Genomic DNA, 44,743 nt, shown 5'->3' on the forward strand with positions numbered 1-44,743 from the left:
ATTCCGTTAAAATGTCTATTTTTGTGCATTTGCTACATAATACCGCCAAAAACTCAACGTAAAAGACCGCTTGCAAGCGGTCTTTTTAGATGATTATGTTGCAAAACCGATTATTCGGTTAAGTAGAGATTGCGAATATAGTAATAATCCTGCGGATCGGTGGTGGTAAAGCCTTTGACATAAGGTTTCACCAAGCGTACATTCACCGAGTTATATACCCAAAAAGGTTTTCCATTCCTGATTTTCCAACGAAACTTGCACCGCGCCGTTAGTATTCGCTTTCCACATTGAAATCACTGCAATCGCAATTTTCTTGTGATTTTCAGATGTGTTATATAACAAGTTGAATTTTAACGGATTTTTCTTATCAAAGCCTGCCTCTTTAAGCAATTCAATCGCCTGCTGATTACGTTCTGCTTGCGACAATTTGGCATAAGCGGGCGGCTGAATTTTCTCCCCTTCACCAATATAATTCGGTGTGTGAGTGTAGGTGGGCGTTTGCCCCATTCCCAGCACTTTATCGGTAATAATGTCTCGTTGCAGTGCGAGGTTTAACGCTTTACGCACCCGTATATCATTAAACGGTGCTTTGGCATTATTAAACGCATAGAAGTAGGTGGCAATGGTACGGGTGGTGTGGAGTTGATCGGCTAATTCTGCCTTGAGTTTGGGGTAAAGATCGGCAGGAATGCTGGTGCTTGTCATATCCAAATCGTTGGCTCGGTAGCGCGCGACATCGGCATTGGCAGACGCAAGTGAAAGCAAGGTCGCTTTGTTGATCACCGTTTCTTTGTCGTTCCAATAGTGAGTATTGCGCGTAAAGACCAATTTTTCGTTTAGCACTCGCTCGGCAAGCGTGTAAGCGCCATTGCCGACAAAATGCCCGACCTCAACCCATTTATCGCCAAATCTGTTCACGCTCGCTTTATGTATCGGCACAAGGGCGTGAGACACTAACATTGCAGGCAAATACGGCACGGGCAAGCTTAAATTGAGCTGTAAAGTGTGAGCGTCTAAGGCTTGAATACCCAGTTCGGTGGGAGATTTTTTACCGTTGATGATGTCGGTAGCGTGGTTGAGTTTGAGCTTTTCAAGGTAACTCGCATAGGGTGAGGCAGTTTTAGGATCGGCTAACCGTTGCCACGCATACACAAAATCATCGGCAGAAAGCGGATCGCCGTTAGACCATTTTGCCTCTCTAAGTTTAAATGTCCACTGGGTAAAATCCTCGTTGCTGTGCCATTCTGTTGCCGTACCTGCTTGGATATTGCCCAATTGATTTCGAACCACTAGCCCTTCAAACAGTTGGCGGATAATCACCGCTTCGGGAATACCTTCCACTTTATGCGGATCGAGTGAGGCAGGTTCTGCGCCGTTGTTAATCACAATTTCCTGCTTGGCTCTCAGCTTAACCCCCTCAGGCACAACAGCAGCGGTGGCAGATTGCCCCGCGATAAGCAGAGTCAGTGTCGTCAGTAAAAATGTTGTCTTTTTCATTCGTTCGCTCCTGTTAGTGTTATAATTTGTTCAATAAACTAGCACAAAAGTTAATTTAATGTAAACAGAAATGATGCCTATGAAAAAAGTCCTTTTAACCGGCTTTGAGCCGTTTAACCACGAACCGATCAATCCCTCTTGGGAAGTAGCAAAAGTGGTCGCAGAACAGAGTGAGAATGTAGTGGCTGTACAACTGCCCTGCGCGTTTGACCGTGCTTTAACCGAACTGTTCGCCAACATTGAAGCTATTCAGCCCGATGTCGTGATCTGTATCGGGCAGGCAGGGGGTGTAGCGAATTTACAAATAGAGCGGGTAGCAATCAACTTAAATGATGCAACCATTCCCGATAACGCAGGGCAACAGCCGATTGATACGGCGGTTGTGCCGAATGCCCCGAACGCCTATTTTGCTACGCTTCCTTGCAAAGCGATTGTACAAGCGCTCAAAACCGCCGGCATACCTGCCGCATTATCGCTATCGGCAGGGAGCTATGTGTGCAACCACACGATGTTCGGGCTATTGGATTATTTGGCGAAAAATGCCCCGAACTGCCGAGGCGGTTTTATCCATATTCCATTTTTATTGGAACAGGGGGTACGACACCGAAACGCGCCGACAATGGCACTGGATACCTTAGTGCAAGGGATTCAAATCGCTATTCAAACAACGTTAACCAAAGAGACCGATCTCCACATAGCCGACGGTGCGATTTACTGATTTACACAAAACCAAAATAAAAAGACCGCTTGCAAGCGGTCTTTTTTGAAGCATTTTTTGCAAATTAAGCGTTGAGATGCCCTTTGATGAAATCAAGGATCTGATCTTTAGCGATCATCTGTTTTTCACCGTGGCGGCGGTTTTTGTACTCAATTTCGCCGTTGTCGAGGTTTTTCTCGCCGATGACGATCATATGCGGCACGCCGATCAATTCCATATCGGCAAACATCACGCCCGGACGCTCTTTGCGATCGTCAAAAATCACCTCTACCCCTTGGGAGCGTAAAGTGCGGTACAGTTCCTCGGCAAACGCCTGCACTTTTTCTGATTTGTGCATATTCATCGGCACAATCGCGACCGTAAAGGGTGCAATTTCATCGGTCGGCCAAATAATGCCGCGTTCGTCGTAGTGCTGCTCAATTGCGGCAGCGATCACACGGGTTACGCCGATGCCGTAGCAGCCCATAATTAAGGTTTGCGGACGACCGTCTTCGCCTTGTACAGTCGCATTCATCGCTTGGGAATATTTATCGCCGAGCTGGAAAATATGCCCGACTTCGATCCCCCGTTTGATTTGCAACGTACCTTTGCCGTCCGGACTCGGATCGCCCTCGACCACATTGCGTAAATCCGCCACTTTTGGCAAGGCAACATCCCGTTCCCAGTTCACGTTGAAATAGTGTTTTCCGTCAATATTTGCGCCCGCACCAAAATCGCTCATTAAGGCTACGGAACGGTCAATAATCATCGGAATATTGAGATTTACCGGCCCGAGCGAACCAACGCCCGCCCCGATTTTTGCCTTAATCTCTGCTTCATCGGCAAAGGCAAACGGCTCGGCAACTTCCGCCAGTTTGGTGGCTTTGATTTCATTTAAGTCGTGATCGCCACGCACGATTAACGCAACAAGCGGTTGGTTTTCGTCCGATCCTTTCACAATCAGGGTTTTAACCGTTTTTTCGATTGGCAAACTAAATTGTTCGACCAATTCCGCAATGGTTTTTGCATTCGGCGTATCCACCAATTCCAGTGCTTTCGTAGGGGCTTGACGTTCTCCCACGGCAATTGCTTCGGCGAGTTCAATATTCGCCGCATAGTTGGATTCGGTCGAGAATACCACGTCATCTTCACCGCTTTGGGCTAATACTTGGAACTCGTGCGAGGCACTGCCGCCGATCGAGCCGGTATCCGCTGCAACCGGGCGGAAATCCAACCCTAAGCGGCTGAAAATATTGCTGTAAGTTTGGTGCATTACGTCATAGGTTTCTTGCAACGATTCGCGGCTGGTGTGGAACGAGTACGCGTCTTTCATTAAAAACTCACGCCCGCGCATTACCCCGAAACGTGGACGTACTTCGTCACGGAATTTGGTTTGAATTTGGTATAAATTGAGCGGCAATTGGCGGTATGAGCTGATTTCACGGCGGACTAAATCGGTAATCACCTCTTCGTGTGTCGGGCCAAGCACAAAGGCACGGTTGCCGCGGTCGTTAAACCGTAATAACTCGGGGCCGTAGTCGTCCCAACGTTGCGATTCCACCCATAAATCCGCCGGCTGTACCACCGGCATTTCCACTTCCAGCGCGCCGGATTTATCCATTTCTTCACGGATAATGTTTTCCACTTTTTTCAATACCCGCAAACCCGTCGGTAACCAGTTGTATAAACCGGAAGCGAGGGGGCGGATCATTCCGGCACGCAGCATCAGTTGGTGGCTGACTACTTGGGCATCATTCGGGGTTTCTTTTAAGGTTGAGAATAAATATTGGCTTGTACGCATTGTGTGTCCTGTTTCATCAAATTAAAAATGCCGTATAAATTCGGAAAATCGGCTTATTCTAAAACAAAATGAGCGAGGATCGGCAAACAATTTTCGCATTTGCAAAAAATTTGCCGCATCTGACCGCTTGTATCGGGAAATCAAGCCAAAATTGGCGTTCGATCAAAAATCCCCTATGGATAATTTGCCGTCTTCTGTGGTAGAATGCGGTCGCTTTTTCGCTCCGCTGCTGAGCAAAACGATTTAGTTCAGGTGTGGGGAAAAGCGTAATCTGGTTTGACTTCTGCCAAAAGAGGTTGAATTTAGAGGAATTTTCTTTACACTGTTTAACTCTCGCATTTAGGCGAATTTTACATAGGAAACACAAAATGAGCATTGAAGAACGCGTAAAAAAAATCATCGTTGATCAATTAGGTGCTAAAGCGGAAGATGTGAAACCTGAAGCTTCATTCATTGAAGATTTAGGCGCAGATTCACTTGACACTGTTGAGCTTGTGATGGCTTTAGAAGAAGAATTCGATATCGAAATTCCTGATGAAGAAGCAGAAAAAATCACAACCGTTCAATCTGCGATTGACTACGTACAAAACAATCAATAATTTATGCGTAAATTTGAGGTGGCAATAGCCACCTTTTTTATTGCCTGCTATTTTCGCTTTTCTTTCCGATCTTTTCCCGCTATAATCCGCAACAAATTTTCGAAACGAAAGATAAATCATCAATAAATATGTCGAAACGAAACACACAACAGCGCCGCCAATTCATTGCTAATTTAGTGCAGTCTGAAGGCGAAGTGAGTGTGGAGCACTTATCCAACCTGTTTGAAACCTCTGAAGTAACGATCCGCAAAGATTTAACCGCCCTAGAAGAAAGCGGTTTTTTACTGCGTCGTTACGGCGGTGCTATCAAAATGCCGTCCGAGTTGAATGATGAAACGCAAGAAAAACTTTCGAAACAAAAGTTAGCCATCGCTCAAACAGCGCTCCGACAGATACGGGATCACAACCGTATCATCATTGACAGCGGCAGCACAACGGGGGCATTAGTCAAACTGCTCGATCAAACCGGATTGGTGGTGATGACTAACTCCCTCGCCCTCGCCAATGAATTGACCGCTTTGGAGTGCGAACCGACCGTGTTGATGACCGGCGGCACTTGGGACGCCCGCTCCGAATCCTTTCAGGGCAAAGTCGCAGAAAAAGTGTTGCGTTCTTACGATTTCGATCAACTGTTTATCGGCGCAGACAGCCTCGATCTCGCACGGGGTACAACTACCTTTAACGAGTTAGTCGGGCTAAGTCAAGTAATGGCGGACGTTTCCCGTGAGGTGATCGTGTTGATCGAATCCCAAAAAATCGGGCGAAAAATGCCCAATATCGAACTTGAATGGCAACAAATCGACAAACTGATTACCGATGATGAGTTGTCTGACGAAGTGAAATCCTGTCTCGAACAGCAAGGGGTGAAGGTGATTATCGCAAAAAACAGCGAAAATCCGCCCGCTTGTTAATCTATTTTAATTTTATAAAGGAAAAGCAATTATGTGTGGAATTGTCGGCGCAGTCGCGCAACGTGATGTCGCAGAAATTTTAGTGGACGGTTTACACCGTTTAGAATATCGGGGTTACGACTCCGCAGGGGTGGCGGTGCTGAATGCCGACCACGAACTGCAAATTGTCCGCCGAGTCGGCAAGGTAAAAGCCTTAGACGATGCCCTAGCACAATCGCCGATTTTAGGCGGGACGGGTATTGCCCACACCCGCTGGGCGACCCACGGCGAGCCGTCCGAAACCAATGCTCACCCGCACCGTTCCGGCAACATTGCGGTGGTACACAACGGTATCATCGAAAACTATGAGGAATTGCGAGAAACCCTGCAACAACGGGGCTACGTTTTCCAATCCCAAACCGATACGGAAGTGATTGCGCATTTAGTCGAATGGGAACTCCGTTCTGCCGATACGCTATTGGAAGCAGTACAAAAAACCGTTGTACAACTGCGTGGTGCTTACGGTACGGTGGTAATGAACCAAAACGAGCCGGAACATTTGGTGGTGGCTCGCTCCGGCAGCCCGTTAGTGATCGGCTTGGGAATGGGCGAAAACTTCCTCGCCTCCGACCCGCTGGCACTGCTTAGCGTTACCCGCCGTTTCATCTACCTTGAAGAAGGCGATGTGGCTGAAATCAGCCGCCGCAGTGTCGAGATTTACGATCAAAATGGCAGTAAAGTCGAACGAGCTATCCACGAGGGTAACTTTGAAGCCGATGCGGCGGATAAAGGCCCATACCGCCACTATATGCAAAAAGAGATTTTTGAGCAGCCGGTGGCGATCCGCAATACCCTTGAAGGTCGTATTCACAATGACAAAGTAGTGATTGATGCTATCGGCAAAGACGCAGAGGCTATCCTAAAACGCGTTGAGCATATTCAAATTGTGGCGTGCGGTACGTCTTATAATGCGGGTATGGTTGCACGTTATTGGTTTGAGTCGATTGCAGGGGTAAGCTGCGATGTGGAAATAGCCTCCGAGTTCCGTTATCGCAAATTTGTTACCCGCCCGAACAGCTTATTGATCACACTTTCTCAATCCGGCGAAACGGCAGATACCTTGGCGGCATTACGTTTAGCGAAAGAGTCGGGCTATATGTCGGCAATGACAATTTGTAACGTGGCAAGCTCGTCCCTTGTACGCGAATCGGATTTCGCTTTTATGACAAAAGCGGGCGTCGAAATCGGCGTAGCATCAACTAAAGCGTTCACCACCCAATTAACCTGTTTATTGTTGTTAAACGTAGCGCTTGGTCGCTTAAAAGGCACAGTCAGTGAAGCGCAGGAACAGCATATTGTTCAAGTCTTACAACGCCTGCCAACACAAATTGAAAGTGCATTAGTATTTGATAAAGCGATCGAAAAACTGTCCGAAGATTTTGCGGACAAGCACCACACACTGTTCCTCGGACGTGGTGAGTTTTACCCAATCGCGATGGAATCGGCATTAAAGCTCAAAGAGATTTCCTATATTCACGCCGAAGCCTATGCCGCCGGTGAATTAAAACACGGCCCGCTTGCGCTGATTGACAGCGATATGCCAGTGATTGTCGTTGCGCCGGAAAATGATCTGTTGGAAAAAGTGAAATCGAATATTGAAGAGGTGCGGGCAAGAGGCGGGCAGCTTTATGTGTTCGCCGATCACGATGCCGGCTTTAGCGAAAGCGAAGGCTTTAAGACGGTGGTCTGCCCGAAAGTGGACGAAGTTACCGCCCCGATTTTCTACACCGTGCCGTTACAGTTACTCTCTTACCATATCGCCCTGATTAAAGGCACTGATGTGGATCAACCGAGAAACTTAGCCAAAGCAGTTACGGTAGAATAATTTCAACACGAAAAAGGGGACGAGACCGCCCCCTTTGTTTTGACTATTTTATGCCACTAATTGAGTTGGCGGTGATGTTTCATCTGGCGTATCCGAATCATATTTCGGGCTTTTACCATATTTATTTGTGTGTGGTTGCCCGTCTTTAAAAATAAGCCATAAGCTAAAAATGAGATAAACAGCAATCATAATAAAATAGAAAATACCAAATATAATTAGACCGCTTGAATCTCCAGAACCTTCAAAATTGGCAAATAGAATGATCAGGGAAATAATCAAGCCTAATAGAAATGGAGAAAGTTGCCACCAACCTGAATAGCCTAAATCGTGCAAACGGCGTGTGGTAACACTGATATTTGCAATAAATAGTATTAAGGTGAAGAGACCAAAAATAGTGCTAAGCACCAGACTTATACCTTCTAGGTTTAAGTATTTACTAGCTTCTTGAATAATACCTAAAGCCAGTTGTATCAAGAAATTTATCAAAATAAACCACCCATACTCTCTACGTCTAGCACGGTCTTTGAAATTAAAACTGTTTTTCAGGGCATAAATAAACCAATTCATTTTTCTCTCCTTTTGCAAGCGGTCAGTTGAAGTGAAAAGTGTGCAAAGTGTAGCATAATTCGCCAATCTTGGTTGTTATCTTTGCACAGATCGGGGAAAATAGTCGCCATTTTTCAAAGATAAAGAGAATAGAATGTCTTTAAACGATTACCCACAACAAGTGAATAAAAGACGCACCTTTGCGATTATTTCTCACCCCGATGCCGGTAAAACCACCATTACCGAAAAAGTCTTGCTCTACGGCAATGCCATTCAAAAAGCCGGTTCGGTCAAAGGCAAGGGTTCAACCGCTCACGCTAAATCTGACTGGATGGAAATGGAAAAACAACGGGGAATTTCCATTACCACCTCCGTGATGCAATTCCCCTATAACGATTGCCTTGTAAATCTGTTGGACACACCGGGGCACGAAGACTTTTCGGAAGATACCTACCGCACCCTCACCGCCGTCGATAGCTGCCTAATGGTGATTGACTCGGCAAAAGGGGTTGAAGAGCGCACGATTAAATTGATGGAAGTTACCCGCCTGCGTGATACCCCGATTTTAACCTTTATGAACAAGCTCGACCGTGATATTCGTGATCCGATGGAATTATTGGACGAAGTGGAAAGCGTGCTGAAGATCCGCTGTGCGCCAATCACTTGGCCTATCGGCTGCGGCAAATTGTTCAAAGGCGTTTACCACCTTGCCAAAGACGAAACCTATCTTTACCAAAGCGGGCAGGGGCATACAATTCAAGATGTCCGCATTGTCAAAGGGTTAAACAGTGCCGAGCTTGATGATGCGGTCGGCAGCGATCTTGCCCAGCAACTGCGTGATGAACTGGAATTAGTGCAAGGGGCGAGCAATGAATTTGAGTTGGACGCATTCTTAAAAGGCGAACTCACGCCGGTCTTCTTCGGCACGGCGCTTGGCAATTTCGGGGTAGATCATTTCCTAGACGGTTTAACGGCGTGGTCGCCTGCCCCGCAAGACCGCCAAGCCGATGTGCGTAGCGTAGCCGCCAGCGAAGAAAAATTCAGCGGCTTTGTGTTCAAAATTCAAGCCAATATGGATCCGAAACATCGGGATCGGGTGGCGTTTATGCGTGTCGTTTCGGGCAAATATGAAAAGGGAATGAAGCTCAAACACGTTCGGATCGGCAAAGAGGTGGTCATTTCCGATGCACTCACCTTTATGGCGGGCGACCGTGCTCACGCCGAAGAAGCCTACGCCGGCGATATTATCGGCTTACACAATCACGGCACGATCCAAATCGGCGATACCTTCACGCAAGGCGAGAACCTTAAATTTACCGGTATTCCCAACTTTGCGCCGGAGCTATTCCGCCGCATTCGCCTAAAAGATCCACTCAAACAGAAACAACTGCTAAAAGGATTGGTACAGCTTTCTGAAGAAGGGGCGGTGCAAGTGTTCCGCCCGTTAATTAACAACGATTTAATCGTGGGCGCGGTTGGGGTGTTACAGTTTGATGTGGTCGTGTCCCGCTTAAAAACCGAGTACAACGTAGAGGCGATTTACGAAACGGTAAATGTGGCAACTGCCCGCTGGGTTGAGTGCAATGATGCGAAAAAATTTGAGGAATTTAAACGCAAAAACGAACAGAATTTAGCCTTAGACGGTGGCGATAACCTCACCTATATTGCGCCGACAATGGTTAATCTCAACCTTGCCCAAGAGCGTTATCCGGACGTTACCTTCTTTAAAACACGGGAACACTAATACGCAAGCGGTCAGTTTTCACAGAAAATTTGCAAAAACACGAATATAAATGTTGATACATTGCAGGGAGGCAGAACGCGCGTCCGCAGACCATCACTGCAAATTTTCCCCTTAAACCGACCGCTTGTCAGACAAAATAAGGAACACAAATGAGCGAACAAATTTACGGTATCCACGCCGTTAAAGCATTCTTAGACAATGCGCCGGAACGTTTAATCGAGGTCTTCGTCCTAAAAGGGCGGGAAGATAAACGCCTTACCCCGCTACTCACGGCGCTGCAACGCTACGGCATTGCAGTGCAACAGGTGAACCGTCAAACCTTGGACAATAAAGCTCAAGGCGAGGTACATCAAGGGATCATCGCCCGCATTATGCCCGCTAAAGAACTGAACGAAAATGATTTGGATACGATTTTAGCCGCCAAATCTGCGCCATTGTTGCTTATTTTAGACGGGGTAACTGATCCGCATAATTTAGGGGCGTGTTTACGCACAGCCGATGCGGCAGGGGTTGATGCCGTGATTGTGCCAAAAGACAAATCTGCCCAACTGACCGCCACCGCCCGCAAAGTGGCGTGCGGTGCAGCCGAAACGATGCCGCTGATCAGGGTAACCAACCTCGCCCGTACAATGCGGGAATTACAGGCTCGCCAGATTTGGATTGTCGGCACAGCAGGCGAAGCCAGCGAAAACCTATATCAAACGAAATTAAACGGTGCAATTGCATTGGTGATGGGCGCAGAGGGCGAAGGAATGCGGCGACTCACCCGCGAACATTGCGATCAATTAGTCAGTATCCCAATGGCAGGTTCGGTATCGTCCTTAAATGTGTCCGTTGCCACCGGTGTCTGCCTGTTTGAGATTGTCCGCCAACGCACCGCAAGCTAAACCGCCTTAAGAAATATGATGGCTCGCTACGCACAACATAAAAATGGAGGCGTACTAAACGCCCTCTATAAACCATTGAAATGAGAGATATTAGACACACTCTGTATATCGCTACGACCGAAATAAAATCTCCGTGTTTGCAACTGCTACACAATTTCGTAAAAAAAGCGGGCAAACTACCCGCTTTTTGCAATATTATGTAGCAGTTGCACAAAGTTGTTTTTTTGTTCACTCGTAGGGACACACTGCGTGTGTCCGGATTTTAACCTATTGAAATAATTTGATTTTTACAAAGGACACACGCAGTGTGTCCCTACATTCTGTTAAAATGTCTATTCTTGTGCATTTGCTATATAATATCGGCTTTTTGTACTCTTTCACAATAGATTGTTTAACGGTATTTATCCAAAAACTTATAGTAATTCGTGCCGATTTTCAGTGCCATTTTTTTCACAAAATGCCCACCGAACAGGCTTGGGATTTTCAGATTTTCAAATACTGCTAACCGCTCGTCATTCCCCTCAATCGCTTCGGCAATAATGCGTCCTGCCAAACCGGTCAGTGCTACGCCGTGTCCGGAGAACCCTTGTGCAAAATAAATATTAGGTTGAGTGCGCCCAAAGTGCGGCGCAGAGTTGATCGTCATATCAATCGGGCCGCCCCAACCGTAATCAATTTTGACATCTTCCAACTGCGGAAACACATCCAGCATATTCCGCCGCATTTTTGCCACCATATCAACATTGGTGCTGGAATCGCTCCCGAAAAGGAGACGATTATCGGCACTCAAGCGGTAGTAATCCAAGAAAATATTGTTATCGCACACCGACATTCCGTTGTTGATGACCGAGTCGGCGAGGGCTTGACTTAGAGGTTCAGTCGCAATAATAAAACTTTCAACCGGTAAAATTTTGCGCGCCAGCTTACCGCTAATGTGCTTATTCGATTTGGCATCAATGTAGGCATTGGTGGCTAACACCACATTTTGTGCGGTAATCACACTTTCCGGTGTTGTAATTTTGACCGACTTACCGCAAGGCTCTAATTTGAGTGCGGGGGTATGTTCATAGATTTTTACCCCTAATTTAAGACAGGCTTGGGCTAAACCTAAGCAATAGTTGAGCGGGTGCAGATGACCCGATTGGCTGTCAAACAAGCCACCGCAGTAAATACGGCTGCCAACGTGCTGCTCGACTTTGGTTTTATCCCATAGCTGCATATGTTGGTAGCCAAAGATATTGCGACTGGCTTGTTCAATCGCAATCAGGTCGTCTAGTCGGCGTTCATTTAACGCAAGGGTGGCGTAGCCCCGCTGCCAATCGCACTGAATTTGGTATTTTTTGATGCGCTCATCAATAATATCAAGCGCTTCGAGGGACATTTCCCATAACTTACGGGCATTCTCCAAGCCGATTTGCGCAATATATTCATCAATGCCGTCTTCAAAGCCGTTAATGGCTTGCCCGCCGCTGCGTCCGGATGCCCCAAAACCGACCCTCGCCCCTTCAATAACCACTACCTCTTTGCCTTTTTCCGCCAACTCTAAGGCTGCCGAAAGGCCTAAAAAACCGCCGCCGATAATACACACTTGCGTATGGCAATCTTGGGTTAAATTCGGCAGTTGAAAATGAATATTTCGGGTATCGGAATAGTAAGTTCGGATATGTTCTTGATGTGCAAAGGTCAGCATAAAATTCGCTTGATGAAATCTTATTTGAGAAACTGTTGAACGATAAGATCTGATATTTGAAATGGCGCACCCGAGAGGATTCGAACCTCTGACCGCTCGGTTCGTAGCCGAGTACTCTATCCAGCTGAGCTACGGGTGCAGATTTGGGAGAAACAGTGTATTGACTTTATTATGTTGGAACACCATTAAAATGGCGCACCCGAGAGGATTCGAACCTCTGACCGCTCGGTTCGTAGCCGAGTACTCTATCCAGCTGAGCTACGGGTGCGTGATAAAGTAAATGGCGGTGAGAGAGGGATTCGAACCCTCGATGGAGCTTTTTAACCCCATACTCCCTTAGCAGGGGAGCGCCTTCAGCCTGCTCGGCCATCTCACCACTCACTGTGTCTGTGGGCGTGCATATTACTAGGTTCGCAAAATAAGTCAAATTTTTTTTTGAAAAAAAGTAATGATTGGACAGTTCCTAGTCAGAATGATGCCTTTTGCAACATTTGCATACAGCCTATACCAAAAACAAAAGGCCGGGATTTCTCCACAGCCTTTTTGCTTCACTAACAATTAGCGAGAGGCGTGCTCAAGCGACACTTCCGGATCCGGCTGCTTGGTGATGCGGTTACGCAAATCGCGGCGGATCACCTCGATCGTCCAGAACCAAAAAATATGCCCGACCAATTCGGAAATATGCTCATACAATGGCCACTCTGCTACCGGCGGCGTTAAACCTAATGCCGGAAAGGTAATATAATGCACGCAGATGTTTGCAATAATTCCTGCGCCGATGCCTTGCCAAAATTTGATTTTCGGGAAAATTTCCGCCACGACGCAATACCCGATAGCAAAAACCAATGAAAAAATCATATGGGTTACACCAATCCAGTTAAAAGCGTGGTCGGCAAACATAAACGCCTCTTCAGTCGGGTCAATCCCGATATAATCACGCAAAAAAACGTGTGGTGGGTTTAAGAAGGCACGGGAACATACTTCAATCGCTTGCGAAGGGTCTTGACAGGCTGCGGCAAAAAAATCAAACGGGCTGCGTGGCGGAAACGGGTGCTCCGCTCCCCATTTCACAAACGCCGAAATAATACCGGCAATCACACCAATAAAAATCGCCAAGCCATAACGGCGGCGAGCAGGATCAGTTTGTTGTAATAGGCTCATAAGCTACCTTTTGAATGAAAAATTAAATAAATTTAGCGTTTGAAATAATCATCAAACAGCGTGTATTTTGACGCTATGCACTCGAAATATCAAAAAAATCTGCCTCACGCACCGAGTTAATTTGATCCAAATCAAAAAGCATCTCACTTCCCCACCTCGACATCGTTAAATTTCACAATGCAAACGTTTGCGTTATCCGTTATAATTAACGCCAAATTTCTATTTTTCATCTACGGAATCATCAAATGACTGTACAAACTTTTCGCGGCTCACCTGCCCTTTCCGCATTTCGTTTAACCCAGCTTTCCCATACTTTCGAAAAACAGCAATTACCGGTGAAATCCGTTTATGCCGAGTATTTGCATTTTGTGGCGTTAAACCGACCGCTTGCAGCAGACGAAACCGTTAAAATTCAAGAACTTTTACACTACGGGCCAACCCTTGAAGAGCACGAACCGACCGGATTTTGCCTCATCGTTACCCCGCGTATCGGCACGATTTCTTCGTGGTCGTCCAAAGCAACCGATATCGCCCATAATTGCGGATTAACCGCCGTTGATCGCATTGAGCGTGGCTTGGCGTACTACTTTGATTTTTCCGCTCAACCGACTGCCGAGCAACTCGACACCTTAAAAGGTTTGCTACATGACCGAATGTTAGAAACCGTATTAGATGCCCCTGAACAAGCCGATGCGCTCTTTGCTCAACAAGAGCCGAAACCGTTCACCTGTGTGGATATTCTGAACGGGGGACGCAAAGCCTTAGAAGTGGCGAATGTCGAATTAGGTTTGGCACTTGCCGAAGATGAAATTGATTATTTGGTGGAAAACTTTACCGCACTGGACCGTAATCCACACGATATTGAGCTGTATATGTTCGCCCAAGCCAACTCGGAGCATTGCCGCCACAAAATTTTCAATGCAGACTGGACGATCGACGGCAAAAAACAGGATAAATCCCTCTTCAAAATGATTAAAAATACCTTCGAGAAAACCCCTGATTATGTACTTTCCGCCTACAAAGACAATGCGGCAGTGATGGAAGGCTCAACGGTCGGGCGTTTCTTCCCCGACCAAGACGGGCAATACCGCTATCATAATGAAGATGCGCATATTTTGATGAAAGTGGAAACCCACAATCACCCGACTGCTATCTCACCATTTCCGGGGGCGGCAACCGGTTCGGGCGGCGAAATCCGTGATGAGGGCGCAACGGGGCGAGGCGCAAAACCGAAAGCCGGCTTAACCGGTTTTTCCGTGTCCAACCTACTTGTACCGAACTTTGAGCAGCCGTGGGAAAATCCAATGAGCAAGCCGAACCGTATCGCCTCTGCGTTGGATATTATGATCGAAGGCCCGCTCGGCGGAGCCGCATTCAACAATGAATTTGGTCGCCCTGCATTGCTCGGCTATTTCCGTACCTATGAAGAAAAAGTAAACAGCTTCGGCGGCGAGGAAGTGCGTGGCTACCACAAACCGATTATGCTGGCGGGCGGGATCGGCAATATCCGTGCCGAACACGTTCAAAAAGGCGAAATTCCGGTTGGGGCAAAATTGATTGTCCTAGGTGGGCCGGCAATGAACATCGGCTTAGGTGGCGGGGCTGCGTCCTCAATGGCATCGGGCAAATCGAAAGAAGATTTGGATTTTGCTTCCGTTCAACGTGAAAATCCGGAAATGGAACGCCGCTGCCAAGAGGTGATCGACCGCTGCTGGCAAATGGGCGAAGATAACCCGATTCTATTTATCCACGATGTCGGGGCGGGTGGTTTGTCCAACGCAATGCCGGAATTAGTTCACGACGGTGAACGGGGCGGTAAATTTGAGCTGCGTGATATTCTCTGCGATGAAAAAGGAATGTCGCCGCTCGAAATTTGGTGTAACGAATCTCAAGAACGCTATGTGTTAGCCGTTTCACCGGACAAATTACCTCTATTCACCGAAATCTGTGAGCGTGAGCGTGCCTGCTTTGCCGTGATCGGCGAAGCGACCGAAGAAAAGCACCTCACTCTGCACGATAACCACTTTGACAATAACCCGATCGATTTGCCGATGAACGTATTGCTCGGTAAAACCCCGAAAATGCACCGTGAAGTTTCGTCAAAAACCGTGCAAAACCCACCGCTTGCAACGGAAGAGATCAACTTAAAAGAGGCGTTCCACCGTGTGTTACGCTTACCGGTTGTGGCGGAAAAAACCTTCTTAATCACCATTGGCGACCGCTCGGTAACAGGAATGGTAGCACGGGATCAAATGGTCGGCCCGTGGCAAATCCCAGTCGCAGACTGCGGGGTAACAACATCCAGCCTCGACAGCTACCACGGCGAAGCAATGTCAATGGGCGAACGGGCACCGGTTGCCTTATTAGACTTCGGAGCATCTGCACGTTTAGCGGTTGCCGAGGCAATCACCAATATTGCTGCAACCGACATTGGCGACATTAAACGGATTAAACTCTCGGCAAACTGGATGTCGGCAGCAGGACACGCCGGCGAAGATGCAGGGCTTTACGAAGCAGTGAAAGCTGTCGGCGAAGAACTTTGCCCAACCCTCGGCATCACCATTCCGGTGGGTAAAGACTCAATGTCAATGAAAACCACTTGGACGGAAAACGGCGAACAAAAAACCGTTACCGCCCCGCTCTCATTGGTGATCAGTGCCTTTGCCCGTGTGGAAGACGTTCGCAAAACCGTTACCCCGCAATTACGCACCGATAAAGGCGCAACTCGTCTATTGTTAATCGACCTCGGCGAAGGCAAAAACCGCTTGGGCGCAACCGCCTTGGCGCAAGTGTATAAACAACTGGGCGACAAACCGGCAGACGTAGTCAATGCCGATACGTTGAAAAACTTCTTCAACGCAATGCAAGTCCTTGTTTCACAACAGAAATTACTTGCCTATCACGACCGTTCGGACGGCGGTTTAATCACTACGCTCGCCGAAATGGCATTTGCAGGACACTGCGGAGTGGAAGTGGACATCAGCGCCTTAGGCGATGACGACTTGGGCGTACTGTTCAATGAAGAATTAGGCGCAGTGATTCAAGTGGCTGACAGTGAATTAACCGCCGTGCGTGATGTGCTACAAGCGCATAATCTGATTGCCCATACCAAAGAATTGGGGGCAGTGGTGGCGGAAGATCGCTTTGAAATTGCCCGCGGCACGCGCAAATTACTTAGCGAAAAACGCTCCGAATTGCGTGGAATTTGGGCGGAATTGACCCACCAAATGCAGCGTTTGCGTGATAATCCGGAATGTGCCGATGAAGAGTTTGAAACGAAAAAAGATCCGCATAACAAAGGGTTATCTGCCCATTTAACCTACGACATTAACGAAGATATTTGCGCCCCGTTTATCAACAAAGGGGTCAAACCGACGATTGCTATCTTACGTGAACAGGGCGTAAACAGCCATTATGAAATGGCAGCGGCGTTTGACCGTGCCGGCTTTAATGCGATTGACGTGCATATGAGCGACCTCATCGCAGGCAGACGAAATCTGAAAGATTTCAATGCGTTAGTCGCTTGTGGCGGCTTCTCATACGGCGATGTACTTGGCGCAGGCGGCGGCTGGGCGAAATCCATTTTGTTTAACCCAATGTTGCGTGATCAGTTTAGCCAATTCTTCGCCAACCCGAATACCCTTGCCCTCGGTGTATGTAACGGCTGCCAAATGGTCTCAAACCTTGCGGAAATTATTCCGGGCACGGAAAATTGGCCTCGCTTTGTGCGTAATAAATCGGAACGCTTTGAAGCGCGGGTCGGCTTGGTGAAAATCAACGACACCCACTCACACTGGTTCGCCGGAATGGCAGGCTCACATATGCCTATTGCTGTCAGCCACGGCGAAGGACGGGTGGAGTTCAAGCGGTCAGATCAGCTTGCGAATTTGCAAAAACAGAACTTGGTGATTGCGCAATACATTGACAATAACCTGCAACCAACCGAAGTTTACCCGGCCAACCCGAACGGTTCGGTACAGGGCATTACCGCTATCGGCAACGCAGACGGACGAGTCGCCATTATGATGCCACACCCAGAGCGTGTGTTCCGCACCGTCAGCAACTCTTGGCACCCGGAAAACTGGAAAGAAGACGGCGCTTGGATGCGGTTATTTAGAAATGCGAGAGTAGCGTTGAATTAGCCCTGATACAAGTTGTTTTAAATATAAATAAAATTATTTTATATGGAAATTAGCCATGAATAAAGTTACAAAAATAAATCATCCAATAATTGAAGCTTATGTGAGAAATTTCATTTATCAACATGAGATAGGAGAACCATACTCACTAGATCAACATACCATCTTTGAAAAATACATAAATAGCTTAATACTAGCTAGATACACGAATGATCCTAATGCTACTTATGAAGATATGGATACAGGAACAGCTTTTGGTATTGATGGTATTGCAATTTTTATTGCCGATAGATTAGTAACTAATATTGATGATATTGATTCTATTATAGAAAGCACCAAAAAATTTGATGTAGAATTCTTTTTTACTCAAATTAAAACATCTAGCCAATATAATCGCAATGAAATAGGAGATTTTCTTAAAGGTATACGTAGATTTTTTAACTTTGATACATGTTCAATAAAAGAGCTAGAATCTTTTTGGGAAGTAGCAAAATACATTTACTCAAAAAGTTCGAAATTCAAAAATCAACCATCATTACACATGAAGTTTATATGTCTATCTCCAAAAGAAATAGATCTGAAAGATGTACATCTGAAAGATGAGTTAGATATAGGTATTAATGGGCTTAATGATCTTAATTTATTTGATGAAGTTGTAATGCCAGAATTCATTGGGATAAAAGAGATTATGACTTTACACTCTAAGGTTACCTCCGAACTAGAAGTGTCGATTACATTAACAAAACAGCCTATTCCGTATCCTAAAGATCCAGATAATAAAGTAAAAAGTGGATATTATGGATTAATCAAATTAGAGGAGTTTATTAAAATTTTAACGGAAGAAGAAGATAATAAGCTTTCTCTAAGAAAGAGAATTTTCGATGATAATATAAGATATTACTTAGGTTCTAATGAGAAAATAGAAGTAAACTCTAATATGAAAACACAACTATTAGATAAAAAAAGTTATTTGTTTGGACTATTAAACAATGGGATAACAATTATTTGTGATGAAATAAAATTGAATTCCGAAGAACTAACTCTAACAAATTATCAAATAGTAAATGGATGTCAAACTAGTAATGTAATTTTTGAATCCCTTTCTCAAATCAGTAATAAGGATGAAATATATTTGCCTATAAGGTTAATTGCAACAGAAGATGAAGATACTAAACATAAAATTATCAAGGCAACTAACAGCCAGACAGAATTAAAGCCTGAGCAGCTAGCTGCTTTATCTTCGGTACAAAAAGCACTAGAAGAATTCTACAATACTAAAAGAATTTCAAATAAGTTTGATTTATACTATGAACGAAGAACTGAACAATATAGGGATGATAGTATACAAAAAACTAAGATAGTAAATATACCATCTCAAATAAAATCCGCATCTGCATTATTTTTTGATTTACCTCATGAGGTTTCTGGACAATATGGTAAAGTAGAAAAAAGAACTAGAGGTCTATTATTTAAAGATAGCGATATAAATTATTTAAATCCATACTATGTAAGTGGATTAGCTTGGTATAGAGTAGACAGGTTTATCCAAAATAATGAGTTGGGGAAAAAATATAGAAGAGCAAGATGGCATATTATTATGTTAATAAAATACTATTTATGTAATAGTGATAGTATTGAAAATAAAATTGATAAAAGATCTAATCAAAATAGTGAAACCATTGAACAATATTTACTTGATGAAACAAAATGTAACGAAACTCTAAATGGTATATTAGGATTAATAGAGGATTATTTAAACTTGGAAGATGGTGGAGCCGAAAAACAAATAGGCGATCGTAAATTATTTGAACGTAAAGATACGACAACGAAATTGATTGAATATATTAAATCTAGAAGAAAAAAACTAACTGAAATTACATAGTAACATAAATTAAAAAATAGGAATTCTTTCTACAATTATTAATATTTTAATGGTTTTGACTAATAATGAACACCCTAATCTTCCCCACTGCACAAAATGCGGTGGAAAAAATTGCACAAGAGTTGCAACTGTATAGCCGTCAAAATCGGGCGGTGCATATTTCGCTATCGGGCGGCAGTACGCCGAAGTTGTTGTTTAAAACCTTGGCGCAAGCGCCATATATCACGGGTATTAACTGGGCAAATCTCCATTTTTGGTGGGGGGACGACCGTATGGTGCCGCCGCACGATCCGGAGAGTAATTATGGTGAAGTGCAGAAATTGCTGTTCGATCATATTCAAATCTCAACAGAAAATATTCACCGTATCCGTGGGGAAGATGATGTAGAACAAGAGCTTGCAAGATTTTCGCAGGAACTGACCGCTTGCGTGCCGAATCAGCAGTTCGATTGGATTATTCTCGGTATGGGGACGGACGGACATACCGCCTCGCTTTTCCCTCATCAAACGGATTTTGCCGATCCGAATTTAGCCGTGATTGCCAAACACCCTGAAAGCGGTCAGCTTCGGATTTCTAAAACGGCAAAACTGCTTGAGCAGGCAAAACGCATCACCTATTTGGTAACCGGTTCAAGTAAAGCCGATATTTTAAGGGAAATTCAAACAACCTCTGCCGAAAACCTGCCCTACCCTGCGGCAAAAATTAAGGCGAAAAATGGTATTACCGAATGGTACTTGGATAAAGATGCCGCCAAACTGCTCGACTAAATCCACCAACAAAAAAGGGCGTACCACAACACGCCCTTTTCTTTTTCTCATCAATTAATCGGCTTTCGTCCATTCCATTACCAATGGTTTGATACCGATCTCGTTGGAATTAAGGCAATCCCTAAGCTGTTGAATACTTTGACAAATATTTGCGGTAACTTGATTGGCTTGGGCGATATCTTCCGGTGTAATATCGGGGCGAACACGCTCAAATAATATCGCATCTAACAGATGCTCGGCGTGCATACCCTCCCGACAAAAATTCAATACCCCTGCCTCGCCAAACGTTGTGGCAACAGTGGCAATTTTGGTGGTGGCAATGCCCAATGCGCCGTCTTCGCCGCCAAATACCCGAAACAATGAATGTTGCGGAAAGCCGCCACACGCGAGAAAAAACGATCGCCGAAACACCGTGTTGCCCGCCCCCGTCATTCGCATATGTTGCCACGCATAATCAAAATTCGAGTGTTCGGCATAACGTGGCGCAAGATCAATCGGCTTTAATTCCAAACGTACAAGCGCTACTTCGGGGCGGTGCAAAAATACCGCCTCCGCTACCTGCAATGCCTGATTTTCGTAGGCATCGTCTGCATCTAAAAAGGCGATAAACGCTGCCTCACTTTGCAAAGCACCCCAATTCCTCGCTTTCGCCGCTCCGCCGTTTTGCGCCAATCTCTCTACCCGAATTTTGTGCGGTAATTGTGCTTCAAACTGCTTCGCAAGCTGAAAAGAGCCGTCCGTTGAGCAGTCATCAATCAACCAAAGCGTGCCGAGTTGGGCTTGATTCAACGCACTTTGCACGGCACGTTGCAAGGTATCTTCTGCGTTGTAGCAGGGGATAATCACATCTATCATTTTGATTTTTCAAGATTTTCAATAAACCGAAAGCCGTCCGCCGTTACCGATAAGATGGAAATTTTCTGTTCGCCCCAATCCCCCAATACAATGCGGGTGAACAGGCTGTCGGCAGATTTTCTGCCGTAATGCACCGCTTGTCTGTGCGTATGCCCGTGAATCAGCCACTCTGCTTGGTATTTCGCTACCGTTTGTGCGGTAAATGCGGGATTAACGTCCATTATCTCTGCCGATTTCTGCCGTTTATCTGCACGACTTTTGGCACGAATTTTCTCGGCAATGCTGACCCGCCACTTCAACGGTAAACACAAAAAGAGCCGTTGCCGCCATTTTTGATGGACTTTGCGGCGAAAGCGTTGGTATTTCACATCGTCAATGCAAAGGGTATCGCCGTGGCAGAGTAGCGTTTTTTTGCCAAATAAATCAATAGGATAGTAATCGGGTAATAAGGTTATGCCCGTTTCCTCGGCAAAGCGGTTGCCGATTAAAAAATCCCGATTGCCGCAAATAAAATAGCACTTCACATCGCTTGTGGTGAGCTGTTTAAGTTGCTGTTTGACTTGGGCAATCAGCTCGGACTGTTCATCATCGCCCACCCAAAAATCAAACAGATCGCCCAAAATATAAACCGCCTCGGCAAGCGGTGCGTTATCCCGCAAAAATTGCAAAAAATGAGCGGTAATTTGGGGCTGATGATCGTTTAAGTGCAGATCAGCGATGAAATAGTAATGTGGAGAAAGGCTATTCATACTCTTAATGCAAAAAGAATGGGCGATATATCGCCCATTGTCTGCTATTTTGAACTATCAAACCAGCCCCGCACCAGTTGGACGGAGAGGAAGAAAGTGAGTGCCAAAAACGCGTAAAGAATGTAGCTAACCCACGGTTTTGACAGGGTTTCGCCCGCCTCAAGCGGTTTAATTGAGACGATATTTCTAAATTCGTTCAGCCAGTTGATGCGCCAGCCGTAGTAGCGGATTTCGACCAACTGTTTTTCATTCGCATAGGCTTGCGCTTTGGCTTGAATATCCGCCGAGTTGAATTTGAAGTAGAGCGGTAAGCCCCAGCCGGTATCTTCGTTACGGTACACCATTACTTTTTTCTCTTCAGGACTTTCGGTAAACAAGAAATAGACATCTCGCACTTGCCCATCGGGAGGATTGGATTTGCTGATTAAGCCGTCTTTGTCCATTCGGCGGACTTCCATTCCGGTTACAACGGTTGCCTCGTAGCTTGGAAAAGCGTAGTTCACTGCTCCGACCAAGACAATATGTAGGGATAACATCACGAGAATCAGGAAATATTTAATCATCGTTTTCATTGGGTCTCCTTAGCTTGCAAGCGGTTGGATTTTAAATAAATTTTGCACATTTTGAGTCGTGATACGGGCAAATTCTCGGCTGGATAAGCCCTTCAAGGTTGCGACATAATCGCACACTTCCCGCACATACGCCGGTTGATTTGGCTTGCCACGATAGGGAATCGGCGCAAGGTAAGGGGAATCCGTTTCAACCAATAGCCGCTCCATCGGCACTTGCCGCACCACTTCCCGCAATTCTTCTGCGTTGCGGAACGTGATAATGCCGGAAATCGAGATGTAAAAGCCTAAATCCAACGCCCGTTTCGCCATTGTCCAATCTTCCGTGAAACAATGTAACACACCGCCACACTGTTCGGCACGATTTTTTTCCAATATTTGCATTGTATCTTCACGGGCAGAGCGTGTGTGGATAATCAAGGGCTTGTGCAATTTATTCGCAATATCAATCTGTTGTTCAAATAACGATTGCTGCAATGCTTTTGTTTCGGGGGTGTAGTGATAATCCAGCCCCGTTTCGCCGATTGCCACGACCTTTGGATCCTGTGCCAACGCATAGAGTTTATCGTAATCAAAAGGTTCATCTTCAACATTGAGGGGATGAACGCCGCACGACAACGAGACATCATTTCGGTGAGCGGTGAGCTGTTTCATCGCCTCAAATCGTCCGACTGTCGTACAAATGGAAATAAAATGATGCACACCGCGCGCTTTGGCATTCGCAATAACTTCGTCCACATTTTTGTGGCGGGTTGCATAATCCAGCGAGTCAAGGTGGCAGTGGGAATCTACAATCAGTAAATCGTTCAAAGTTTCTCCTTTATTATTAAGCGCGTTCGACACCGAACGCCATTACTTCATCAATACGCTCGGCGTTCATTGCAATCATCAATAGGCGATCCACCCCTAACGCAACGCCGGAACAGTTGGGAATCCCCGCCTGCAATGCGGCTAAAAAACGGTGATCCAATGCTTGTGGCGACAGCCCCATTTCGTTGCGTTGTTGATTATCTAATTCAAAACGGCGTATTTGCTCTTTGGCATCGCTCAATTCATGAAAACCGTTGGCAAGCTCCAAACCTTTGTAGTAAAACTCAAACCGTTCGGCAACCCGATGATCTTCACTGCTGATTTGTGCCAGTGCCGCTTGGCTGGCAGGAAAATGATACACTGCGGTCGGACGTTCCCGACCAATATTGGCTTCGACCACTTCGCTGAATAAAAATTGCAATAGCGTGTCCCGTTGCTCATTTTCCTCACATTGCAACCCGTGGTCACAGGCTTTGGCGAGCAGTTGCGCTTTAGTCGCCGAGAGGGGATCTAAACCGACATAGGTTTGGAAAACAAACTGATAACTGTACGATTCCGCCGGTTCGCAATCCAAAATCTGTTGGAGTAGATCGTCCACTTCGTTAATCAACCGATACATATCGAAAAATGGGCGATACCACTCCAGCATTGTAAACTCTGGGTTATGGCGGCTGCCCGCTTCCTCGTTACGAAACACCCGACATAATTGAAAAATCGGCCCGCTGCCGCTTGCTAGCAAACGTTTCATATGGTATTCGGGACTGGTGATCAAATGCAGTGTTTTCGCTTGGCTGGCAAACGGCGATAAAAATTGGGTGTGAAAGGTGGAAAGATGCACATCCGTTACCGAAAATTCACTCATCGCTGGCGTTTCCACTTCCAACACGCCACGATCGGTAAAAAACTGGCGGATATCAGCGATAATCTTAGCTCGTTTAATCAAATTTTGGATCGAGGCGGACGGCTTCCAACTCAAGGCTTCACTTTGTAAATTTTCCATTCAATTTGACCGCTTGTTTAATAAAAATCAGCAAATGATTATAGCAAATCTTATTTGACTACGCTAAAAAGGTGAGTACCATTATCCCGCTATAATTAGAACTGAGGAGAAAACGTGCAATTTTTTTCCATTATCCGCATCGTGGGTATTTTAGTGATGAGTTTCTCGTTTGCGATGCTCCTACCGGCATTTGTGGCATTGCTATACGGTGATGGCGGCGGGCGGGCGTTTGTCGAGGCGTTTTTGCTCAACTTTAGTGTCGGGGCGGGGCTATGGTGGTTCTGTCGGCATTCCCGCCAACCGTTGCGAGCCAGAGAAGGCTTTCTGATTGTTGTGCTATTTTGGGTCGTACTCGGCTTGCTCGGTGCAGTGCCGTTTATTTTATTAGACAACCCCGATCTCAACTTTTCGGCATCTATTTTTGAGTCTTTTTCAGGTCTGACCACCACTGGCGCAAGTGTGATTAACGATTTGGATTCACTGCCTAAATCGCTCCTATTTTACCGCCAATTTTTACAATGGTTAGGCGGAATGGGAGTTATCGTATTGGCGATAGCTATTATTCCCTTTCTCGGCATTAACGGTATGCAACTTTACCGTGCAGAAATGTCCGGGCCGTTTAAAGAGCAAAAAATGCGTCCCCGCATTGCTGAAACCGCTAAAATTCTATGGCTGATCTATTTATCACTCACTATTTTGTGTTCCTTAGCATTTTGGATTGCCGGAATGAGTGGTTTTGATGCTCTTACGCATAGTTTCGCTGTCATTGCACTCGGTGGTTTTTCCACTCACAGTGCCAATATCGGTTATTTTGATAGTGATGCCATTAATTACATCACCGTATTCTTTTTACTGATTGCATCCTGTAATTTTGCCTTACATTTCTCGGTATTTGAACAATTTAGCGGTCGTTACCGAGGGCAACCTAAATATAAAATCTTCAAACCCTATTGGCAGGACTACGAATTTCGTTTCTTCCTATTACTTCAGTTATGCCTTTTTCTGATCTGTATGGGGGTATTTGGGATCTATAATTACTTTGAAAGCGGTAATATCTCAGTTTCAGCAGCGGCTTTACAGCTCATTTCCATTACCACAACAACCGGTTTTTCGACCAGTAATGTAAGCCTCTGGCCTTCCCTTTTACCGATTCTGATCCTGTTAGCTTCGTTTATCGGCGGCTGTGCAGGCTCAACCAGCGGTGGCTTAAAAATGTTTCGTGTCTTATTGCTGATCTTACAAGGCAGACGGGAAATTCATCGTTTTATCCACCCGAATGTGATTCAACCAATCAAACTCGGTAAACATATTTTATCGGAACGTATCGTAGAAGGTATCTGGGCGTTTTTTGCCGCCTATTTCTTTGTGTTTGTCGTCTGCTGGTTAATCACGATTGCCTGCGGAATGCAACCTCTAGATGCATTCAGTGCTGTCATCGCCAGTTTGAATAATGTCGGGATTGGATTAGGATCTGTCAGCGATAACTTTGCCTCCGTACCTGATAGCGCCAAATGGGTACTGGCATTTGCTATGGTATGCGGCCGCTTAGAAGTGTTTACACTCTTGGTTATCCTCAGCCCGACTTTTTGGAAAGATTAAAGATACAAATGATTAGTGACCCATTCTTTCTTCAACATCCCTGATGTTGTTGTAAAATTAGCTAATAAATATCTATAATTAGAAATTTGTATACGATATAATACACGACTAAGCGATTAAATTGGCTTTAATAGTCTCTAACAACTTCAAGTCAAGGCTCTACTTCTTTATAACCCCAAAAAGAGTAATTTAAGGTATATTGATACTCACTTATGAAAGTAAATTTAAAGTATAATGGTCTTCTATTTTTTACGTTTGTTCTAAATCTATAGAAAACAATCACTTTTATCTAATAATGAAACAAAAAGTTATTCTTATCGGCGCAGGCGGCTATGCAAAATCGGTGCTGGATTCGTTAGATCCCGAGCAATTTGAGTTTTGCGGGTTTATTGATAATTTTAAGCCGGTCGGGACATTGCATTTGGGGTTTCCGATTTTAGCGGATACGATCGAGCACTTTAATGAGCGGGCGCATTATCACTATTTTATTAGTATTGGTAATAATACGCATCGGTTGGATAAATTTTTAACCCTGCAAAAATACGGTTGTTCGCTCATCAATGTGGTCGATAGCAGTGCGGTGGTATCCCGTTTTGCTTCGCTCGGTACGGGCGTTTTTGTCGGGAAAATGGCGATTATCAACAGTGGCGTTACGGTCGGGGATAATGTGATTGTGAATACCAAAGCCTTGATTGAGCACGGTTGCCAAGTGGGTAATCACAGCAATATTTCCACAAATACGACACTAAACGGCGATGTGATTGTCGAAGATTATTGTTTTGTTGGCAGTTCATCTGTCGTAACCGGTCAGTTGCGGGTTGGCGAAAGTGCGATTGTGGGCGCTGGTGCGGTCGTGATTCGGAATGTCGAACCGAGAACGGTAGTTGCCGGTGTACCGGCAAAATTGATTAAGGAAATGAAATAGATGTCAAAGGTATTTATTGTGGCGGAGATCGGCTGTAATCATAACGGCGATCCGCAATTAGCGAAAAAAATGGTGGACGTTGCCAAGGCGTGCGGCGTAGATGCGGTAAAATTTCAAACCTTCAAAGCGGATAAATTGATTTCAAAATACGCACCGAAAGCGGAATATCAAAAAGTTACAACCGGCACGGCGGATAGTCAGTTGGAGATGACCCGCAAATTAGAGTTGCCGTATGAGGAATTTATCAAGTTAGAAGCCTATGCTCGTTCGCTTGGGCTGGCAGTGTTTTCCACGCCGTTTGATTTTGAATCCATAGATTTTTTAGCCGCTCAACAACAAAAAGTATGGAAAATTCCGTCTGGTGAACTCACCAATTTACCCTATTTGGAGAAAATTGCACGCTTGCCGATCGCCGATAAAACCATTGTGATTTCAACGGGAATGGCTACGATTGAGGAAATCAACGCTGCTCTCAAGGTGTTGGAAGATAACGGGGTGGCAAAACAAGCGATCACAATTTTGCACTGCAATACCGAGTACCCGACGCCGTACGAAGATGTCAATCTCAATGCGTTTCATCATTTAAAACGTGAGTTTGGCGAGTATCGCCTCGGCTTTTCCGATCATTCAGCCGGTTATTTTGCCGGTATTGCCGCCGTGCCGTACGGTATCACCTTTATTGAAAAGCATTTTACTCTCGACAAAAATTTTGAGGGACCGGATCACAAAGCCTCTGTTACTCCTGACGAGTTGACATTATTGTGCGAAGGTATTCGGGCTGTGGAAAAAGCCCTTGGGTCAGTGGAAAAATTGGTTACAGCCTCCGAAGCAAAAAATAAAATTGTGGCACGCAAATCCATTATTGCCGCCCGCCCGATTAAAAAAGGGGAGATGTTTACTACTGAAAATTTGACGACTAAACGTCCCGGCAACGGCATTAGCCCGATGTATTGGTATGACATATTAGGGAAAGCGGCGGAGCAGGATTTTGAAGAAGATCAACTGATTCAAGACAGCCGTTTTGACAATCAACCGGTTTAGCAAGCGGTCGGCACAATGAAAAAAATTGCAATTATTACCGCACGGTCAGGCTCGAAAGGGCTGCCGAATAAAAATGTACTGTTGGTTAATGGGAAGCCTTTGATGGCTTATTCAATTGAAGCGGCAATTGAATCGGCGATGTTCGACAAAATTATCGTCAGTACCGACTCACAGGAATATATCGACCTGCTTTCCCATTACCCGATAGACTTTATCAAACGTGCCGAGCATCTTGCCGGCGATAAAGCCAGCTCGTTTGTGGTGATTGAAGATGTATTGCAACAGTATCACGCCCTCGCATTTGACTACTTTATGTTGTTACAACCGACTTCACCGCTGCGTACGGCAACCCATATTCGTGAAGCCTGTGAGAAATTTGAGCAGAACAGCGAACGGTTCGATTTTTTGGTGTCGGTATCCGATGCCCATAAACCGACCACCCTCACCCGTGTGATTGAGGAAGACGAAACACTCAAGCATTTTCAACTGGATTATTCCAATTATGCCCGCCAACAATATCACCCAGAATACTCCCCGAATGGTGCAATATTTGTGGCAAAACCGACCGCTTACCTGCGTCAAAAACACTTTTATGGGGAAAAATGTTTGGCGTACTTTATGGATAAAGCGGTGTCGGTGGATATTGACGATCGGCTGGATTTCGACTATTTCTACTTTCTGATTCAGCAACAGCATAAAGAAGCACTGTTGTTGGAAAATATCCGGAAAGAGATTCACTACAAACAGGCATCTTTTCATCAGCCGAGCGATATCACCTTTATCGGACATTCCCAACTGGCACAGTGGTATATTGAAAGTCTGAATGGTCAAACCGTCAATAACTTGGCGATTTCCGGCATTACCGCCACTCAATATCGGGAATTGATTTTGCAAAATAACGCACCGATACTGGGTGACAAAGTGGTGATTTGGCTTGGTATCAACGATTTAAGACGAGCAGGAACGACCCTTGAAAATGCCGTGCAAGCGGTATCTGCGGTGGTGGAACGGGTTAAACAGCTCAACCCAAATGCGACCCTTTACTGCTTGGAATGTTTGAAAACCGTGTTCCGAGTGGATTGCGATAATCGCTTGATCAGTGAATTTAACCGCCAAATTCAGCCAAAGTTGGCAGCATTAGGGGCAAACTTTGTCCCGTTGAATAGTGCTTTTGAAGACGGCTACGGCAAATTAAATCCGCAATACAGCAATGACGGCTTACACCTAAATGCACAAGGCTATACCTTACTGCAGCAGATGTTGGAAAAGGTGATTCAATAATGAAAAAAGTCGCATATATTACCGGTTCACGGGCAGAATACGGCATTGTTAAGCGTTTACTGAAACGGTTGGCGGACGATTCAAGCATTGATTTTTCACTGGTGGTAACTGCAATGCACCTTGATGCACAGTACGGGCATACCGTTGATCAAATCGAGCGGGACGGCTTTGCCATTGCTGCGCGTATTCCGATGACTCTCGACAGCCAAAATAACCAAACTATTTTAGCCTCAATGGCAGAGTGTTTGGCAAAATTCGGCGCACATTTTCAGCAATGCCTCTATGACGCTGTAATTGTATTGGGCGATCGTTACGAAATGTTGGCGGTCGCGATTGCCGCCGCGATGCACAATATACCGTTGGTACATCTGCACGGCGGGGAGCAAACCTTAGGGAATTACGATGAATTTATCCGCCATTCCATCACTAAAATGGCAAAATTGCATTTAACTGCCACCGAAAGCTATCGCCAGCGGGTGATCCAACTGGGCGAGCCGTCGGAGACGGTTAAAAATGTCGGATCATTAGGAGCGGAAAACAGCCTGATGCTCGACCTACCGAGTAAAACCGCCCTGATGGCACAACTAGGCATACCGAATCAGCCGTATTTTTTGGTGGTATTTCACCCCGAAACGCTCAACGCTCAACCGGTTTTGGCGCAGGTTGAAGCACTCTTAGCGGCATTGGATAAGTTTAAAGATCGTTACCGGTTTGTGTTTATCGGTTCAAATGCGGATACCCATTCCGATCAAATTTTCCAGCGTTTTCATCACTATACCCAAACTAACGGTTTTGCCTTTTTCACCTCGGTCAAACCGGAACAATATTTAGCACTGATTAAATATTCTCAAGGACTGATTGGTAACAGTTCGTCTGGTTTACTGGAGGCCCCGTCCTGCCAAGTGGGGACGGTCAATATCGGCAATCGCCAACAAGGGCGGGTACGAGGTGAAAGTGTTATTGATGTTGACACAGCTACTCAAGGGATTATTCAAGGGATTGAAACCTTGTTATCTGCCGAGTTTCAGCAACGGCTACCACAAATGGTTAATCCTTATTACCAAGCCAATGCGATGGAAAAAGCGTTTGAAGCGATCAAAGCCTTTTTAGACGATCCGAAGAAAGATCAACCGAAAGGGTTTTATGATCTACGCCCTGTATGTGAGGAGTAATTATGAAAAAATTCAAAACTATTATCCGAAAATTATTTTTACCGAGTATCAGTGAAAGCCTAAATTACTCAATAAAAATAATGCAATTCTTTTTTAAGAAGAAAATAAAATACCAAGATCATAAATTACGGTATTACTTCTATTCTATAATGGCATTCCTAGCCCACAAAAGAATATATTATAAATACTCCTGCGATATAACGCCAAGCTGCCAACTAGGAAGTGTCATATTTAGACATCCACTAGGCATTGTCATTGGTGGAGGTGCTATACTTGCAGATAATGTAATTATTCATCAAAATGTAACCTTCGGAGCGTTAAGATTTGATGAAATAGAGAGAAGAGGCATTGATTGTAACCAAGTAATAGGAGAGAATACCATTATTTGTGCTGGTGCTAAAATACTCGGAGATATTACCATCGGTAGAAATTGCATTATTGGTGCAAATGCTGTTGTAACAAAAAGCTTTCCTGATAATTCTGTGATTGTTGGAGTCAATAAACTAATTAGATAAAATTAGGAATAAAATATGGATATATATGTATGCTTAACCCCTTTACAAATATTAATTGCCAATTATATAATTAACAACAATAAAACAAATTGTGAAGTTTTAATCCTAACATATATTAATAACGATAAATATAAATTTTATCTAAATAAATTAAAAAAGAATATATATGTTAAAAATGCAGAAATAATTCTATTAGAAAACACTTCATTTATTAATAGAATAAAAACTTTTATAAAAATTAGATCTAGGATAAATAAAACTAAAAAAATATATAATGACATTTATATATCTAGCATAGATAATTTCTATATTCATTACATTTTAGATAGAATAAAATTCAATAAAATATTTACATTTGACGATGGTACTGCGAATATCATTAAGAATAGCTTCTTCTACAAAAAATCAAGTACAATCAGCATAATTGGAAGAAAAGTATTAAATATAAAATGGGATATTAATACTATAAAAAGAAATAGTAATAAACACTTTACTATTTATAATAATCTAGAAAATATTATTTCTAACGTAGAATTTATTGATATATTTAGTCCTAAAAATACAGTTTCTGTTATTAAAGATATTCACATATTTCTAGGACAACCTTTTAAAGACGACTACGCAAGTGTCGATATCTATAATAAGCTTGTTAATAAATTAAATAAGAAAATGCAATATTATCCACACCCTAGAGAAACTGGCATAGAATTTAAGATAGATCCAAATAATCTTATATATAGTAATCTCATTATTGAAGAATATATAGAGTCTCTTTTAAAAAAAGGTATTGTAGTTAATTTATATACTATATCAAGTTCAGCAGGATTTAATCTTTACTATTCAAAGAATGTAAACGTACTATTTATATTTTCATCCAGAATAGATAAAGAGGTTTCCAACATTTACAATCTAATAAAACAAAAAAAACTAGCTAACATAAATTTGGATTAGAAAATGAACTCACTTCTCATCTACAATAGTGTCATTTTATCCCCCTTTTTACTTTTATTATCTAAACAAAAAGGTGGGAAAAATATAGATAATATACTATTATGTACTGTAACAATATATGTAATAGCTATATCAGCAATCAGATACCATGTTGGTACTGATTTTCCGTCCTATGAAGAAATTTTCTTAGACCCTGAATCACATGATAGAATAGAAATTGGTTTTATCGGATTAATAAAAATATTAAAATTATTTTCAGATGATCCACAAATCTTATTTCTGGTTACAAGTATGATCATTTACTACCCTATAGTAAAATTATACAAAACATATGAATCAGTGGCTTTCATCATATGCTGGTTCTTAATTTTTTATTTTCCTAGTCTTAATCAAATTAGACAGGTAATAGCTATCACTATTTTAACTTATTCGATAAAACATATTAATAACTTTAAAAGCTACATCTTATTAATTCTAGTTGCATCTTCTTTTCATATTACAGGTTTCATAGGTATTTTGTTTATCTTATTAAGAAAAATATATATTAGATATATTTTTATTTTAATGTTAATTTCACCTTTATTTATATATGTACACATTACTAACATTCTAGCTAATTTACCTATAATTAGAGATAGTTATTATATTTTTTACCTTATTGATGAAAATATATATGCAGGTTCCCAAACATTATCATTTGGCGGAATATTTAGACTCGTTATACCATTTTTATTTGTATACATATATAGAATAAATAAGTCACCACATATTATACTGATAAAAAATGCTCTTTTAATATACACAATACTATATTTTTTATCTATAAATTTTTATATTCTATATAGAGTATACTCTATTTTTCAAATATTTATACCTATTGCTTGTATATATTTAATTAAAGATAAAAAATATAAACTATTAGTATACCTATATATAATAATTCTTATAATTATTTTCCAAAAAAATATTTTTGAACAGTCTATAAGCTCAGTAATAGGAAATTCAATCTACCCTTATCAAACCATTTTTACGGAAAACCCTGAAACTATTAATAAAATTAATTATTAGAGGTCTATTTTATGAGTTCAAGTAATATATTAATTTCAGTTATTGTACCAATATATAATGTTGAAAAATATCTACAAAAATGTATAGAAAGTATAATAGAACAGTCTTATACAAATCTAGAGATCATCTTAGTCAATGACGGCTCAAAGGATAGCTCTCCACAAATATGTGATAAATATGCTAAAAAAGATAGTAGAATAAAAGTTATCCATAAAGAAAATGGAGGCCTAAGTGATGCAAGAAATAAAGGGCTTGAAGTTGCAACTGGTGATTTTATTTCTTTTATTGATAGCGATGATTTCATAGAAAAAGATTTGTACAATAATTTCCAACAAATTCTGTCTACTTATCCAAAGCTTGATATTTACATATTTAACTTAAATAAACAAACCAAGTCAAGCTGGATAAAATGTCATTCCGTCTTACAATCTCACTATACAGAAAATAAAACACAAGTTCTATCTTATATATTTGACTTAAATGGTGTTGATTCTTATGCCTGGAATAAAATTTTTAGACGTTCCTTATTTCAAGAGTATAACTTATTTTTCCCTAAAGGGAAATTATACGAAGATGTATTCACTATTCCTAGAATAATATCAAAATCTAGAAAAATCTTTATAGATAATAAAGTCGGATATAATTATGTTTTTAATCATTCAGGTATAATGAGAGCAGACTTCTCACTTAGACAATTAGATAATATTCAACAGAGGGAACTTTTATTGAACCTTATTAAAAGTGAGTATCCTATAATTTACTATAAAGCATTAAATAAGCTTCTAGATGGCATACTATCTACAAGTTATAAATTATCATTATCTAATAAAAATAATATCTATAACAAAGGGTTAAATGAAATTAAAAATTATATAAAAACCTATAAAAAAGATTTCCTAACCAACTCTAATATTTCTATAATAAAAAAATTGGCATTATGCTTGCTTATATTTAACATAAAGCTATATGGATTAACATATAAAATATATCTTAACAAATAATCAGCGAAATTTTACTATGAAATTTTCAGTACTAATATCCTTATACAATAAAGAAAAAAAAGAATATCTTATCTCTTGTTTAAATAGCCTAAAAATACAAACCTATCCTTCTGATGAGATTATTATTGTATTTGATGGTCCTATTAGGTATGATTTGGAACAAATAATAATAGACTATCAAAAAGATTTACCTATAAAAATAGTCAAATTATCCTACAATGTAGGATTGGGTAAAGCTCTCAATGAAGGGTTAAAACATTGTACTAACGAATGGGTCTTTAGAATGGATACAGATGATATATGCTTACCTGACCGCTTTCAAAAACAAATAGAATACATAGAACAAAATCCTACTGTTGTTTTGCTAGGCACTCAAGCAAAAGAGTTCAATGGAAATATGTTCAAGGAAATTGCTACAAAAAAAGTACCAATTAACAAAAATGAGATTTATCATTTTGCTAAAAAACGAAATCCCTTTAATCATATGACCGTTGCGTACAAAAAATCTATTATTCATCAAGTCGGAGGATATTGTCATCATATGTATATGGAAGATTATAATCTTTGGCTAAGAATTATTGCCTATGGATATGAAGTACATAATTTACCCGAAGTTCTTGTGAATGTAAGATCAGGGATTGGGATGTATGGAAGAAGAAATGGAATTGAATATATTAAAAGCGAGTATAAATTAACTAATTTAAAAGTAAACTTGAAATTGCAATCTCGTTCTTTTGCCTATTTCTATTTTATATTACGTACTCTCCCTAGACTCTTACCCCCAAAAGTATTAGGGAAATTCTATCAACTAATAAGAAAATTTAAATAAAAGGAAATCTAAATGGAAATTTATAATAAAAAGAGATATTCACGTTGGTACGAGCGTATTTTTTTTAGTACCACGATTCAAAGTTGTTTAGGTGTTTTTATATCATCATTACTCCCCGCATTTATAATGTGGGAAGATAAATGGCAAGTAGATACTCGTTCTAATACAATTATTGTAACCTCACTAACGTTTATCTTTATTGCTTTAACACTACGCATTTTAATGAAATACCCTGGAAATAAATCAAGTAGTTTTATTATTTCCAGCGTAATAGTTTGGTATTTTATTGCACTAACTATATTGACTATTTTTCGCTTAGATTACTCAAACTTACTTTTAGGTATCAGCTTTTTTCTAACAAGCCTATTCTGTTTTATAGGATATTTTCTCTCTAGAAACTGGATCATTCCTAAAATTGCTTATATCCCGTTGGGAAAAGCAAAAAACATTCACACCATTAAAAACGTCGAATGGATTCAGCTAATAGAACCTAATTTAGGTATAAGACGAATTAACGCAATTGCCGTTGATTTACATTCACCAGAATTAACAGCAGTATGGCAAAGTTTCTTAGCTAAATGCACCTTAAACGGTATTCCTGTTTATAATGTAAGGCAATTGGAAGAATCTTTAACGGGGCGTGTAAAAATTCGTCATATGTATGAAAATGACTTAGGTTCACTGTTACCATCCCCAATATATTCATTAGTGAAGCGCCTAATGGATATTGTTTTAATTATAGCGACTTTCCCGATTACTCTCCCCATTATGGCAATTACAGCGGTTGCTATTCGATTAGAAAGTGAAGGTGGTGCACTATTCATTCAAAAACGTGTTGGACAAGGTGGAAAAGAATTTACTATTTATAAATTTAGAAGTATGTGCCACGATTCAGAGAAAAACGGCGCTCAATTTGCCTCGGCAAATGATATGCGGGTAACCCATATTGGTAAATTTATCCGGAAAACCCGTATTGATGAGCTCCCTCAATTCTTTAACGTGCTGAAAGGCGATATGAGTTTAATAGGACCTCGTCCAGAGCAAAAAAACTTTGTCGATAAATTTGAAGAAAAAATTCCGTTTTATAACTATCGTCATATCGTCAAACCAGGCATTTCAGGCTGGGCGCAAGTTGTTCAAGGCTACGCTGCAGATGTAGACGACACACAAGTAAAAGTGGAACACGATTTTTACTATATCAAACATTTTTCTTTGTGGTTGGATATTTTAATTATATTCAAAACATTAAAAACAATGTTCACAGGGTTTGGCGCCAGATAGCGTATGCTCAATATTCTCATCACAGGCGGAGCAGGCTTTATTGGCTCCGCCGTTATTCGGTATATTATTAATTATACTCAAGACGCCGTTATCAATGTTGATAAACTCACCTATGCAGGTAATTTATCCTCTCTAAATGCTGTTTCAAATCGCCCTCGCTATCGATTTGAGCAAGTCGATATCATTGATAGAACTGCCCTAGAACGTATCTTTAATCAATACCAACCCGATGCGGTAATGCACTTAGCTGCGGAAAGCCACGTTGATCGCTCAATAGACAGACCTTCTGCTTTTATTGAAACCAATATTCTCGGCACTTATACCCTATTAGATATAGCACGAACCTATTGGCATAATTTACCACAACAAAAAAAAGCAACCTTTCGTTTCCATCATATTTCAACCGATGAAGTATATGGCGATTTAACACACCACCAGCCGCCCTTTACTGAAGCTTCGCCTTATGCGCCGAGTAGTCCTTATTCTGCGTCCAAGGCAGCAAGCGATCATCTAGTACGCGCTTGGCATAGAACCTATGGCTTACCAATAATCATAACAAATTGTTCAAATAATTATGGCCCGTTCCAATTTCCCGAAAAATTGATTCCGTTGATGATTTTAAACGCCTTAAAGGGCAAAAAACTGCCTATTTATGGCAATGGATTACAAACTCGCGATTGGCTGTTTGTCGAAGATCACGCCTATGCGCTCTACGAGGTGCTTACAAAAGGTAAAGTGGGTGAAACCTATAATATCGGCGGTAATAACGAGAAAACCAACCTTGAGGTTATCTATACTCTTTGCGAACTATTGGAAGAGCTCGTTCCCAATAAACCTGCCGGTTTAAACAAATACACAGATTTAATGACATTTGTTGCCGATCGCCCAGGGCACGATATTCGCTATGCTATTGATGCAACCAAAATTCATAATGAATTAGGTTGGAAGCCACAAACTTCCTTTGCATCCGGTATGCGTAAAACCGTGGAATGGTATTTAAACAATCAAGAATGGTGGGAACGCATTCTGGATAGCTCTTATCATTTAGCTTATAAGGGAAACTGCTGATTACTGTCCCAAATCGTCCAAATAGATACAGCTAAAACCGCATATTTTGCAAATTATTAAGGAAATCCAACCGCTTTTTTGTTAAGGTATGCTTAAATTTTTCTGATCTCTGAATAAAATGAACGAATTTGAATCGACATCTTCCCAAGAAACAACCCACTTTGGCTTTAAAACTGTGGCGAAAGAGCAGAAGCAACAGTTAGTTGCCAATGTATTTCACAGCGTTGCCGGTAAATACGATTTAATGAACGACTTGCTCTCGTTTGGTATTCATCGGGTCTGGAAGCGCTTTACCATTGATTGTAGCGGGGTGCGTAAAGGGCATAAAGTGTTGGATTTAGCCGGTGGCACGGGGGATTTCAGTGCAAAATTTTCCCGCATTGTCGGCGAAAACGGGCAAGTGATTTTAGCGGATATCAATAGCTCGATGCTTGAGGTCGGTCGGGAAAAATTACGTAATTTAGGCGTAGTCGGCAATCTCAGTTATGTACAAGCCAATGCAGAGTGTCTGCCCTTTGCGGACAACAGTTTCGACTGCGTAGTTATCAGCTTTGGTCTGCGTAATGTTACCGATAAAGACAAAGCACTCCGCTCAATGTTCCGTGTGTTAAAGCCGGGCGGGCGGTTACTGGTATTGGAATTTTCCAAACCGATTATCGATCCGATCAGCCAGCTCTACAATTTCTATTCCTTCAATATCTTGCCGAAAGTCGGCGAAGTGGTAGTGAACGATGCGGAAAGCTATCGCTATTTGGCGGAATCTATCCGAATGCACCCAAAACAAGACGAGCTGAAAGCGATGATGGAAAATGCCGGCTTTGAAAGTGTCAGTTATTACAATTTAAGTGCCGGTATTGTCGCTCTGCATCGGGGCTATAAATTTTAACCTCACCCTGTGTCAGAACATTTTCCAATAACATTGGCAATGCGATGTATCCGTAACAGACAATTTTGCCCATAATTTATGGGCATTAGTCTATCCCCACCGCTTATTTAATATCGATTTTAATCCGCTCTATACTATCCAAAGCACGACTTTCTACTCTTCCTCTTTCATATTTTTTGATTACTATCAAATTAACAGTAATTAACCTTTTATGACAATTTCACAACATTTGCGAAATGCTATAATAGGTAGCCTTGATACCCTACTGTTTTTGTAAACCATTTTTGACAGATTCAACCGATGTTTCGCTCTCACGCCGCCACTTTTTGCATGGTCATTTTTTAGATGCACTCAAGAGTGAACAAGTTAAGCAGCAAGGTTATCAGACCATTCGGGCGCCTTGGACAAAATTAGCCGATTTTTTCACACAATGCACCGCTTGTAGCCGTTGTATAGATGTATGTGAAATGCACATTTTGGTGAAAGGGGGCGATGGTTATCCTCAAGTAGATTTTACAAGCGGTCGGGGAGAGTGCAGTTTTTGCAAAGCCTGCGTGAATGTGTGTGAAGTCGAAGTGTTTCGCTCAACCAATGAAGAACCTTGGCAACACAGGGTTGAAATTCAGCCCCAATGTTTAACACAGCAGCGGATTGAATGTCGCAGTTGTGAAGACAGTTGCGAACAACGCGCTATTCGCTTTAAACGTCAGGCGGGTGGCATTGCAACGCCGCAATTAGTGTTGGAGGCGTGTAACGGTTGCGGCGCTTGCCTTTCGATTTGCCCGAACCAAGCAATCAAAATTTTACATAATGAGTAATGAATTAGACAACTGGTATGTCGCAAGCCTTGTGGTGCAAGTCAAACCCACCAAAATTGCGGCGGTTAAACACGCTTTGAGCGAACAAGTCGGCACGGAAATTCACGCTGAAAACAGTGCGGAAGGCAAACTGGTGGTGGTGATGGAAGCCGATTTTCAACCGGACTTGGTCAAAAGAATGGACGCTATCAAAGAGATTGACGGGGTGATTGCCGTGTCATTCATTTACAGTTATCAGGACGAGCCGCACCTTTAACCTGCGGTTATGATTACCTATTATTTGTGGGGAATAGTATGAAACTCAATCGCCGAGATTTTATGAAAACCAATGCCGCCGTGGCTGCCGCAGCCGCAGCGGGCATTGCGATTCCGGTCAAAAACGTCTATGCGGACGATACCGGTATTAAGTGGGATAAAGCACCTTGTCGCTTTTGTGGCACAGGGTGCAGTGTATTGGTCGGGACAAAAGACGGGCGTGTCGTTGCCACCCAAGGCGATCCCGATGCGGACGTAAACCGTGGTTTAAACTGTATCAAAGGCTACTTCCTTTCCAAAATTATGTACGGAAGCGACCGCTTGACCGCCCCGATGTTGCGAATGAAAGACGGTAAATTTGACAAAAACGGCGAATTTACCCCGATTTCGTGGGATCAGGCGTTCACCATTATGGCGGACAAAGTCAAAGCGATTATTAAAGCCAAAGGGCCGAATGCGGTCGGTATGTTTTCATCCGGTCAATCCACGATTTACGAAGGCTATGCGAAGGTAAAATTGTGGAAAGGCGGTTTCCGTTCCAACACCATTGACCCGAATGCCCGCCACTGTATGGCATCGGCGGCGGTGGCGTTTATGCGTACCTTTGGAATGGACGAACCGATGGGCTGTTATAACGATATTGAGAAAGCCGATGCCTTTGTGCTTTGGGGTTCAAATATGGCGGAAATGCACCCGATTTTATGGTCTCGCATCTCTGACCGCACGCTCTCGAATAAAGAGGTGAAAGTGGCGGTACTTTCCACCTACGAACACCGTTCATTTGAACTGGCGGATATGCCAATCATCTTCCACCCGCAATCCGACTTGGCAATTTTAAACTACATTGCCAACTACATTATCCAAAACGATAAAGTTAATTGGGATTTCGTCAATAAACATACCAAATTCAAACGGGGCGAAACGGATATCGGTTACGGCTTACGTCCGGAGCATCCGTTACAACAAGCAGCGAAAAACGCGAAAACCGCAGGAAAAATGTATGACAGCGATTTTGAAGAGTTTAAGAAAATCGTTGCCCCTTATACCCTCGACGAAGCGCATCGCATTTCCGGCGTGCCGAAAGATCAACTGGAAAGTTTAGCCAAACTCTACGCTGATCCGGAGAAAAACATCGTCTCCTATTGGACAATGGGCTTTAACCAGCATACACGCGGCGTATGGGTGAACCATATGATGTACAACGTTCACCTGCTCACCGGCAAAATTGCCAAACCGGGCTGCGGACCGTTCTCGCTGACCGGTCAGCCGTCCGCTTGCGGTACGGCGCGTGAAGTGGGCACGTTCGTCCATCGCTTACCGGCGGATATGGTCGTAACCAATCCGAAACACCGTGAAATCGTGGAGAAATCCTGGAAACTCCCTACCGGTACGATTCCGACCGAAATCGGCTACCACGCCGTTGCCCAAGACCGTGCGTTAAAAGATCGCAAACTCAGCTTCTTGTGGACAATGTGCACCAACAATATGCAGGCAGGCCCAAATATCAACCAAGAACGCTTGCCGGGCTGGCGTGATCCGGAAAACTTTATTGTAGTTTCCGACCCTTATCCGACCGCTTCCGCCCTGTCTGCCGATCTGATTTTACCGACTTCAATGTGGGTTGAAAAAGAGGGCGGCTACGGCAATGCGGAACGCCGCACGCAACTTTGGCGACAACAGGTAAAAGGGCCGGGCGAATCCCGTTCTGACCTATGGCAAATTGTGGAATTTGCGAAATATTTCAAAGTTGAAGAGGTATGGAGCGAAGAATTACTTGCCCAAATGCCGCAATACCGTGGTAAAACCTTGTATGACGTACTTTACCGCAACGGTCAAGTGGATAAATTCCAAGTGCCGACCGATATTCCTAGCTATCTCAACGACGAAGCCGAGCATTTCGGTTTCTATCTCCAAAAAGGCTTATTTGAAGAATACGCCGACTTCGGACGTGGGCACGGACACGACTTAGCCGATTTTGACACCTATCACCAAGTACGCGGTTTACGCTGGCCGGTGGTAGATAACAAAGAAACCTTGTGGCGTTACCGTGAAGGCTTTGACCCTTACGTCAAAGCAGGCGAAGAAGTACACTTCTACGGCAATGCGGACGGCAAAGCGGTAATTCTCGGCGTGCCTTACGAGCCGCCTGCGGAAGCACCAGATGCCGACTATGATTTATGGCTCTGTACCGGGCGTGTGCTTGAACATTGGCACACCGGCACAATGACCCGCCGTGTGCCGGAATTACACAAATCGTTCCCGAATAACCTCGTATGGATGCACCCGACCGATGCCCAAAAACGTGGCTTACGCCACGGGGATAAAGTGAAAGTGATTTCGCGTCGTGGCGAGATGATTTCCCACTTGGATACCCGTGGGCGTAATAAGTGTCCGGAAGGCTTGGTCTATTCCACCTTCTTTGATGCAGGGCAGTTAGTGAATAAAACTACCCTTGATGCAACGGATCCGATTTCCTTTGAAACCGACTTCAAAAAATGTGCGGTTAAAGTGGTAAAAGCCTAATGATTTGCCCCTTGAATACGAGGGGCAAAGCAAGCGGTCTGATCAGCGCAATTTTTTGCAAAAGGGAATGAAATGAAACTGAACCCTGCTCGGCGTCAATTTCTTAAAAATGCGACCCGCACGGCAGCGGGCGTATGCGGTGCCGGTATTATTTTAGGGCTACAACAAAGCCAAAGTCTCGCACGAGAAGGCGTTGCCTTACGCCCGCCGGGTGCTTTGGCAGAAAAGGACTTTACCCGTGCCTGCACGCGTTGCGGGCAGTGTGTGCAGGCTTGCCCCTACGATATGTTGCACCTTGCCTCGCTACTTTCACCAGTGGAAGCCGGCACGCCTTATTTCGTGGCACGGGATAAACCGTGCGAAATGTGCGAGGACATTCCTTGTATGAATGCCTGCCCTTCCGGTGCGTTATCAGGCTTGGAAAATATCAACCAAGCCCGTATGGGATTGGCCGTGCTGCTCGATCACGAAACTTGCCTCAACTGGCAAGGCTTACGCTGTGATGTCTGTTATCGGGTCTGCCCGCTGATTGATAAAGCCATCACCCTTGAGCGGGTGCATAACGATCGCACCGCAATTCACGCCAAGCTCATTCCGACCGTGCATTCCGATGCCTGCACCGGCTGCGGTAAGTGTGAGCAAGCCTGCGTACTGGAAGAAGCGGCGATCAAGGTGCTACCGATGGATCTGGCAAAAGGAATGCTCGGCAGACACTATCGCTTAGGTTGGCAGGAAAAGCAAAATGCGGGGCAATCGTTGATTGAAAAACAGCACCCGAACGGTTTTAAAACAATGGAGGCGCGTATGCCGCAAGGAATGCACGAGCCGAGCTACCAGCCAATGCAGGTCAAGCCGGATATAAAAACCGCTACGCCTAATCGGGCAAGTTACGATTATGTGCCAAATCCAACCACAGTGGCAGAACCGACCTTAAATCCTGTGGGATTAGATATGCACATTCCGAGCCAACTCCAACAAGGAGGGCAGTAATGGCAGCAGTCAATTCACCGAAAACAGCGGGATTGGAAGCACGCCAAACACTCGGCTGGTGGCGGGCTTACCGCTTTTTAATCCTACGCCGCTTCAGCCAACTCGGCATTATTTTAATGTTTTTGAGCGGCCCGTTTTGGAATGTGTGGATTTTAAAAGGCAATTATAGCGGCAGCACATTATTGGAGACGCTCCCGATGAGCGATCCGCTTATTACGTTGGAAAGTCTTGCCGCAGGTTATCTGCCAAGTTGGCAAACATTACTGGGGGCGGCAATTATCGTTTTATTTTATGCTGTTATCGCCAGTAAAGCCTTTTGCAGTTGGGTTTGCCCGCTCAATATGGTTACCGACTTAGCCGCTTGGCTGAGACGCAAATTGGGGATTCGTAGCTCGGCAAAATTGCCTCGTCATACACGCTATGTGCTACTTGCCATCATTTTGCTCGGCAGTGCGGCAAGCGGCACGCTGGTGTGGGAGTGGCTTAATCCGGTTGCTGCCTTAGGTCGAGCTTTTGTCTTCGGGTTAGGTGCGACTCTTTGGTTGGTTTTAGCGGTTTTTCTGCTGGATTTATGGGTTGTCGAACACGGCTGGTGCGGACATCTCTGCCCAATTGGTGCGACCTATGCACTCATCGGTTCAAAAAGTATTCTGCGGGTAAACGTGATTGATCGCAAGCGTTGTGATCGTTGTATGGATTGCTATCACGTCTGCCCCGAACCGCAGGTGCTACGCAAGCCCCTACACGGCGAGACAAGCGATAGCCCAATTGTACTGTCAAAAGATTGTATTAGCTGCGGACGTTGTATTGATGTCTGCGCTGAAAAAGTTTTTGCCTTTGGAACACGCTTTCAAGGCAATATTCGTGTGAAAAATCTCTCTTAAATTCAAGAGAATGGAGTGAACAATGAAAAATTATCTTGCCCTCTTTTTAACGGCAATCGCCGGTATTGCCGTTGCTCAAACACCGGTTCACGTTGGCTCAAGTTTAAAAGATGCTGCAGAAAATGTTACGCCGGAATTTACCAACCCGCTCAAAGATGCGGAAAGTATTCCCACGACTTTCCCTCACCAACCGCCCCTTGTACCGCATAGTATCCGTGGTTTACAAGTAACGAAAAATGTCAATCAATGCCTTGGCTGCCACGGCGTTGAAATTTCCAAAACCACCGGCGCACCGCGTGTACCGAAAAGCCACTTTATGACGAGAGACGGGCAAATGCTCGACAATGAATCGCCACGCCGTTACTTCTGCTTGCAGTGCCACGTTCAGCAAGCAAACGTTAATCCGATTGTACAAAATAAATTTGACACTATTCGTCAAACTCAAACCAAATAAGGAAGGTCAAAATGTTTAAACTGATTAAGAAATTTTGGAACTGGTTTAAAACGCCAAGTAAAATCGGCATCGGCTTTCTGATTTTAATCTCGGCAATCGGTGGTATTGTCTTTTGGGGAGGCTTTAACGCCGGCTTGGAATACACCAACACGGAAGAATTTTGTTCCAGTTGCCATATGAATGACGTTGTGCCGGAGTACAGAGCCTCTGCTCACTACTCCAACCGCAGCGGTGTAAAAGCTATCTGCTCGGACTGCCACTTGCCACACGAATTTATTCCGAAATGGACGCGTAAAATCGAAGCGGCAAAAGAAGTCTATGCCCACCTCACCGGTAAAGTGGACACCAAAGAGAAATTTGAGGCACACCGTTTAGAAATGGCACAACGTGAATGGGCAAGAATGAAAGCGAACAACTCTCAAGAGTGCCGCAACTGCCATAACTTCACCGATATGGACTTCACCCAACAAAAACGGGTTGCCGTGCAAATGCACCAAATGGCAGAAAAAGAGGGCAAAACCTGTATCGACTGCCACAAAGGGATCGCTCACCAATTACCGAATATGCACGGTATCAAATCGGGTTACGAAAGCAAAAAGCCTGAATAATCCACTGATAAAAAATCTGCCCAATCGGGCAGATTTTTTTATGCCTGACAAGCGGCAGAATTGTTGTTATTTTTTACAAAAAAGCATTATGATGCCCCAACTTTACCACCAGATACATTGCCTTTAATCATATCCCTAAACGACCTACCGTACCGAGTAGAAAAATAGAGCCTATTTGGACAAATCGGTTAAATAGCCTGAAAAATATATTTACACTTTATTTAACTCTCACCTTAAGAGGTTAAAATGAGCACAAAACCATTTAAAGATCCTTTACAAGCGGTCGGTTTTAAGCGGATATTTGCAAAATCTTTCAACATTATGTATGTAGTTGCACAAAGTTGTTTTTTGTTCGCTTGTAGGGACACACTGCGTGTGTCCGGATTTTAAGCTATTGAAATAATTTGATTTTTATAAAGGACACAC

The 44,743-nt window shown here is 43.4% G+C and carries 38 protein-coding genes, 3 tRNA genes and 1 pseudogene; 29 read left to right on the forward strand and 13 right to left on the reverse strand.

Going from position 1 to position 44,743, the window contains the following annotated elements; genetic code table 11:
* Window positions 1–110: 110 nt before the first annotated feature.
* Window positions 111–1,497 (reverse strand): annotated as a pseudogene (locus RO21_RS07835) (ABC transporter substrate-binding protein).
* A gap of 79 nt (window positions 1,498–1,576) precedes the next feature.
* Here RO21_RS07835 and pcp point away from each other — a divergent pair.
* Complete coding sequence (gene pcp, locus RO21_RS07840) at window positions 1,577–2,215, forward strand: pyroglutamyl-peptidase I (protein ID WP_047977247.1); 639 nt, start codon at window positions 1,577–1,579, stop codon at window positions 2,213–2,215.
* Between the two features lie 64 nt (window positions 2,216–2,279).
* Here the strand turns inward: pcp and proS are convergent, their stop codons facing one another.
* Window positions 2,280–3,995: a proline--tRNA ligase gene (gene proS / locus RO21_RS07845; protein ID WP_047977248.1), complete on the reverse strand. Its 1,716-nt coding sequence runs from the start codon at window positions 3,993–3,995 to the stop codon at window positions 2,280–2,282.
* A gap of 368 nt (window positions 3,996–4,363) precedes the next feature.
* Between proS and acpP the strand changes: the two genes are divergently transcribed.
* The 3 genes from acpP (at window position 4,364) to glmS (ending at window position 7,369) form a co-directional block, all read left to right on the forward strand.
* Window positions 4,364–4,594, forward strand: a complete 231-nt coding sequence (acpP, locus tag RO21_RS07855; protein WP_006249478.1) for an acyl carrier protein — start codon at window positions 4,364–4,366, stop codon at window positions 4,592–4,594.
* Window positions 4,595–4,722: 128 nt separating this feature from the next.
* On the forward strand, window positions 4,723–5,505 hold the full coding sequence (locus RO21_RS07860) for a DeoR/GlpR family DNA-binding transcription regulator (protein WP_047977250.1): 783 nt from the start codon (window positions 4,723–4,725) through the stop codon (window positions 5,503–5,505).
* Between the two features lie 31 nt (window positions 5,506–5,536).
* Window positions 5,537–7,369, forward strand: coding sequence for a glutamine--fructose-6-phosphate transaminase (isomerizing) (gene glmS, locus RO21_RS07865; protein WP_047977251.1), 1,833 nt, complete (start codon window positions 5,537–5,539; stop codon window positions 7,367–7,369).
* A gap of 48 nt (window positions 7,370–7,417) precedes the next feature.
* On the opposite strand, the gene RO21_RS07870 is transcribed toward glmS, so the two are convergent.
* Window positions 7,418–7,936, reverse strand: coding sequence for a DUF805 domain-containing protein (locus tag RO21_RS07870; RefSeq protein WP_047977252.1), 519 nt, complete (start codon window positions 7,934–7,936; stop codon window positions 7,418–7,420).
* A gap of 133 nt (window positions 7,937–8,069) precedes the next feature.
* Between RO21_RS07870 and prfC the strand changes: the two genes are divergently transcribed.
* On the forward strand, window positions 8,070–9,659 hold the full coding sequence (gene prfC, locus RO21_RS07875) for a peptide chain release factor 3 (protein WP_047977253.1): 1,590 nt from the start codon (window positions 8,070–8,072) through the stop codon (window positions 9,657–9,659).
* Between the two features lie 149 nt (window positions 9,660–9,808).
* The gene (gene rlmB / locus RO21_RS07880; protein WP_047977254.1) at window positions 9,809–10,546 is read left to right on the forward strand and encodes a 23S rRNA (guanosine(2251)-2'-O)-methyltransferase RlmB; all 738 of its coding nucleotides are present in this window, start codon (window positions 9,809–9,811) and stop codon (window positions 10,544–10,546) included.
* Window positions 10,547–10,937: 391 nt separating this feature from the next.
* Here the strand turns inward: rlmB and RO21_RS07885 are convergent, their stop codons facing one another.
* The 5 genes from RO21_RS07885 to RO21_RS07905 all read right to left on the reverse strand — a co-directional run bounded on the left by RO21_RS07885 (window position 10,938) and on the right by RO21_RS07905 (window position 13,397).
* The gene (locus tag RO21_RS07885) at window positions 10,938–12,236 is read right to left on the reverse strand and encodes an NAD(P)/FAD-dependent oxidoreductase (protein ID WP_047977255.1); all 1,299 of its coding nucleotides are present in this window, start codon (window positions 12,234–12,236) and stop codon (window positions 10,938–10,940) included.
* Between the two features lie 62 nt (window positions 12,237–12,298).
* Window positions 12,299–12,375: transfer RNA gene (locus RO21_RS07890), tRNA-Arg, on the reverse strand.
* 52 nt (window positions 12,376–12,427) lie between these two features.
* Window positions 12,428–12,504, reverse strand: a tRNA-Arg gene (locus tag RO21_RS07895).
* A 13-nt stretch (window positions 12,505–12,517) separates the two neighbouring features.
* Window positions 12,518–12,612: transfer RNA gene (locus RO21_RS07900), tRNA-Ser, on the reverse strand.
* A 182-nt stretch (window positions 12,613–12,794) separates the two neighbouring features.
* Window positions 12,795–13,397: a YagU family protein gene (locus tag RO21_RS07905; RefSeq protein ID WP_047977256.1), complete on the reverse strand. Its 603-nt coding sequence runs from the start codon at window positions 13,395–13,397 to the stop codon at window positions 12,795–12,797.
* Window positions 13,398–13,642: 245 nt separating this feature from the next.
* Between RO21_RS07905 and purL the strand changes: the two genes are divergently transcribed.
* From purL to pgl, 3 genes are all read left to right on the forward strand, one after another.
* Entirely contained in the window at window positions 13,643–17,539 is a 3,897-nt protein-coding gene (gene purL / locus RO21_RS07910; RefSeq protein WP_047977257.1) for a phosphoribosylformylglycinamidine synthase, read from the forward strand.
* 55 nt (window positions 17,540–17,594) lie between these two features.
* Complete coding sequence (locus tag RO21_RS07915; protein ID WP_047977258.1) at window positions 17,595–19,418, forward strand: AIPR family protein; 1,824 nt, start codon at window positions 17,595–17,597, stop codon at window positions 19,416–19,418.
* A 65-nt stretch (window positions 19,419–19,483) separates the two neighbouring features.
* Window positions 19,484–20,185: a 6-phosphogluconolactonase gene (pgl, locus tag RO21_RS07920; protein WP_047977259.1), complete on the forward strand. Its 702-nt coding sequence runs from the start codon at window positions 19,484–19,486 to the stop codon at window positions 20,183–20,185.
* Window positions 20,186–20,239: 54 nt separating this feature from the next.
* Here the strand turns inward: pgl and RO21_RS07925 are convergent, their stop codons facing one another.
* From RO21_RS07925 to epmA, 5 genes are read right to left on the reverse strand one after another with little or no spacing between them, the layout of a single operon-like run.
* The gene (locus RO21_RS07925) at window positions 20,240–21,040 is read right to left on the reverse strand and encodes a glycosyltransferase family 2 protein (RefSeq protein ID WP_047977260.1); all 801 of its coding nucleotides are present in this window, start codon (window positions 21,038–21,040) and stop codon (window positions 20,240–20,242) included.
* Window positions 21,037–21,789: a UDP-2,3-diacylglucosamine diphosphatase gene (lpxH, locus tag RO21_RS07930; RefSeq protein ID WP_047977261.1), complete on the reverse strand. Its 753-nt coding sequence runs from the start codon at window positions 21,787–21,789 to the stop codon at window positions 21,037–21,039. The genes RO21_RS07925 and lpxH overlap by 4 nt, the downstream gene beginning before the upstream one ends.
* A gap of 44 nt (window positions 21,790–21,833) precedes the next feature.
* Window positions 21,834–22,361 (reverse strand): DUF1523 family protein, encoded by a 528-nt coding sequence (locus tag RO21_RS07935; protein WP_047977262.1) that lies wholly within the window; start codon window positions 22,359–22,361, stop codon window positions 21,834–21,836.
* 9 nt (window positions 22,362–22,370) lie between these two features.
* On the reverse strand, window positions 22,371–23,168 hold the full coding sequence (locus tag RO21_RS07940) for a TatD family hydrolase (RefSeq protein WP_047977263.1): 798 nt from the start codon (window positions 23,166–23,168) through the stop codon (window positions 22,371–22,373).
* Between the two features lie 16 nt (window positions 23,169–23,184).
* Window positions 23,185–24,168: an elongation factor P--(R)-beta-lysine ligase gene (gene epmA, locus RO21_RS07945; RefSeq protein WP_047977264.1), complete on the reverse strand. Its 984-nt coding sequence runs from the start codon at window positions 24,166–24,168 to the stop codon at window positions 23,185–23,187.
* A 114-nt stretch (window positions 24,169–24,282) separates the two neighbouring features.
* On the opposite strand from epmA, the gene RO21_RS07950 reads away from it, so the two are divergent.
* The 20 genes from RO21_RS07950 (at window position 24,283) to RO21_RS08045 (ending at window position 44,317) form a co-directional block, all read left to right on the forward strand.
* A complete protein-coding gene (locus tag RO21_RS07950; RefSeq protein WP_047977265.1) occupies window positions 24,283–25,767 on the forward strand; it encodes a TrkH family potassium uptake protein in 1,485 nt (494 codons plus the stop codon).
* 295 nt (window positions 25,768–26,062) lie between these two features.
* A complete protein-coding gene (locus tag RO21_RS07955; RefSeq protein WP_047977266.1) occupies window positions 26,063–26,692 on the forward strand; it encodes an acetyltransferase in 630 nt (209 codons plus the stop codon).
* The gene (gene neuB, locus RO21_RS07960) at window positions 26,693–27,733 is read left to right on the forward strand and encodes an N-acetylneuraminate synthase (protein ID WP_047977267.1); all 1,041 of its coding nucleotides are present in this window, start codon (window positions 26,693–26,695) and stop codon (window positions 27,731–27,733) included.
* Between the two features lie 15 nt (window positions 27,734–27,748).
* Entirely contained in the window at window positions 27,749–29,014 is a 1,266-nt protein-coding gene (locus RO21_RS07965) for a cytidylyltransferase domain-containing protein (protein WP_047977268.1), read from the forward strand.
* Window positions 29,014–30,186 (forward strand): UDP-N-acetylglucosamine 2-epimerase, encoded by a 1,173-nt coding sequence (neuC, locus tag RO21_RS07970; protein ID WP_047977269.1) that lies wholly within the window; start codon window positions 29,014–29,016, stop codon window positions 30,184–30,186. The genes RO21_RS07965 and neuC overlap by 1 nt, the downstream gene beginning before the upstream one ends.
* Window positions 30,187–30,188: 2 nt before the next feature.
* On the forward strand, window positions 30,189–30,701 hold the full coding sequence (locus RO21_RS13650; protein WP_047977270.1) for a serine O-acetyltransferase: 513 nt from the start codon (window positions 30,189–30,191) through the stop codon (window positions 30,699–30,701).
* 15 nt (window positions 30,702–30,716) lie between these two features.
* Window positions 30,717–31,652 (forward strand): glycosyltransferase family 52, encoded by a 936-nt coding sequence (locus RO21_RS07980; protein ID WP_047977271.1) that lies wholly within the window; start codon window positions 30,717–30,719, stop codon window positions 31,650–31,652.
* A gap of 3 nt (window positions 31,653–31,655) precedes the next feature.
* Window positions 31,656–32,720 carry an EpsG family protein gene (locus RO21_RS07985; RefSeq protein ID WP_047977272.1) on the forward strand — a complete coding sequence of 355 codons (1,065 nt, stop codon included), beginning with the start codon at window positions 31,656–31,658 and terminating at the stop codon, window positions 32,718–32,720.
* Between the two features lie 11 nt (window positions 32,721–32,731).
* Window positions 32,732–33,721 carry a glycosyltransferase family 2 protein gene (locus RO21_RS07990; RefSeq protein WP_047977273.1) on the forward strand — a complete coding sequence of 330 codons (990 nt, stop codon included), beginning with the start codon at window positions 32,732–32,734 and terminating at the stop codon, window positions 33,719–33,721.
* A 16-nt stretch (window positions 33,722–33,737) separates the two neighbouring features.
* The gene (locus tag RO21_RS07995) at window positions 33,738–34,550 is read left to right on the forward strand and encodes a glycosyltransferase (RefSeq protein ID WP_047977274.1); all 813 of its coding nucleotides are present in this window, start codon (window positions 33,738–33,740) and stop codon (window positions 34,548–34,550) included.
* Window positions 34,551–34,562: 12 nt separating this feature from the next.
* Window positions 34,563–35,831, forward strand: coding sequence for a sugar transferase (locus RO21_RS08000; RefSeq protein WP_047977275.1), 1,269 nt, complete (start codon window positions 34,563–34,565; stop codon window positions 35,829–35,831).
* Between the two features lie 3 nt (window positions 35,832–35,834).
* Complete coding sequence (gene rfbB / locus RO21_RS08005; RefSeq protein WP_047977276.1) at window positions 35,835–36,899, forward strand: dTDP-glucose 4,6-dehydratase; 1,065 nt, start codon at window positions 35,835–35,837, stop codon at window positions 36,897–36,899.
* 118 nt (window positions 36,900–37,017) lie between these two features.
* Window positions 37,018–37,785 carry a bifunctional demethylmenaquinone methyltransferase/2-methoxy-6-polyprenyl-1,4-benzoquinol methylase UbiE gene (gene ubiE, locus RO21_RS08010; protein ID WP_047977277.1) on the forward strand — a complete coding sequence of 256 codons (768 nt, stop codon included), beginning with the start codon at window positions 37,018–37,020 and terminating at the stop codon, window positions 37,783–37,785.
* 284 nt (window positions 37,786–38,069) lie between these two features.
* Window positions 38,070–38,603: a ferredoxin-type protein NapF gene (napF, locus tag RO21_RS08015; RefSeq protein ID WP_047977278.1), complete on the forward strand. Its 534-nt coding sequence runs from the start codon at window positions 38,070–38,072 to the stop codon at window positions 38,601–38,603.
* On the forward strand, window positions 38,596–38,859 hold the full coding sequence (locus RO21_RS08020; RefSeq protein ID WP_047977279.1) for a chaperone NapD: 264 nt from the start codon (window positions 38,596–38,598) through the stop codon (window positions 38,857–38,859). The genes napF and RO21_RS08020 overlap by 8 nt, the downstream gene beginning before the upstream one ends.
* A 38-nt stretch (window positions 38,860–38,897) precedes the next feature.
* A complete protein-coding gene (napA, locus tag RO21_RS08025; protein ID WP_047977280.1) occupies window positions 38,898–41,381 on the forward strand; it encodes a nitrate reductase catalytic subunit NapA in 2,484 nt (827 codons plus the stop codon).
* Between the two features lie 72 nt (window positions 41,382–41,453).
* The gene (gene napG, locus RO21_RS08030) at window positions 41,454–42,371 is read left to right on the forward strand and encodes a ferredoxin-type protein NapG (RefSeq protein WP_047977281.1); all 918 of its coding nucleotides are present in this window, start codon (window positions 41,454–41,456) and stop codon (window positions 42,369–42,371) included.
* On the forward strand, window positions 42,371–43,255 hold the full coding sequence (gene napH, locus RO21_RS08035; protein ID WP_047977282.1) for a quinol dehydrogenase ferredoxin subunit NapH: 885 nt from the start codon (window positions 42,371–42,373) through the stop codon (window positions 43,253–43,255). Before napG ends, napH begins: the two co-directional genes overlap by 1 nt.
* Window positions 43,256–43,277: 22 nt before the next feature.
* Complete coding sequence (locus RO21_RS08040; protein WP_047977283.1) at window positions 43,278–43,709, forward strand: nitrate reductase cytochrome c-type subunit; 432 nt, start codon at window positions 43,278–43,280, stop codon at window positions 43,707–43,709.
* A gap of 20 nt (window positions 43,710–43,729) precedes the next feature.
* The gene (locus tag RO21_RS08045; protein ID WP_047977284.1) at window positions 43,730–44,317 is read left to right on the forward strand and encodes a cytochrome c3 family protein; all 588 of its coding nucleotides are present in this window, start codon (window positions 43,730–43,732) and stop codon (window positions 44,315–44,317) included.
* Window positions 44,318–44,743: the final 426 nt, after the last annotated feature.

Source organism: Muribacter muris (genome assembly GCF_001038205.1).
GTDB lineage: Bacteria > Pseudomonadota > Gammaproteobacteria > Enterobacterales > Pasteurellaceae > Muribacter > Muribacter muris.

Excerpts from the sequence above, each read along its gene's own strand:
- pcp (WP_047977247.1), top strand. The coding sequence starts at position 1,577 with ATGAAAAAAGTCCTTTTAACCGGCTTTGAGCCGTTTAACCACGAACCG.
- proS (WP_047977248.1), bottom strand. The coding sequence starts at position 3,995 with ATGCGTACAAGCCAATATTTATTCTCAACCTTAAAAGAAACCCCGAAT.
- acpP (WP_006249478.1), top strand. The coding sequence starts at position 4,364 with ATGAGCATTGAAGAACGCGTAAAAAAAATCATCGTTGATCAATTAGGT.
- RO21_RS07860 (WP_047977250.1), top strand. The coding sequence starts at position 4,723 with ATGTCGAAACGAAACACACAACAGCGCCGCCAATTCATTGCTAATTTA.
- glmS (WP_047977251.1), top strand. The coding sequence starts at position 5,537 with ATGTGTGGAATTGTCGGCGCAGTCGCGCAACGTGATGTCGCAGAAATT.
- RO21_RS07870 (WP_047977252.1), bottom strand. The coding sequence starts at position 7,936 with ATGAATTGGTTTATTTATGCCCTGAAAAACAGTTTTAATTTCAAAGAC.
- prfC (WP_047977253.1), top strand. The coding sequence starts at position 8,070 with ATGTCTTTAAACGATTACCCACAACAAGTGAATAAAAGACGCACCTTT.
- rlmB (WP_047977254.1), top strand. The coding sequence starts at position 9,809 with ATGAGCGAACAAATTTACGGTATCCACGCCGTTAAAGCATTCTTAGAC.
- RO21_RS07885 (WP_047977255.1), bottom strand. The coding sequence starts at position 12,236 with ATGCTGACCTTTGCACATCAAGAACATATCCGAACTTACTATTCCGAT.
- RO21_RS07905 (WP_047977256.1), bottom strand. The coding sequence starts at position 13,397 with ATGAGCCTATTACAACAAACTGATCCTGCTCGCCGCCGTTATGGCTTG.
- purL (WP_047977257.1), top strand. The coding sequence starts at position 13,643 with ATGACTGTACAAACTTTTCGCGGCTCACCTGCCCTTTCCGCATTTCGT.
- RO21_RS07915 (WP_047977258.1), top strand. The coding sequence starts at position 17,595 with ATGAATAAAGTTACAAAAATAAATCATCCAATAATTGAAGCTTATGTG.
- pgl (WP_047977259.1), top strand. The coding sequence starts at position 19,484 with ATGAACACCCTAATCTTCCCCACTGCACAAAATGCGGTGGAAAAAATT.
- RO21_RS07925 (WP_047977260.1), bottom strand. The coding sequence starts at position 21,040 with ATGATAGATGTGATTATCCCCTGCTACAACGCAGAAGATACCTTGCAA.
- lpxH (WP_047977261.1), bottom strand. The coding sequence starts at position 21,789 with ATGAATAGCCTTTCTCCACATTACTATTTCATCGCTGATCTGCACTTA.
- RO21_RS07935 (WP_047977262.1), bottom strand. The coding sequence starts at position 22,361 with ATGAAAACGATGATTAAATATTTCCTGATTCTCGTGATGTTATCCCTA.
- epmA (WP_047977264.1), bottom strand. The coding sequence starts at position 24,168 with ATGGAAAATTTACAAAGTGAAGCCTTGAGTTGGAAGCCGTCCGCCTCG.
- RO21_RS07955 (WP_047977266.1), top strand. The coding sequence starts at position 26,063 with ATGAAACAAAAAGTTATTCTTATCGGCGCAGGCGGCTATGCAAAATCG.
- neuB (WP_047977267.1), top strand. The coding sequence starts at position 26,693 with ATGTCAAAGGTATTTATTGTGGCGGAGATCGGCTGTAATCATAACGGC.
- RO21_RS07965 (WP_047977268.1), top strand. The coding sequence starts at position 27,749 with ATGAAAAAAATTGCAATTATTACCGCACGGTCAGGCTCGAAAGGGCTG.
- neuC (WP_047977269.1), top strand. The coding sequence starts at position 29,014 with ATGAAAAAAGTCGCATATATTACCGGTTCACGGGCAGAATACGGCATT.
- RO21_RS13650 (WP_047977270.1), top strand. The coding sequence starts at position 30,189 with ATGAAAAAATTCAAAACTATTATCCGAAAATTATTTTTACCGAGTATC.
- RO21_RS07980 (WP_047977271.1), top strand. The coding sequence starts at position 30,717 with ATGGATATATATGTATGCTTAACCCCTTTACAAATATTAATTGCCAAT.
- RO21_RS07985 (WP_047977272.1), top strand. The coding sequence starts at position 31,656 with ATGAACTCACTTCTCATCTACAATAGTGTCATTTTATCCCCCTTTTTA.
- RO21_RS07990 (WP_047977273.1), top strand. The coding sequence starts at position 32,732 with ATGAGTTCAAGTAATATATTAATTTCAGTTATTGTACCAATATATAAT.
- RO21_RS07995 (WP_047977274.1), top strand. The coding sequence starts at position 33,738 with ATGAAATTTTCAGTACTAATATCCTTATACAATAAAGAAAAAAAAGAA.
- RO21_RS08000 (WP_047977275.1), top strand. The coding sequence starts at position 34,563 with ATGGAAATTTATAATAAAAAGAGATATTCACGTTGGTACGAGCGTATT.
- rfbB (WP_047977276.1), top strand. The coding sequence starts at position 35,835 with ATGCTCAATATTCTCATCACAGGCGGAGCAGGCTTTATTGGCTCCGCC.
- ubiE (WP_047977277.1), top strand. The coding sequence starts at position 37,018 with ATGAACGAATTTGAATCGACATCTTCCCAAGAAACAACCCACTTTGGC.
- RO21_RS08020 (WP_047977279.1), top strand. The coding sequence starts at position 38,596 with ATGAGTAATGAATTAGACAACTGGTATGTCGCAAGCCTTGTGGTGCAA.
- napA (WP_047977280.1), top strand. The coding sequence starts at position 38,898 with ATGAAACTCAATCGCCGAGATTTTATGAAAACCAATGCCGCCGTGGCT.
- napG (WP_047977281.1), top strand. The coding sequence starts at position 41,454 with ATGAAACTGAACCCTGCTCGGCGTCAATTTCTTAAAAATGCGACCCGC.
- napH (WP_047977282.1), top strand. The coding sequence starts at position 42,371 with ATGGCAGCAGTCAATTCACCGAAAACAGCGGGATTGGAAGCACGCCAA.
- RO21_RS08040 (WP_047977283.1), top strand. The coding sequence starts at position 43,278 with ATGAAAAATTATCTTGCCCTCTTTTTAACGGCAATCGCCGGTATTGCC.